The sequence below is a fragment of the Microbacterium wangyouchuni genome, from assembly GCF_051546305.1.
GTDB lineage: Bacteria > Actinomycetota > Actinomycetes > Actinomycetales > Microbacteriaceae > Microbacterium.
On record NZ_JBPTMA010000003.1, the window covers coordinates 54,730 to 110,398 of the forward strand.

Here is a 55,669-nt window from a genome sequence, read left to right on the forward strand (position 1 = left end):
AAGTCATGACCAGTTACACGATCCCGAACGTCATCGCGCAGCATCCGCGGGGTGAGCGCGTCATGGACGTCTACTCGCACCTGCTCGCCGAACGCGTCATCTACCTCGGCACGGGAATCGACGCGGGTGTCGCGAACGCACTGATCGCACAGTTCCTGCACCTCGACGCAGATAGTCCTGACGCCGGCGTCCAGCTCTACATCAACAGCGAGGGCGGCGACCCGGGAGCTGCCCTGGCGATCTACGACACGATGCAGCACATCCGTCCGGCTGTTGCGACGACGGTCGTCGGTCAGGCAATCGGTCCGGCCGCCCTCCTCGCCGCTGCCGGTGCGCCGGGCCAGCGTGCGGCGCTCGAGCATGCGCGGATCGTGCTGCATCAGCCGGCCGGGCAGTCCCGCGGGGCGATCCCCGACCTGATCCTCGCCGCCGACGAGGTGGTGCGGGTGCGCGCCGACATGGAAGCGGTGCTCGCCAAGCACACCGGGCGCACCGTCGAGACGCTGCGCGCCGATACCGACCGGGATCGGGTGTTTACGGCATCCGCTGCTCTGGAATATGGACTGATCGACACAGTGCTGGGGGAGCGCTCGGCGGGGTGACGGCGGTGTTACAGGTGGCGGCCGGTGATACGGATCGCGGATGCTGTCACGTCTGTCGGACGAATTCGCCGAATCCCTCCGACATCTGCAACATGGTCCGACATCCGTAACACGGCGGATGACAGGCGCCACAGGTGGATGCCGGGAGGTCAGACGGCCGCACCAGGCGGATGCCGGGAGCCGATCAGGCGGCGAGGCTGAATGCGCCGCGACCGGTCGACGCCAGAGCGGGTGCCGGAACCGCGGCCATGCGCAACTCATCGGCCACAGCGCTGGTCAAGTCGATGAGATTCGTCTCCAGCGCCCCGGAGATCGCGGCGATCATCTCGCTGGACGGCTCCTTCAGCCCGCGTTCGACCTCGGAGAGGTACTGCGGTGAGACCCCGGCCCGATCGGCAGTCTCGGTGAGCGTCTCTTCGCGCTCGTGTCGTCGGCGCCGCAGTTGGTCACCGAGCATCTGGCGCCAGAGCGGTTCCGGGTCGTTGTGATGACGACGCGGCGGGCGGGGAAAGGGGACGATCTCGGCCATGGTTCACGCTAACGCCGAAATCGGTCGCGGTGGCAGTTTTTCTGCTCAGGGCAGAACCCGCCCCCTCCGTTCGACAAGCGCAAATGGCTGCGTTCCGCCCCGGAGTACAGCCATTTGCGCTTGTTGAAACCCCGAACACGAACCAAACGTCACCCGGCGAGCTGCTCGGCGAGGAACGCGGCCTGTTTCTCCCAGTGCAGGCCCTGTCCGCCTTCGTGCTCGTTGAAGGGGTAGTCGACGATCTCGCGGGAGCCGCCCCAGTGGTTGTAGGCGGCGAAGACTGTCGACGGCGGGCAAATGGGATCCAGCAGCGCCACAGAGAACAGGGTCGGAGAAGTCGCGCGCTTGGCGAAATTGACGCCGTCGAAGTACGACAGCGTTTCGAAGGCCGTGGCGGATGCTTCGCGCTGCACAGCCAGGTAGCGGACGATCTCCTCGTAGGGATCGCGTCCGGTCATGCCGACGGCCCGTTCGAAGTGGCACAGGAACGGCACCTCGGGCATCGCAGCGACCAGCCCGGTGGAAAGACCAGCTGCGGCGATCGCGATGCCGCCGCCCTGGCTGATGCCGCTGATCGCGACGCGGGACGCGTCAACACGGTCGAGTGAGCGGATGGCGTCGATGGCGAGCACGGCATCGGTGAAGACGCGGCGGTAATAGTAGCTGTGCGGAGATTCGATTCCGCGCGTCAGATATCCGGGCACCGCGGGGCCCGAGCCGTGTGGATCTGCCGTGACGCCACCGGTTCCCCAGTTGCTGCCCTGGCCGCGGGTATCCATCAGGAAGTAGGCGTAACCGGATGCTGCCCACCCGAGCCGCTCGTGCGGCAGGCCCCGTCCACCGCCGTAGCCGACGTACTCGATCACGGCGGGGAGCGGTTCGTCACTGTCTGCTGGCAACAGCAACCAGCCGCCGATCGGGTCTCCGCCGAAGCCGCTGAATGTGACGTCATAAACTTCGACGGACTGCAGCGGAGAGTCGATTCGCCGGAGCTGAATCGGCTCAGCGAGGGCGCGGGACTCCGCAAGAGTCTGCTCCCAGAAGTCGTCGAAGTCAGCGGGCTCGGCGACGGCGGGGCGATAGGAGCGCAGCTCCTCGAGGGGCAGGTCAAAACGCGGCATTGCGGAATCCTTCAATCGGGGGTCGCACGGCAGTTTATCGGTGGGGTGCCCTGTGAGATGCCTCGCGCGATCGCCGGAGGACAGGGCTGGTCGCCGATCCCCGGGCAAGTTAGTCTTATAAATGGAGTCTTGTGCTCCACTCTTCCCCCCACGCAGCGACCGCTCGTGCTTGCTTCGACGCCTCGGTGTTCGGTGTTCGGTGCTTGAGCGGTGCGCCCCGCCAGAAAGGTGTTCCTTCGTGAACGACTCCGCCGACAACAGCAACGACGAGCAGGGAGCCGATTTCTTCGATCAGCTCACGCAGGGACAGGCGCGCGAGCAGGGCACCTTCACGATCGGATTCCGCGGATACGACCGCGGCGAGGTGGATGCTGCGATCGCCGGCCTGCGGATGCAGGTGCAGCGTGCGGATGCTGAACTGGCCCAGGCGCGTTCGGGTGTGAGCCGCGACGTTGCGTCGGTGCGCTCCGAGGTGGAGGCCGCACGGATCGAGAGCGAAACGCGCATCGCGGAGCTCGAGGCTCAAGCGGCAGAGCGCACCACGGCGCTTGAGGCCGAACTGGCCGCAGCTCGCGCCCAGGTGGATGACGCTGAGCAGCAGGTCGTGACGCTCACCAGCGAGCTCGTCGACGCCCCGAAGAGCGAAGCCGACGCCGAGGGATCGCGGTTGCAGTTCGAGGCAGTGCTGCGCGTCGCCGAGGAGCAGGCTTCGGTCCTGATTCAGAACGCTGCCGTGCAGGCCGAACGCCTGCTTGAGGCTACCCGCGCCGAAGCAGACACGCGCCGTGCCGAGCTCGACGTCGAGGTGCAGCGGGTCACCAAGCAGGCGCAGAACGACGCCGATCAGGTCCGGTTGCGTATCGACACGGAGTACACCGCCCATGAGGCACGCATTCAGCGCGAAGCATCCCATGCCGCTGAGAAGGTCGTCCAGGCCGAGCAGGAGGCGGCAACCGTTCGCACCGAGGCCGAGAAGGGCTCGGCGGCGCTGCGTTCGATGGTTGCCCGCGAGACCAGCCAGCAGCGTGCGGATGCTGAGCGCGAGGTGCGCGAGATGAACGCGCGCGTGCTGGAGTTCGAAGAGACCCTGACCCGCCGGCAGGACGAGGCGCAGCAGGAGTTCCTGCTCCTGCACAACCAGGCGGTCGCTCATGCCGAGCGCATCACCAACGACGCGAACGAGCAGGTGGAGTCGGCGCTGGAGCACTCCAAGCGCATTTCAGCGAAGGCCGACGACTATGAGCGTCTGATGCGTTCGCAGGCGGGCGCCATCGAGGCTGACGCCCAGATGCGTGCTCGCGAGACGCTCGATCGGGCACGAGTGAAGGCGCAGAAGATCGTCAGCACCGTCATCGGGCACACCACGGATGTGCTGCGTGACTCTGAAGATCGCACGCGCCAGCTGCGCTGGCAGCAGCAGCAGCTGAACAGCTTCATGGCTGAGGTTCGTGAACTCATCCGTCCGGATGGTGTCTTCAATTCGGATTCTTCGGCTGAGGATGAATCAGACGAGGACGAGATCGAGGATGCTGAGACCGAGCTCGACGAGACCGAGGATGCTGACCGGGTCGAGGAGAAGGACAACGCCAAGGCCTGAGTGAATTCGGATTCTTCGGAGGGCGCCGCAGCAGATCAGCTGCGGCGCCCTTTCGTGTTTCGTCCCTCCGGCCCGGGAGCGCCGTAACCTGGGGGTATGTCACAGATGGTGAGCATGGCTGAGTTGGCCGAGCTGATGAGTTCCGACGTGCGCATTCTCGACGTGCGCTGGAGTCTGGGTCAGCCGGATCGTAGAGCGGATTATCTCGAGGGACACATCCCCGGTGCGGTGTACGTCGACCTGGAATCTGAGTTGTCCCGGCCGGGCCGGCCCGACGAGGGACGACACCCGCTGCCGTCGACCGAGCAGGTTCAGGATGCTGCGCGGAGCTGGGGCATCAACGACGGCGACGTCGTCGTCGCCTATGACGATGCGGGCGGTTTGCCGGCGGCTCGCGCCTGGTGGCTGCTGCGTCAGGGCGGCGTCGATGTGCGAGTGCTCGATGGTGGCTGGGCCGCCTGGTTGGCGGCCGGTGGTGATGTCGAGACAGGATCTGCCGAGTACACCCGCGGTTCGGTGACGTTGCAGGATGTCGCAGGGCGCAGCCTCACGATCGATGAGGCGGCACAGTTCCCGGCATCCGGCGTGCTGCTGGATGTGCGTGCGCCGGAGCGCTACCGGGGCGAGGTCGAACCGATGGATCCCATCGCCGGACACATCCCGGGTGCGGTGAATCTCCCCACCACGGCGCACCTCGCTGAGGATGGAACGCTACGTGACCTCGATGAGCTGCGCAGGAACTTCGCCGCTGTCGGTGTGCTCGATGGCACGCCCGTGGCCGCGTACTGTGGTTCGGGCATCACGGCCGCTCACACAGCGCTGGTGCTCGCTGAGGCCGGGATAGACGCGAAGCTCTTCCACGGCTCCTGGAGTCAGTGGTCGAACACGCCGGGGCGCCCGATCGCAACGGGAGAGTAGCCGCCGCTTTCCCCAGACCTGCAGATCTCACTCCCGCGCATCGTACCCCCAGCGCAGGATGAGCATCCCGGGGCCCCACCCCTGGCGTACCTGATGGATCGCCGTTGCCCCATCGAGGCAGAGGGGCGTCACGGTCGTATCGTCTGGCGTCTCCTGGACCTCTTCCAGCCACGTCGGTAGCGCGTCAGGATGGAATTTTGTCCACAGCATCAGGTCGCGGCACCGCCTGGCCACGCCGTGACCGGTCTCGCTGGTGCCTGGGTAGCCGGGCGGGTACTCCAGCTTCCATTCGATCATCGCGGTCTGCGCCGGACCCAGCGGACGCTCGAGTTCCATCATTGCTCCGTGTACCTCACCGCTCGGGTGCGAGTAGCGGCGTGAGATGCGTCCGCCCCCGAGCATGCTGAACAGCGGCGCGGGAGTGGGGGCCCCCGGGGTCATATCGATATAGGGCACGTCGGTGATGGTTCCGGAGGTTGACTGCAGCAGCGTGCGGGTGGTGCGGGATATCACGAAGCCGTCTGCTCCGACCTCGGTGACAGCAGTGGTGGAAACGTCGCGTGCGGGGTCGAGCACAGCTGCCCCCAGTCCGGTGAACGTTTCAGCCGTGAGCTGTTCCAGGCGATCGTGCGCCAGCGGGTACTGCACGCGTCCTATCGGCCCGACCCGGTGCGTGGGTCCGATCAACGACATCAGGGCGCCGCGTTCCAGCGCGAGCAGCGACTCGATCTCTTCGACTGCTGCGATCGACCGTGGCCCTTCTGGCCGACGTGCGCCCGAGCGCCAATAGCTGAGCGTGGCCGCCGCGATCGGATTCCCCCCGTCTGCCAGACGCTCGCGAAGCCAGGTCATCGTGACCCCGCGCTCCACGATCGCCGCACGGAAAAGCGTGGTGAACTCCGGCCGGTGAACGCCGGTAACAACTTCTTCTTCGAACTTCACAGACGACCCCAGGTGTGTGAACGAGCAATCGGTATCTTTGAGCCTAAGACCAAGCGCAGACATCGGGGCCCGGTGTCAGAGGCGAGGTCATCGGCAGAACCCCCCTGCATATGGTGCGTGGTTCGGCGCTGCTCTGGGGGCAGCGCCGAACCCGCATGCTGCCGCTCGCGTCCGGCAGCCCGGTTGGAGTGCGTACTCTTTCGCGCGCGTAGACTGGACATATCATCCCGGAGAACCGAGGAATCGTCATGTCTGCCCCAGTCCGCACATTCACCGTGCGTCACGTTCAGTTGTTGCGCGCATTTTTCGCCGCCGTATCTGCCCTCATGATCACGTTCTCCTCCGACCACTCCGCTGTGGTCGGCTTCTCCGTCTTTGGCGGCTTCGTCGCAGCGAGCGGAATTGTTCTCGTTCTCGGTGCTTGGCTGGCCGTGCCCGCCGGGGCACGCGGGTCGCTGATCCTGCTAGCCGTGATCAACCTGGCCGCCGCGGCTGTCAGCAGCGTGCCGGCCCTGCGGGTGGATGCGGCCTTCTTCATCGTCGTGATTGTGTGGGCCGCGGCATCCGGTCTGGTCGAACTTATCGCGGGCCTTCGCGCGCGTCGCACGGATGCGACGGCGAAAGATGCCATCACGGTCGGCGCGCTCGGGCTTCTGCTCGCGATCATCCTGCTCGTCATTCCGGTGGGTTATTCGCTGCAGTACAGCGTCGAGGGCGCCGGTGAGCTGACGTTGACGGGGATCATTCTCGCTGTGGGCATGCTCGGCGGGTACACCGCGATCGTCGCGGTCTTCCTCGCGATCGCCGGATTCTCGCCACTCCGTGCGGAAGAGACGCCCCGGGGCGAGACGACGAAGGATGCCGATTCCGCTGCCGCCGCAGGCGAGCGGATCGAGAGTGGAGGAGCCGCGTGAGCGAGAACAAGCCCAACCGCCGAGAGCTGCTGCGCCCGCTGCACCTGCTCGGAATCGCCCTCGTGTGCGGTGTCTTCGCAGCCGTGGTCACGCTGGTGTCGGCCGGTGCCTTCACTGATCGGGTGAACACGTTGATCGCCAGTGGCAACTACGACGGGCTGACCCCGGTCGTTCTGGGCCTGGTCGTCGGCGGTGGCGCGTTCATCGTCACCCTGCTGGTCATGTCGATGCTGATTCTTGCCGTGGACCCGCGTGAGTACGAAGGAAAGACGCTCGACCGGCCCGTCCTCTACGACGAAGAGCCTGACGACCAGCCGAGCACCGACTCGACCGGAACTGACTCCACGAAGTCCTAGCTCCGGGGCCTGCCCGCGTCTCGCGACCGCGTCACACTAGTGGCGGGTTCGGCGCGGTTGCACCCGCCCTTTGTATGACGCGCGGCCGTTCCGTGTCACACAAGCGGTGACCTTGGCAGATCGCGACCCGCATCTTCTGTAACACGGGCCCACCCGCGGGCAACACGGGCAAGCCCGCGGGCAACACGGGCCCACCCGCGGGCAGTACAAGCCCGCCCGCGGGCAGCGCGCGAACTACTTGGCGAGGCGCTCCGCGATGCCGGTGTAGCCCGCGGGAGTCAGCGCGAGCAGACGCTGCTTGGCAGCATCGCCGATCTCGAGACCTTCGACGAAGGATGCCAGCTCCGCCGCCCCCACACGGTGACCGCGGGTGAGCTCCTTCAGCAGTGCATATGGGTCCTGGATGCTCGAGCGTCCGGCGACGACCTCGGCACGGATGACGGTCTGGATCGCTTCGGCGAGAACTTCCCAGTTCACGTCGAGGTCGGCCAGCAGTACCTCGCGCGCCAGGGAGATCTCGTTCAGGCCGCGGCGCAGATTGTCCAGCGCCAGCAGCGAGTGCCCGAAAGCGACGCCGATATTGCGCTGGGTCGTGGAATCGGTGAGGTCCCGCTGCATGCGCGAGGTCACCAGGGTCTGCGAAAGCGAGCCGAGCAGTGCCGCCGAGAGCTCGAGGTTCGCCTCGGCGTTCTCGAAGCGGATCGGATTGATCTTGTGCGGCATCGTCGACGAGCCGGTCGCGCCGGCAACCGGAATCTGCGTGAAGTAGCCGATCGAGATGTAGGTCCAGATGTCGGTGGCGAGGTTGTGCAGGATGCCGCCGGCATGACGCATCCGGTCATAGAGCTCGACCTGCCAGTCGTGCGACTCGATCTGGGTGGTGAGGATGTTGAATCCGAGGCCGAGCCCCTCGACGTAGGAACGCGCAACCTGCGGCCAGTCGACGGAAGGATCGGCGGCGAGGTGTGCAGACCAGGTTCCGGTCGCCCCGGAGAACTTCGCCAGGTAGTCGGATGCCGCAATCTGAGCGCGCACGCGCTCCAGACGCCACGCGAAGACAGCGAGCTCCTTGCCCATGGTCGAGGGCGTTGCGGGCTGCCCGTGCGTGCGGGAGAGCATCGCGGCATCCGCGTGTTCAATCGCCAGTTCGCGCAGCTTCGCGATCACGCCATCCAAAGCCGGCAGCCAGACGTTCTCGACCGCGCGCTTGACGGTCAGTGCGTACGAGACGGAGTTGATGTCCTCGCTGGTACAGGCGAAGTGGGTGAGCTCGGCGATCGAGTCCAGCTCGAGCGTCGACAGCCGGTCGCGCACGAGGTACTCGATGGCCTTCACGTCATGGCGGGTGACGGCTTCCTTCTCGGCGAGCCAGTCGATCTCAGCCTGGCCGAAGTCGCGGTACAAGCCGCGCAGGCGGTCCTTGTCAGCATCCGACAGCGGAGACGTCTCGAACAGCGAACGATCAGTGAGGGCGATCAGCCACTCGACTTCCACCTCGACCCGCGCACGGTTCAATCCCGCCTCGGAGAGGTAGTCGCCGAGGGCAGCGACAGCCGGACGGTAGCGTCCGTCGAGGGGGCTCAGTGGCTGGACAGGGAGAGCATTCGGGGAAGTCAGGGCAATCCTCCTGATCGGGCCCCACTCAGTTCTGGGGCGTGGTGCGGGGCGTCGTGCGGCTGGGACGCAGGGCGGGTTCGAGCTGACGAAACAAGCCGCGGGTCGCGGTCTCAATCATAGCCAGCACCGCATCGAACATCGCCGTGTCGGCGTAGTACGGATCGGGCACGTCCATGCCGTCGGCGTCGCGGTCGAAGGAGAGCAGCAGAATGACTTTGCCGACCTGGTCCTCGTCGCGCGCCCACTCGCGAAGAATGCGCTCGTGCGTGCGGTCGAGTGCGACGACGAGGTCGTTGTCGGCGAAGGATGCTGCGGTGAACTGCTTCGCGCGATGTTGCGAGCCGTCGTATCCGCGGCGCTGAAGCGTCTCGATCGTGCGATGATCGGCGCGCTCGCCGACATGCCACTCGCCGGTGCCAGCACTGCTCGACACGATTCGCGAGCCCAGCCCCTGGTGTTCAGCGAGGTCGCGAAACACCACCTCCGCCATGGGCGATCGGCAAATATTGCCCGTACACACGAAGATGACGCGGAAGGGGTCCGGCGATGTCACGGGATCCATTCTGCCGGTCGTGGCACCCCCTGCACAGCGATGACGTCCTATTTCACACAATCCGGCGTTGCAGCGGGCTGTGCACAGTTGCTGGGTTCTGCCCTCCGCACCGCGGGGTGAACCGGGCAGGGTTGGCACATGTTCACCTACGACATGGCGGTAGCACCCGCCACGGGGACACTCTTGGAGTGGATCTCGGCAATCAGAGCAGTACAGAAGGCGATCAGTGCGCTCGAAGACGCTGGAGCGGCGCTGATCCCGCTCCTGTACGAGAGCGAGTGGCAGGCCGACGGTGTGCGCCGCCTGCATGAGCTGATCGTGCAGCTGAAGGCGGGCACGGCCGCGGAAGCGGGGGACTTGGGCACACGCCTCTGGGAGATCCAGTCGAGGCCGACACCATGAGCGGCTCGGTCACCATCACGCACGGCGGCGCCATCGCGGTTGATCCGGAGGCGCTGCGGTCGGTGTCGCGCAGACTGCTCGCCATCGTCCCCACTCTCATCGAGGCGAGCTCCGCGGCGCGCACCGCTTACGGACATGTGCTGAACATGCCGGGTGTCAGGCCGCGAGTAAACATGGATGCCCTCTGGGCCAGTGCTGACCGTGCCGAGGCCATGAGTCAGCAGTGTCAGATGGCGGCCGAGAACACGCTGCTGATGGCTGACGTCTACGAACTGGTCGAGTTGAAGGCGGAGCTGGCGGCCCTCGAGATTCGAGAGGGTGCAGAAGCCGAGGCGATCATGGCGCGCATTGCCGAACTCGAAAGATCCGATCCGCGAGTCCCCGACATGGAGGCCTGGCTTCTCAAGGGATGGGACGAGGGGCGGTATGAGGGGCTACTCGAACAGCAGACCGGTCTTCCGTTTCTCGACGCCTCTCTGCTTTTCCTGCTCGCCTCGCGTATCGGCTCGAGCCGGATGGGTGTGCTTCGGCCGGGCGCGACGCTTTCAGGCGATGCTGCGCCGGTAACGGTGACACCGGTCAACACCAGCTCTCCGATCGCGCCACCGACGAGTCTGGCGGAAGCATTCCGCCGCTTTCCCGAGACGAAAGAGGCGCAGTTCAAGGTCGAGAAGTACACGATGGTCGACGGTGAAGAGCGGTTCGTGCTGTACGCAGAGGGCACATCGGCCCTGATGGGCGGCAATCCGCTCGACATGAAATCGAACGTTGAGCTGTACTTCGGTAACGAGTCCGCGTCGCACCAGGCGAGTCTCGACGTGCTCGCCGCGGCCGGTGCGAAAGCAGGCGACCGTGTCGACGTGTACGCCCACTCGCAGGGTGCGATCAACGCCGCCTATCTGGCGACGCAGAGCGAATTCGATGTGCGGGTTCAGGTGACAGCGGGCAGTCCGGTGCATCCGGCGCTTGAGGAGAACCAGCTGCTGATCGAGCTGCGCCATACCGATGACCTCGTCAGTGCGCTGGCTGGCGGGGGCGGGCCGGGAGGGACAGGTTCCCCGGACAGCTTCGTCGCGAGCCGCATCGGCGACCCGGCCTATCACCCGCATGACCTGCTGATGAAGACGCACTACCTCGACACGTACATCGAGACGGCAGAGATGGTGGATGCCTCGGGAGACGTGCGACTCGACGCGATCAGGGAGAACTGGCGCGAACTCAACCAGGCCGTGTCGATTGAATCAACGGAGTACGTGACCAGCCGATAGCCGGCGTCAGCTCAGCGGCGCTTCTTCTTCTGCGGACGCAGGATTGCTCCGAAGACGGCGTTGATGACCGAGATGATGATCGCAGCCAGTACGCCCCACCAGAAGTCCCCGACCGTGAGACCCCAGCCGAAGCCCGAGGTGATGGCCGCGGTGAGCCACAGCAGGAACCCGTTGACGATGAAGGAGATCAGCCCGAACGTGAGCAGATAGAGCGGGAACGCGACGATCTTGATGACCGTGCCGATGATCGTGTTCACCAGGGCGAAGATCGCCGCCACTGCCAGCAGCGTGAGCACGAGCTGCAGTGTCTCACCAGGGGCGAACGCTCTGATCGACACCTGCAGGGCGGGGATCAGAGTCACCACCCAGAGGGCGAAGGCGTTGATGACGACTCGAATGATGAAGCGCATGGTGGAATCAGTCTCGCATGGTGATCGACTGTGCGCGCGGAGATTTGCGGGCCAACGCTCGTAGACTCAGAGCGTGACTGAGCCGATTCTTCCCCGCATCCGTCCTGAGATCGCGGCACTGGCGCCGTATAAGCAGGGCCGTCAGGCGGGTCCCGATGCGTTCAAACTGTCCAGCAACGAGAACCCCTTCGACCCGCTGCCATCGGTCGTGTCGGCGCTGCAGAGCGCAACTCCGATCAACCGCTATCCGGATGCCGCAGCGACCCGCCTGCGCGAACGTCTGGCCAGCCGCTACGGCGTCGGCAGCGATCAGGTGCACGTCGCCAGCGGCAGCGTCGCGATCCTCTACCAACTCGTGCAGGCCGTGGCATCCGTGGGTGATGAGGTTATCTATGCCTGGCGCTCCTTCGAGGCCTACCCCGGTCTGCCGCTGGTCGCCGGTGCGACCGGCATCCCGGTCCCGCTGACCGAGGACTCCCGCCACGATCTGGACGCCATGGCGGATGCGGTCACCGAACGCACCCGCGCGATTCTCGTGTGCACCCCGAACAACCCCACCGGTCCGATCGTCACGAGCGCGGAGTTCGAGGCCTTCGTCGCCCGGGTCCCCGCCGATGTGCTGATCATTCTCGATGAGGCATATGCCGAGTTCGTCACCGCGGAAGACGCTGTCGATGGCCTCGCCGAGCGCGTCTACGAGCAGCATCCGAACGTCGTCGTGCTGCGCACCTTCTCCAAGGCATACGGCCTGGCTGGCCTGCGCGTCGGCTACGCGATCGGCCACACCGCGGTGCTCAATGCGGCGCGCGCGACCGGCATTCCGCTCTCGGTGACTGCGGCCGCCGAAACCGCGGCGCTGGCCAGCCTCGACGCGGAAGCAGAACTCCTCCAGCGCGTCGCCGTGCTCGTCGAGCGCCGCACAACGGTGATCGCGGCGCTGCGTGCACAGGGCTGGGACGTGCCCGACAGTCAGGCGAACTTCGTCTGGCTGCCCACGGGAGAGCGCACGGACGAGGTCGCCGCGGTCTTCCTCGACGCCGACATCGTGGTGCGGCCGTTCTCGGGCGACGGCATCCGTATATCCGTCGGAGAGCATGAATCCGTGGAGAAGGTCCTACAGGCTGCGCAATCCGTTGTGGAGCGCCGACAGTGATCCGTGCATCTGCTCGGCTAGCGTAGAACGGTGACCTCCTCAGAGACCGATATCGTCCGCGTCCTGGAGGCGGACGGCCGTTTTTCGCCCAGCCCTGCCGCCGAGAAGTACCTGCCGTTGATCGAGGCGATCAGCGACTCGGACCTCGAGCAGTTCTATCGAGACATGGTCGTCATCCGCGCGATCGATGACCAGGCGACCAACCTGCAGCGGCAGGGACAGCTGGCGCTGTGGCCGCCGAGCCGCGGTCAGGAAGCCGCCCAGGTCGGCTCCGCTCGCGCCGCGCGCACCCAGGACACCCTGTTCCCCTCCTACCGTGAGCACGCGGTCACCCGCATCCGCGGCGTCGACACCCTCGGCATCATCAAACTGATGCGCGGCGTCTCGCACGGCGGCTGGAACCCGATGGATCCAGTGAACGGCAACACCCGGCTGTACACGCTCGTGCTCGGCTCGCAGACACTGCACGCCACCGGCTACGCCATGGGTCTCACCTTCGACGGAAAGACCGGCACCGGAGACGTCGACCGTGACGAAGCCGTCATCGTCTACTACGGCGACGGCGCCTCCAGCCAGGGTGACGTGCACGAGGCGATGGTGTTCGCCGCCAGCTACCAGGCGCCGACCGTCTTCTTCCTGCAGAACAACCAGTGGGCGATCTCCGTGCCCGTCGCGACGCAGACACGGGTGCCGTTCACGCAGCGCAGCTCCGGCTACGGCATCGAAAGCATCCACGTCGATGGCAACGATGTTCTCGCCAGCTTCGCGGTCTCTCGGGTCGCGCTGGACGAAGCGCGCGCAGGCAAGGGCCCCCGCGCGATCGAAGCCGAGACATACCGTCTCGGCGCGCACACGACCAGCGATGACCCGACGAAGTACCGCGAAAGCTCCGAGGAGCAGGCCTGGGCTAAGCGTGATCCGATCACGCGCATGCGTGCCTTCCTCGAGGGCAAGGGCGCGGCCGCTTCGCTCTTCGAAGAGGTGGATGCCGAGGCATCCGCTGCCGCCGACGATCTGCGCGTTCGCACCCTGGAGCTCGGCACGCCCCCGGCGAATCTGATCTTCGACCACGTCTACAGTGAGCCGCACCCGCTGATGGCTGAGCAGCAAGCGTGGCGTGAAAACTACGAAGCGTCGTTCGGCACCGAAGGAGGTCAGGCATGACGCTTGAGACGATGCCGTTCAGCAAGGCACTCAACGCAGGCCTTCGCAAGGCGATGGAAGACGACCCGAAGGTCCTGCTCATGGGCGAGGACATCGGAAAGCTCGGCGGGGTCTTCCGAATCACCGAGCACCTGCAGCGCGACTTCGGCGACAGGCGCGTGCTGGACACCCCGCTTGCGGAGTCAGCCATCGTCGGCACGGCGATCGGACTGGCGATGGGCGGCTTCCGTCCGGTGTGCGAGATCCAGTTCGACGGGTTCGTATTCCCCGCATTCGACCAGATCACGTCGCAGCTCGCGAAGATGACCAATCGGCACGAGGGCGCCCTGTCGATGCCGATCGTGATCCGCATTCCCTACGGTGGGCACATCGGCGCGGTCGAGCACCACCAGGAGAGCCCCGAAGCCTACTTCTCGCACACTCCGGGGCTGCGGGTGGTCTCGCCCTCGACGCCGAACGATGCGTACTGGATGATCCAGGAAGCCATCCACTCGAATGACCCGGTCGTCTTCCTCGAACCGAAGAGCCGCTACTGGCACAAGGGCGAGGTCGATGTTGCACAGTCAGCGGCGGGGCTGCACGCCTCGCGCGTGGTGCGCTCGGGCAGCGACGTGACCCTGGTCGGCCACGGTGCGATGGTCACGACGCTGTTGCAGGCGGCTGCGCTCGCCGAAGGCGAGGGAACCAGCTGTGAGGTCGTCGATGTGCGTTCGCTGTCGCCCGTCGACTACGGCCCGATCCTCGACTCTGCTCGCAAGACCGGGCGCATGATCTACGCCCAGGAAGCCCCGGGCTTCACCAGCGTCGGCAGTGAGATCGCAGCGACCGTGATGGAGCGCGCGTTCTACGCTCTGGAGGCACCCGTGCTGCGGGTGTCCGGGTACGACGCGCCGTTCCCGCCAGCGAAACTCGAGGGTACCTTCCTGCCCGATGCCGACCGCATTCTCGAGGCCGTCGACAGGTCGATGGCCTACTGATGTCGTTCACAACTCCTGAAGAATCGGCCCTGCGGCCGACCGGTGACGCCGTTTTTCCCGATTCCCGCGTATTTTTCAGGAGTTGTGAACGCGGCGGACGAGAGGACCAAGCATGAGCACCCAGAACTTCAACCTTCCAGACGTCGGCGAGGGCCTGACCGAAGCCGAGATCGTCAGCTGGAAGGTGGCCCCCGGAGACACGGTGGCGATCAACGACGTGATTGTCGAGATCGAGACGGCGAAGTCGCTGGTCGAGTTGCCTTCGCCGCATGCCGGCACCGTGGGGGAGCTGCTCGTCGAGGAGGGCAAGACCGTGGAGGTAGGATCTCCCATCATTACCTTCGTTTCGGATGCTGCGACACCTGCCGGCGCTGCCCCCGCCGCTCCTGCGGCTGAGGAGGCCGGTGGCTCGGTTCTGGTCGGATATGGCACCGGCGCGGGCGCGACCTCACGCCGCACCCGCCCCGCCGTGCGCCCGGTGCGCTCGTCCGTCGGCGTGATCGCCAAGCCGCCGATCCGCAAGCTCGCCCGTGACCTCGACGTCGATCTGTCGTCGGTGACGGCGACCGGAGCCGACGGCGAAGTCACCCGGGATGACGTCATGAAGCACGCCTCGCAGGCCAGTGTCTTCCGCAATATCGAGACTCCGGAGTGGAGCACCGTGCGCGAAGAGACCGTTCCGGCACCCCAGAACGCCTCGGTGGGTCTGGCTCGCGGCATCGCCCCTGCGGGCCGGACCGAGTCGATTCCGGTCAAAGGCGTCCGCAAGGTCAGTGCTTCGGCGATGGTGCAGAGCGCGTACACCGCGCCGCACGTCACGGTGTGGAAAGAGGTCGATGCGACCCGCACCATGGAGCTCGTCAAGCGGCTCAAGGCCTCGCCGGACTACGCCGACATCAAGGTCTCACCGCTGCTGATCGTCGCTCGCGCCGTGATCTGGGCGGTCCGTCGCAACCCGATGGTCAACGCCGCATGGGTCGAGACCGAGGACGGCGCCGAGATCTCGGTGCGCCACTACGTCAATCTCGGCATCGCCGCGGCGACGCCGCGTGGGCTGCTGGTGCCGAACATCAAGGACGCGCAGGATCTCAGCATGAAGGATCTCGCCCGCGCGCTCAACCGACTCACGCTGACCGCGCGCGATGGCAAGACCCCGCCGGCTGATCAGCAGGGCGGCACCATCACGATCACCAACATCGGCGTGTTCGGGATGGATGCCGGAACCCCGATCATCAACCCGGGCGAGGCCGGGATCGTGGCGATGGGCACCATCAGCCAGAAGCCATGGGTCGTCGACGGTGAGGTGCGGCCGCGGTTCGTCACGACCGTCGCCGGCTCCTTCGATCACCGCGTCATCGATGGGGACAGCATGAGCCGTTTCATCGCCGATGTCGCCAGCATCCTGGAAGAGCCCGCCCTGCTCGTGGACTGACGGGCAGGTGCCTCAGCGGAGCGCTCAGAGCGCTCAGCTGGGGACCGCGGGGTTCGCGATGCTCGGCAGGAGATCTGCGGCTATTCGGATCGCTTCCTGGCGGGTGGAACAGCCGAGCTTGCGGTAGAGCGAGCGCAATTGCGACTTGATCGTGTTCGGTGAGACATGGAGAGCTCGAGCGATCGCCGCCGTTGTTCCATGTGTCGTAATCGCTTCGAGAACACGTTTCTCACGGCCGGTCAGCTGCGGACGCGATCGGAGAAGGACATGCTGCAGGTCAGAGATGTTTGCTGTCATGCTTTCGGACGACTGCGCAGGCACGCGCGCGGTGACGCGTTCGATCAACACGCTGGGAACCGATGCGAAGAGCCGGCGATGGTCAGGGTTGGCTCCCCACCGGGCCACTTTCGCCGCGGTGTACTCATCGAGATCCCCGGCGCGAGCACACTGAAGCCAGGCTGCCAGCAGAGCGCACTCCACGCGTTGCCCTAAGCCCAGCGTCGGGTCGGTGCTCAGAATGCGAATCCCGTTTGCGGCGGAGCCGAAGTCATCCGTATGCAGCGCCAATCTCACCGCAGTGAGCTGGGTGAACAGCCCCTGATGGGCACCATCTTGAGCCAAGATCTTACGCGCGGCTCCGAACTCCTCGGCTGCGGTCAGCGCCTCGACGGCGGCAGACGTCATGACATCGGAAGCGAAGGACCCGGGGCGTGCCGCATGCGTTTGGCTTGCGAGCTGCAAAGCCTCGAGAGCTTCGTGAGGGTGCTCGTGCGCCAGGAGAGCGCGCGTTCGTGCGAGGAGCGCAAACGGCCAGGTCACTTCGACGCTGTCGTAGGGCTCGAGCGCAGATATCTTCTCGTCGAGGTCGTCTGTCATCCGGTCGGCGCTGATGAGCGCGCTTGCAGCCACCATGGTGGCGGTGCTGGATCTCACATGTGCCGGCGACGGAGGTGCCTGCATGAAGGCATCGGCCAGCGCGCTGTCGGCATTGTCCAGGGAGCCGCGGACGGCGTGCGCGAGCGCGGTGCGGCTGAGCGTCAACCGGACCGCATCATCCTGGATCGACAGTCGTGCCAGTTGCGTCGCACTCGAGAACTCCAGGAGCGCACGGGCAGTGTCTCCCGCGCTCAGAAAAGTAGATCCGATCTGCAGGTGGTAGAACCAGAGCGGGCCATCGGTTCGGTCGCGCGAACAAGCACGGGTCTCGATGATTCGATGGGCGAACTGTCGGGCATAGTCCAGTGCTTGGGACTCATTGCCCTTCATGCGATGCGCGATCATATGCCCGAGGATCAGGAGATCGAGCTGGTCGGGGCTCAGCGCACGCGCTGTATCGGGATGAATCGCCGGCAACGACCACGTGGCAATGCGCGACGACGTGTATGACATCGGGTCAGTGATCAGAAGAACGGGGTGTTCTTCAATGACATCTCGAGGCAGGGCGCTCACCGCGGCGCGCATGAGATCCCAATCGGTGTTGAACAACGGCCAGCAGTGGAACAGGATGCTGCGGGCGATGAGTTCGTGGTTGCCGGTGCTGAGCGCGCGCTCAACCTCGACCTTCGCGGCGATCGCGTCATTCGGGTTCACCTGAGTGGCCCTCTTCTCGTCAAGAGTGCGGTGTCATCATCGGCTCGTCGGCAGCGCTCGGGGGAGACTACCGACGAAAAAGATCCGGTTCGCGTCCACCATCCCATAAATACTGTCTGGCGTGTCTCACCGGGTAAAAGGAGACGGCCGCCCGGCGCCGGGCGGAAACGTGCTACTTCCGTCGTGGTCGGAACCAGGGGAAGAGCGAACCGATGACGACGCCGGCGAGTAGAACCGCGAGAAACCATCCCCAGGCGGGCATGGTGAACTGAAGAAAGAGAAAGCGCAATGTAGCGGGGCCGACATTCGAGAAAACAAACGAAAGCGCGGCAATTCCCAGAAGAATGGCGATGATCGCCTTAGTGCTGTTCACTGCGCGATCTTTGCCGGTTGCGCCCGACTCTGGCTGTTGGTTCGTCATGCGTACTCTTTCTTCACTCTGTCGGTGGAAAATGAGCGATTCCCGCGAAGGGGCCTCTCTGAACGGACATTACCCACATTTGCCGCGCACCCGCGAGAGGGTGAAGCGCGGGTGAGGCTCTGATGAATCTGGGGGTGATGAAATTTCGGCATGGGGGCGGCAGTAATGCCCCGATGAGGACAGAGATGTGGGCGGTTCCGTCCGGGGTCCCGGTGAGCTGTATGCTCACACCTGTGGCCGATGTTCCCTTTTCCCAGCATGGGGAGTCCTGATGGCGAGCACTGTGGAAAATGACGAAAGTGTGAGCCGGTCGCAGACGACTCCGGCGAAACACCTGCCTGCCTTCTGGCGTCAGCATTGGAGGCTTTCGGACAGCGAATCCTTCGCCCTCATTCTGGCGGTTGGTGCTTTCGTCGTGAGCGGGCTGATCGCTGTTTCGGTTTTCTGGGGACGAGAACTCCCGATTTCTGGTCGTCAATCAGTGGGCGAATTCGCTGCGATCAGCGCTGCGATTGCGGCAGTGCTTTCTTTCGCCGGGTCGCGGTTGGCGGTGCGCTATCGATTGCGGTCGCGATCTGACCGGGCCACGCGACTGCGTTTTCAATGGTTCGATCTGGTGGCTTTGTCGCTCGCTCATGGCGTGATCGCGCTCTTGGGCTCCCTCGGCCTCGCCACGGTTATGCAGCAGAGTTTTCTGGGAGCTACGCTCTACGCTAATCCTGCCGCGGCAATCGTCGCCGCGTTGACGGCGCTGAGCGCCTTCTGCGCCTACCTCAGCGGGACGGCCATGTCCCCTCGGCACCTGTCGCTGGTGCTCGCGGTATTCCTCGCGGTGGGAATGATCACGGCGATGTTGAGTTCCAGCGACCCGCGGTGGTGGCAGCTGAACCTCTCCGCACTCGGGATCACACACGATATCTCGTCGCTCACTTTCAACCTGACGCTGATCGTGTCGGGTGTCATCATCACCACGATCGCTCGCTTCGCAACAGCCGGCCTGCCGTCTTCCACCTCATCTGAGCTTCGTCGTCGCCGCATCGTTTGGGCGCTCTTCGTGCTCCTGGGCGTAATGCTGTCTTGCGTCGGACTGTTCCCGGTCAACCGATTCCTCGTCATGCACAACACGGTGGCAACAGGGATGACAGTCGCCTTCGCGGTACTGACGATCGCGCTTCCGTGGCTCGTTCCCAGCATGCCCCGGATCTTCCTCCTGCTGGGCTTCGTCTACGTCGCCATCATCATCGGGCTGGTGGTGCTGTTCGTGACGGGCGTCTACAACCTCACCGCCGTCGAACTTGTATCGTCCGTGCTCATCTTCAGCTGGATCATCCTCTTCCTGCGCAACGTCGAGCCGAGCGGACAGCACGTACCTGACGTCAGCGGACACGCGCGGGACCCCGAGGAGCGACGATGACCGACCCCGACGACGGCGCGACCCTCACCCGCCGAGTGCGAGAGCTGGAAGCCGAGAACACCAGACTCAAGGGTGAGAGAGGCTCGTCGAGTCCCATCGCGGGCGGCCGCTGGCGCGCCGTGGTCTCGGCTGTGTGCATCGTGGTGGCGTCGGTCCTTGTTCCGGCATCGATTATCGGCGGATGGGCTCGGATGCAGCTGGTCAGCGAGGATGCGTTCGTCGAGACGCTCGCACCGCTCATCGATGATGACGCTGTACAGGACCTCATCATGGTGGAGACGATGTCAGCAGTGCGCGCACAGGTGGACTTCCACGCGCTGACAGACGAGGTCTTCGATGCGATCGCCGATCTGGGCGTGCCGTCCAGCGCAGCAACTGCCCTCGATATCCTTCGCCAACCAGCGGCGGAAGGTATGGCTGGGATCGTGGAATCGACTCTGGCGACCGCGGTGGCATCCGACGTCTTCTCTGACGTGTGGGCGACCAGTCTGCGGGGCGCGCATCGAGCATTCACTCTGGCATCCACGTCTGACGGCGGCGGCATTATCGTCCTGTCACACGACCGTGTGGGAATCGCCACGGGACCTCTCATCGCGGAGCTCAAAGAGATGCTCGTCGATCGCGGTGTCGGCGTCGCTGCGATCATCCCCGAGACTGATCGCATGATCGTGCTGGGCGACGGCGAGACGCTTCGTACCATTCGTTCCACCCATGCGCTGATTGAGGCGATAGGGCAGTGGCTGCCGCTCGTGGCGATCGGGCTCTTCGGCCTGGGGATCGGGCTTGCTCGCCGCCGGAGCACGGCAGTCCTCGGCGCAGGGGTCGGTGCGACGATCGGAAGTGGGGCGCTCGGGGTGGTACTCCTGATCGGTTCCGCCGGCGTCCCCCTCGTCGCAGCGGAACTCGGTTTCGTGTCGCCCGGAGTCGAAGCGATCTACGGGCACCTCACTGATGGCATCGTGCGCGGCGTGTGGCTGATCGTGGTCATCGGCATCATCACCGCTATCGGTGGATGGTTCTTCGGGCGCTCCTCGAGCGCGCTGAGTTCCCGGAGCGCTGTCGCAGCCGCGACCACATCGATACGACAGAGACTGGAGGCGCGGCACTGATGCTTTCTCTGCTCGGAGACATCCTGACGCTCGGCATCGGCGTCGCGATCAGCCCCCTCGCAATCGTTGCGGTCATCCTCATGGCAACCTCGGGTAAAGGTCGCACAAACGGCACGGCTTTCGTGCTGGGCTGTTACACGCTTGCCGTGCTGTTGGTCGGCGCGCTCGTCCTCATCGGACGTGCATCTGGCTCAGATGAGGCAGACTCCGGCGCTAACATCACCGTGGATGCTCTCGAGATCCTGCTCGGCGTGGGCCTGCTCGCCCTGGCCGTGCATCAGTGGAGCAAACGTTCAGAAGTCGAGCCGCCGAAATGGCTCATGGGGCTCGATCAGCTGACCATCGGGAAGGCTTTTCTGCTTGGCGTACTGCTGTCTGGTCCGCTCTCACCGAAGGACGTGCCACTGCTGATTGCGGCGAGCGGAAGAATCTCGCAGGCACATCTTCCCGCTCAGGAAGTCATCCCGGTGATTCTCCTTTTCGGTCTCATCGGGATCAGCGCGGTTGCGGTTCCGTGGCTGATCAGTGTTATCGCGCCGGGTTCGGTAGAGCGGCGCCTGACCGGTGCGCGGTCGTGGCTGTTGGCGAACCATTCCGTGGTGATGACGGTGCTCTTCGTGATCCTCGGTTTCAAGTTGATCGGCTCAGGAATAGCCGACCTTGCGGGCTGACCGATGGAGTCCGCGGGAGAGCGCGATGCGCGCGCGAATAGTGGTTCAGGTATGACGAATCTGCGGCCTCAGGACGATGGCGGGGAGAGTGCACGGTGTCGGTAGAACTTTTGGTCGTCATTCTTGCCGGCGTGCTGGTGATCGTGCTGGCGCATGTGCTCTCGAGTCGGATCGGTGTCGCTGGACCGTTGATCTTGGTGGCGATCGGTCTCGCCGTCGGCCAACTGCCGTGGGTTTCTGCCATCTCTGTGGCGCCGGAGCTGATCCTTGTCGGGGTGCTTCCTCCGCTGCTTTACTCGGCGGCGGTCTCGGCCCCGGCGATCGAGTTTCGTCGCGATCTGAGCACCATCAGCGGTCTCTCTGTGCTGCTTGTGATCATCAGCTCACTCGTCTTGGGGCTTTTCTTCTTCTTGATCATTCCGGAGATCGGCTTTCCGCTCGCCGTTGCGCTGGGAGCAATCCTGAGTCCAACGGATGCTGTTGCGACGTCAGTCGTTCGCAAACTCGGTGTGCCGAGGAGAGTCGTCACGGTACTCGAAGGCGAGAGTCTTCTCAATGACGCGACCGCTCTCGTCCTGCTGCGCACCGCGATCGTCGCGGTGGCATCGAGTTTCTCGCTGTTGGCGGCAGTCGGATCATTCATCTGGGCAGTTTTCGCGGCGCTCGTGGTCGGGGCATTCGTGGGGTTGCTGGCGCTGAGACTGCGCGCGTGGACCACCAGCGCGACCGCCAATACCGCGATCGGGCTCACTGTCCCCTACCTCGCCTATCTGCCCACCGAAGCTCTCGGAGGGTCCGGTTTGGTCGCGGCCGTGATCGCCGGAGTTGTCTGCGGACAGGGGGCGTTGAGGTGGCTGACCCCGGAGCAGCGCACATCGGACAAACTCAACTGGCGCACACTCGAGTTCTTGCTCGAGGGTGCGATCTTCCTCATCATGGGGTTGGAGCTGTACGGAATCGTTGAGGACAATCGTGCGGCCGGCGAGAGTCTGCTCCCCGGCCTCGGCATAGCGGCGCTGGCCTTTGTCATTCTGATGCTGGTGCGAACGCTCTACGTCATCCCGGTGCTGAGCCTGCATACCGCACGGGTGAGACGTGCAGTCCAGGGCCGCATAGATGCGAGCACAACCATCCCGCAGGACGACGACGAAGAAGGTCACTCCTCCCGCTGGCAGAAAGTCATCGGATCGCGTGCAGCACGCAATCCGAAGCACCTCGGAAAGCTGCGCGCAGATGTCAGCTATTTCGAATCGTCCCCGCTGACCTGGAAGCACAACACGATCATCGTGTGGGCGGGAATGCGCGGTGCGGTGACTCTTGCTGCCGCACAGACACTGCCCGAGAACACGCCGAAGCGTGACCTGATCATCTTCATCGCCTTCGTGGTTGCGGCAGGCAGTCTTCTGCTGCAGGGCCTTACTCTGCCGTATCTCGTTCGCCTGCTCGGTCTGCTCCGGCCCACTGGCGGCGGCCCGCCCCGCGCCGAGATTCGCGAGATCAATCGGGAGCTGAGGAAGGCAGCCAGCACAGCTCGGGAGAATCACACGCTCGTCCGTGCGGATGAGACAGAGTTCCCCGATGGTGTTTTCGCTCTTCCCGGTTCCTGGTTCGTAACCGCGCGCGACCCCGCAGCGCAGCCCGACAGGGCGGAGGAGCTGGCCTTCGAACTCGCGCTCCTCGCAGTGATGCGGGTGCGTCTTCACGAGCTGGGGCGGTCGGGGCGGCACACGACGAGCGCGCTGCGATATGCCCTTGACGAGCTCGACGCCTACGAGATCAGCGTCAAGCTTCAGCTCGGAAGCGAGGAATAGCAGTGGAAACGCGCCAGGTCGGCATTGGCTACTGAAGCACGGCACAGCCCGTGGGTCCGTGCGCTGGTGCGCGTCACTCCGGCGCGGATCCAGTGGGAGCGCGTTGGGCTCGCGGCTGTCGGTGTCACCGTGCCCGTCGGACTCAGCCTGCTGATCGATCCGCGGGATGCGACAGTCATCGGGGCCGGAGCTTTAGCGTCCATGGGCGCGCTGGTGGGATCGGTGATGGATACCGGCGCCGCCGGCGCCGAACGAGTACGACGAATCACGCTGGTGACGGCCGCGGCATCCATCGGCTTCGCACTCGGTGTCCTGGTTTACGGTCATTCCGTCTTTACCCTCGTGGCAGTGATCCTTGCCACGCTCATCTCCGCACTGTCTGGAGCAATCGGCCCGGTAGCCTCCAAAGCGGGACTGTACTTTCTGGTCTATGCGGTCACCGCCGCCAACGCAGATTTCGGCCTTGATCCCGCGTGGCAGGCGCCGTTGATCTTCCTCGCAGGCGGGCTGTGGCGGCTGTGTCTGACGGCAGTGTCGGCCGCGCTTATCGGAGTGAGGCTTTCTCCTGAGCGACGAGCCATTGCGCAGGTGTACACGGCACTGGCCGCCCAGCTGGCGGCACAGTCGGAGGCGGCAGCCAGCACGGCAGGGCTGAAGCTGACGAACGCCCTCGACGATGCATACGACACGCTGGTTGCATCGCGAACGAACATCACCGAACGAGACATCCGCTGGCAGGAACTGGTCACCATCCTCAACGCCTCGGCTCCCGCGGTCGATGCGGCGATCGCCGTGGCAGCGAAACAGGTGGTCGCGCCGAAGGAGACGATTACCTATCTGCGCGGGGTCGCCGCGTGGATCGCTGATGCGCGCCACCCGCTTCCGGAGCTTCCGGTGACGCACTCGGCGGGTGCCGAGGTCGTCGCCCTCCGCATGGCACTCGAACGCGTGGACCGAGCCGTCGCTCAATTTTCTGCCGCCGGATCGGGACGTGCAGAGCAGCTCGTCGCTCCTGATCTTCCTGCGAGGCAGACGTTCGCTGATCTGGTGCACCGGGTGGAAAGGCCGCTGTCAGCCGGAGCGGAGACGTGGCGCTTCGCTGGTCGGCTCGTTCTGTGCATGGCGATTGCGCAGGGAGTGTCCATCGCGCTACATCTGGATCGCCCCTATCTGGTCATGCTCGCGGTCGCGCAGGCGATGAAACCAGACTTCGGGTCGATCTTCGCACGGGCAGTCCAGCGTGGTTTCGGCACGATGATCGGTGTTGCCATCGCCGCGCTGACGATTTCTCTGGTTCCGCACGGAGGCTGGCAGATCCTCGTGATTCTGCCGCTGGCAGCGCTGATTCCGATCGCGATGCCGCGAAACTTCGGACTGTTCTCTGCGATCATGACGTCGCTGGCAGTGCTGCTGGTGGAGCTTCATGCCGGCGCAAGTGCGGGGCTTGTCAGTTCACGGCTGATGGACACGGTGCTGGGGTGTGCGATTGTCTTGCTGATCGGGTATCTGCCGTGGCCGGCGACGTGGCGGGCGCCCCGCAACCTGGCGAAGAACGTCGCGGGGCTGGCTCGATCCATCGCGCAGTATGCGGGAATCGCGCTGGAGGATCAGGTGACTGACAGTGATGCGCAGCGTGCGGCCGCAGCTCGCCGCGCGCTCTACCGCCAGATCGCGGACATGCGCACGTTGGTGGCTCGATCCCTGTCCGAACCCAGAATTGCCGATGCGGCGTCCGCGTGGATGCTGGAGATCGCCGCTTTGGAGCGGGTCACGGATGCGATCACCGCGGCAGCGACGACGCAGATCGCTTCCTCCACCACCGTCGATCGGCAAGCCACGGAACGTGCTCAGGCCGCGCTGCGGGAATTGGCGGATGCGATCGAGGCCGGTCGCGCGCCGCAAACGGTAGAGCCTTCCGGCTCGGGGCCGCTCGCGCTGATGGATGACGAGATCTCATCAGCGCGAGCGGCGGCTTCTGCGTGGTCAACGCGCAATGCGAGATCACGCAAACGGGTTCACCTACGCCGCGAAGCGGGCACGGAGCAGTGAAAGCTCGTCGGCAGTGAGGCCGGCCGAGCGGAGATATCCAGCAGCATCGCCATGGTGATCATCCACCCAGGCGAGAGCCTGTTCGATCGCTTGCGGCGGGGTGCCGGTGATCAGCAAGCGAAGAGCGGGAGTGATTTCAACGCCGTAGCTCGAGACTGCGTGGATCATTCCATCGGCCCAGGCCCCCGCGAGGTTGTTCTGGGAGGCGGCATAATCATCGATCACTGCCGCGCGCTCGACGCCTCCGGCATCGAGCATGAGGGCAGTCGCAAGACCGGTGCGGTCTTTGCCTGCTGTGCAATGCACCAGCACAGCGCTCGCAGATGACCCCTTCTCTGCGACAATCAGGCGAGCGATCTGCACGAATGCGTCCGCGCTGCCGGCAAGCATCTGCGTATAGAGATCCCCCAGGGTGGGAACGTCAAAATGCGCTGGCGGCGTCTTCGCTGAGGAAGAGTCGTTGCCCAGCTGCATCGCCATATCTGCCATCGCACCCTGGAGAATCGGCAGCTCCACGACAGTGATCGGGCGCGAGTCGGGGATGCGGTCGGGGGCGACAGTGCGCTCTGCCTGCGTACGAAGATCGACGATCACGCCGACGCTGGTCGCAGCGAGAGCCTCGAGCCCCTTCGGTGTCAGCGACGCGAGAGCATCCGAGCGCAACAGCACGCCAGGTGGCGTTACGCCACCGCCTCGGAGGGGCAGGCCGGCGGTGTCACGGAAGTTGTACAGGCCCTCGATCGGGGATGCGGTCATGGTTCAGCCTTGCTTACCGAATGTGAATGCACGCACGATGTTCATGATTCCCAGGACGCAGAGCGAGATGCCGAGGATCCACCACAGCACGGCTGCGCCCCACATCGGGGAGAACATCAGCATGATTCCGGCGAGGATGCTGATGATTGCGAAGACGATCGACCACGCCTTGGAAGCGGAGCCGCCGAGTGCGGACAACGCGACGACGCCCTCCACGATCCACATGACGCCGACCATCACCCCGAGCAAGACGGCCAGTGCAACGGTCGTCTGCGAAAGATTTGCGAAGGCCACGATGCCCGCTATGACGAACACCGCGCCCAGGACGATATGGCCGACCCTCGACCACGCGCCCAGGCCCTTGCTGAACACGCCGAGGCATGCGTAGACCAGGCCGGCAACAAGTGCGTAGATCGCGATGATCGCGGCGACGACGATCGCCGTCCTGCCGGGCCATACCAGGATCAGAACGCCAACGATGAGGGCGAGGACGCCGCCCACACCCAGTGCTGTGCGGATGCCAGTGAATGCGGGCTTGGGGGTAACAGCTTCTTTAGTCATTCCAGTTGCTCTCTCGTTGCATTTTCAACGACGATTCGAGGAATCGTTGGGCGATCATCTGCTCGCATAGTCAGCATTGCGAGCAATCCCGTAAGTTGCCATGACCGCTAGGAAAGTTCATCCCTGTGCTCACCCGATTCTTCACCCGTGCTCGCCCAGCGACCGTGGTGAGAATGGTTATCATTAGCGTGTACAGTGGACGAATGCACAAGCCCTACCTCGCCACCGCATTCCTGGCAGCATCCGCCCTCGTCTTGGCTGGATGTTCGTCCGCTCCCGCCGCAGAGAGCGCAGATGACTCCGTTGTCCGCGTCGTCGCCACGACCAATGTCTACGGCGCACTGGCCGAGCAGATCGGCGGTGAGCGGGTCGAGGTGTCCTCGCTCATCACCTCCGCCGCGCAGGATCCGCACTCCTATGAGGCCTCCGCTCGCGATCGCCTCACTGTGCAGGATGCTGACCTCGTCATCGAGAACGGTGGCGGCTATGACTCCTTCATCGATGCGTTGATCGGCGATTCCGACGTGCATGTGCTCATGGCGGTCGAGTCCGCACACGGCTACCCGGGTAATGAGGGCCATGAGGACCACGCGGACGAAGAACACGACCACGAGGGCGAAGAGCACGCGGACGAAGATGAACACGACGACCACGGCGATCACGGCGATCATGACGACCACGCGGGCCACGGCCACATCGAGGGTTTCAATGAGCATGTCTGGTTCGATCCGCACACCATGATCCACGTGGTGGAAGCCATCGCCGTGGAGCTGAGCGAGCTCGACCCCGACGGCGCTGCCGAGTTCACGGCCGCGTCTGACGCGATCATCGAGGAGCTGGAGGGTTTCGAAGCAGAACTCGAGACGCTCGGTGCCGAGTTCACTGGAGCGTCCGTCTTCATCACCGAACCGCTGCCCGGCTACATCGCCGCCGCTGCTGGGCTCACGGACGTGACTCCGGAGGGCTTCGCCGAGGCAGTGGAAGAGGGCAACGACGTGGCCCCTGCGGCACTGCTCGCCGCGCTCGACGTGATCGACAGCGGGGACGTGCACGTCGTCCTGACGAACGCGCAGACCGGAGGCAGCGAGACCCAGCGTGTCGAAGACGCGGCCGAGGCTGCCGGCATCCCCGTCGTGGCTTTCACGGAGCTCCTCGAGGATGGATCGTCGTACGCTGAGTGGATGCAAGATGCGATCCAGAACCTCGCCGACGCATTGCGGTCGTGAGTACGGGCGACACTGAGCGAGCTCCGATACTCGAGATCCGCGGCGCCGCCCTTCATCGTGGCAACCGCGAGCTGTGGTCCGGTCTCGACCTGAGCGTGGCGCCGGGGGAGTTCATCGCCGTGCTCGGACCCTCCGGCTCCGGCAAGACGACCCTCCTGCGGGCGATCCTCGGGCTGCAGTCGCTCAGCGAAGGCAACATCACGGTAGCGGGCGCTCCCGTGCGACGAGGCAACCCGCGCATCGGATATATCCCGCAGCAGCGGCCGCTGCCACCGGACACCAGCATGCGTGCCCGCGACGTGGTCGCACTCGGTGTCAGCGGAACGCGGTTCGGTCTTCCGGTTCCGCGCCGCGGCGATCGAGAGCGCGTGGATGCCCTGCTCGCAGGCGTCGGCGCCGCGCACTACGCCGAGCGTCCGGTCGGCTTGCTCTCCGGTGGAGAGCAGCAACGGCTGCGAGTCGCCCAGGCCCTCGCCGATGAACCCGCTCTCCTCCTGTGCGACGAGCCCCTGTCGAATCTTGATCTCGCGAACCAGCTCGGCGTCACGGAGATCATCGACCGGCACCGGCACGATCGCGCAGCCGCCGTGCTGTTCGTCACGCACGACGTCAACCCGATCCTGGGCCGCGTCGATCGCATCCTCTACATCGCGGGCGGACGCTTCGTGCTCGGCACGCCCGACGAGGTGCTGCAGAGCAGGGTGCTGACCGATCTGTACGGGACCCCCGTCTTCGTGCTCCGCGCCGGCGACCGTCTTGTCGTTGTCGGAGTCCCGGATGCCGAGCCACACCACGATCACGGCGACATCGACGCTGGAGAGAACGCATGATCACCGCGCCCCTGCTCGACTGGAGCGATGTCTTCTCCTTCCAGGATTACGGCGCACTCGTCGCGCTGCTGTCCAACTCGATCATCGCCGGTGCGGTGCTCGGCATCGTGGGTGGGTTGATCGGCGTCTTCGTCATGCAGCGCGACCTCGCGTTCGCGGTGCACGGCGTGAGCGAGCTGTCGTTCGCCGGGGCCGCCGGTGCCCTGCTGTTCGGCGGTAGCGTCGTGGCCGGTTCCCTCGGCGGTGCCCTCGTGGCGGCGATCCTGATCGGCATCCTCGGCGCCAGAGCCCGTGATCGCAACTCGATCGTCGGAGTGCTCATGCCGTTCGGCTTGGGCCTGGGCATCCTGTTCCTCTCGCTCTACGACGGACGCAGCGCCAACCGATTCGGCCTGCTCACCGGGCAGATCGTGTCGGTGTCGAGCCCCGATCTCGGCTGGCTGATCGGCATCAGCGCGTTCGTCCTGGTGAGCCTGCTGTTGATGTGGAACCCACTGCGGTTCGACTCGTTGGACGGTGTCGCCGCCGCCGCGCGGGGCATCCCGACCCGGGCGCTGAGCCTGGCATTCATGGTGCTGCTCGGGCTCATCGTCGCCGTCGCCGTGCACATCATCGGTGCGCTGCTGGTGATGGCGCTGTTGGTCACCCCCGCCGCTGCGGCGATGCGCATCAGCGTCGGTCCTCTGGCGGTGCCGCTGCTGGCCGCGCTGTTCGGGTTCATCTCGGCCGTCGGCGGAATTCTTCTCGCCTTGGCCGGCACGCTGCCGGTGAGCCCGTACATCACCACCGTTTCGTTCCTGATCTACGCGGTGTGCTGGGTCGTGCATCGCCAGCGCGTGCGCGTGCGGAGGCATGCTCATGCGTAGGTCCGCTCTCAGCCGCACGCCATAAACCGCGGCCTAGACTCGAGACATGGCTCAGCGAAACACCTGGCAGCGTGAACGAGTGCGCGAAGCACTCGCGGATGCGCGCGGTTTTGTGAGCGCGCAGAGCCTGTTCGCCACGCTTCGCGGAGAGAACACCGGCATCGGTCTGGCCACCGTTTACCGTGCTCTGTCTGGGCTCGCGGCATCCGGAGACGCCGACTCGCTGCAGAGCCCTGAGGGCGAAGCTCTCTACCGTGCCTGCTCGACCGAAGGGCACCACCACCACCTGATCTGCCGGTCGTGCGGGTTGACGGTCGAGATCGAAGCGAAGGACGTCGAGGCCTGGGCCAAGCGCACGGCATCCCTGCACGGCTTCAGCGAAGCCGAGCACGTCGTCGACATCTTCGGGTTGTGCACCCCCTGCACCAAGCAGCGCGCGGCGGGGGCTGCGTGAGCACGCTCGCCGGAAAGCGCCCTTCGCCAGGCTCAGGGAGCGGAAAACCAGGCTCAGGGAGCGGAGCGACCGGGTTGCCGCGGCGGCGGACACCGCGCTCGCCGTGGATCGGTGTCGGCATCGGCGCCATCATCATCGCCGCGCTGTTCCTGATCGACCGCTTCGCCCCGGCCCTGTTCCAGGATTCCCTGCCCACACGTGCCCAGGACGGACTCACGCTGGCGTTGAGCGTCCTCATCGAGGCGCTGCCGTTCATCGTGCTCGGCGTCGTCCTCTCGATCGTCGTGCAGGTGTGGCTGCCGCCCGATGCCATTCAGCGCTGGCTGCCCCGCCAGGGCTGGGCACGGCGTGCGGTGCTCTCGCTGCTCGGGATGCTGATCCCGGTGTGCGAGTGCGGAAACGTGCCCTTCGCCCGTGGCCTGATGATGCGCGGACTCGCGCCTGCCGAAGCGATGACCTTCCTGATCGCGGCGCCCATCGTCAACCCGATCGTCATCATCACCACACATGCCGCGTTCGGTTGGGACGGCGGCATCCTCGTCGCGCGCCTCGTCGGCGGCTACCTCATCGCCAACCTCATCGGCTGGATCTACAGCCGCCACCCCTCGCCGGATGCCCTGCTCACGCAGCAGTTCACCGCCACCTGCGAGCGCGTCTCGCATGAGCACGGCACGCCCACCAAGCGCAGTCTCACGCAGTTCCTCGTCGAGCTGCGTGCGGTCATGCCCGCGCTGGTGATCGGCTCGGCGCTCGCCGGAGCGGTGCAGGTGCTGATTCCGCGAGATGTTCTGCTGTCGATCGGATCGAACCCGGTGCTGTCGATCCTCGCGATGATGGCATTGGCGATGACGGTTGCGATCTGCTCGAACGTCGATGCCTTCTTCGCGCTGTCGTTCGCCTCGACGTTCTCGTCTGGCGCGCTGATCGCGTTCCTGCTGGTCGGACCGCTCGTCGACGTGAAGATGCTGGCGCTGCTGCGCACCACTTTCACCGCCCGGACGCTCGCCGGAGTCGTCGCGGTGGTGCTTGCCTGTTCCTTCGCGATCGGAATCGGGGTGAACGTCTTTGGCTGATTCACCTGCGCCGTCGCGTTGGCGCGCCATAGGCTCGCGCTGGCTCGGTCTCGGTCTTGCCGTGGTCATCTCCATCGTGACCCTGGGTCTCGGTATTGCGGGCCAGCTCACGCTCTACATCAGCCCCGAGTCGATCTGGTTCGCCTGCGCCGGTGCCGTGGTGGTGCTCGCCGGCGCCGTGTGGTCCTGCGCGCTGCCGCTCGGTACGGAAACCGATCACGGTCACGATCATGGCGAGATGGATGCCGCGGATCCAGACGTACCCGCGACTTCACGACGCCGCTCGCTCGGCATCGTGGGCGCGGTGACTGGCGGGGTCGTGGCCTCCGGTGTCGTCATCGCAGCGCTCGTCCTTCCGCCAGCATCCCTGTCGGTGGAGCTTGCCATGTCGCGCTCGGATGCGGGCGGCGCGCTGTTCGCGGGTGCGGACACGCCGACACTCGGAGTTGCCGACACCACGGCCTTCGGGATCGGCGAGTGGTCGAGCGTGTTCGCCACCGCATCGCGTCCCGAGTCCTATGACGGCTCGACGGTCACGCTTACCGGCTTCGTCACGCCGAGCCAAGACGCGGATGCTGTCAACCTGACGCGCATGGTGATCACCCACTGCGTGATCGACGCTCAGCCGGCCGCGGTTCCGGTCAGTGTTGATGCGGCTGAGTACGGAACCGGGCAGTGGATCGAGGTCACCGGCACCGTCAAGGCCGCCGAGGACGGCTCGTTGCGCGTCATCCCGACCTCGGTCACCGAGATCGACGAGCCCGGGGATCCCTATGAGTACTGAGGATCATTCGCCGCAGTCATCATCGCCGCCCCAGACTCGAGCTGAAGCACGCGCTGCGCGCGAGGCAGCTCAGCGTGCGGAGATCCCGCCGGTTCCGGTTGCTGAGGTTCCGGTCGTGGAGAGCGTCGGCGTGCCCGCGGAGGCTCTGCCGGTGCCGGATTCCCCTCCGTCGTCTCCGTCGTCTCCGTCGTCTCCGCCGTCGAGTGAACGGAGCGAGACCAAGCGGCCCGACACGCGCCGCTTCCGCCTGGCGCTCTTCGGCGTCGTCGGCGTCCTCGCTGTCATCGTCGCCGGCCTGAGCGCGCTCAGCCTCGCCCAGGGGCCACGGCTCACCGAAGTGCAGGTCGAACCCGCCGAGGCGATCGAGCTCTCCGGCAGTCGGGTCGTGCTCACCGCCAACCAGGCGCTGGAGCCAATCGACGCCTCGCAGGTCACGGTTGATCCTGCCGTGCCGTTCACGGTGGATGCCGCCGGCCGGAGCATCGGTATCCGATTCACCGTCCCCCTCGACGACGCCACCGACTACACCGTCCGCGTCGCCGATGTCGTGGGAACCGGCGGTGGCCCGGCATCTGAGCTGACAGAGAGCTTCACGACGCCGGCATCCGAGATCTTCCTCCTCAACCGCACCGACAAGGACGACACGATCTTCCGCACCGACCTCACCGGCGAGAAGGCGATCCCGGTGTTCTCCCACCCGCGAATCAACGACTATCGGGCCACATCGACCGGCCTGGTCGTCGCGGTCGAGGACGACGGCGGTTCGCGCATCCTGATCATGAACCGGCAGGCCAAGAACGTGCGCGAGCTGACGCTGCCCGGAGACGGCTATGTCAGTTCGGTGCAGGTATCTGATCGGGGCGGGCTGGTCGGCTACATCTATTCGGACCGCACGATCAGCGAGGACAGTGGCCGCGCGAGCGTTCTGGTGACCCAGTCTCTCAGCGAAGACAGTGAACCGCAGATCGTGACGGTCGGCGACGACGAGGCCAGTATCGCGGAGTGGCAGTTCGTGCCGGATTCCGCTGCGGTGCTCTTCATCGACTTTGCCGGGACGCTCTCGCTGGATGATCGCTCGGGGGATGCCGGTGCGCAGAACCTGGGCATCGTAATGCGACTGCTCGGAGTCTCCCGCGGCACCTACACCGCCATCGTCGAGAAGATCGACGGCAGCACGGTCGAACTGAACCTGGCCGATGGCTCGGAGACGCCGCTGGCAGCATCCGATCCCGACTTTGGCGCAGCCACCACGATCACTCCGTTCCCCGGTGGCACGCTGCGCCACATTGTGGCGCGCGACGAGACGGGGCTCCCGACCGGGCAGGCGATCATCCGCGTCGACGAGGCCGGTGCCGCCACACCGCTTCTCGAGGTGGCATCCGGCAGTGCGATCCTGCAGGCGTGCGCATCGCCCAGCGGGCAGTATGCGGCGGTGACCGTTGCGCCGAACCTGATCGACAACGCGTACGACGACATGGGTGTCGCGCTGCCGAAGGCGCTGGAAACCCACTTGATGGATCTGCGCTCGGGCGAGGAACTGGTTGTTCTGACCGGGTTCGACGTCTCCTGGTGCCAGATGGCGCCGGCATTCTGAGGTCATGACGCTGCGCCTGGCGACACGAGCCGATCTCGAGGGCCTCCCGCTCGATATCGCGCCGGGACTGCTGGGCGCGCAGCTGCAGACCGTGGTCGATGGCGTCGAGGTTCACCTGCGTATCACCGAGGTCGAGGCCTATCACGGGCAGGGCACCGGCCCCACACCCGATCCCGGTTCCCATGCGCGCATGGGCCGCACGGCCCGTAACGACACGATGTGGGGCGAGCCCGGACACCTCTACGTTTACCTCAGTCATGGCATCCACTCGTGCGTGAACGTGGTGTGCGGACCCGACGGCCTCGCCGGCGGAGTGCTGCTGCGCGCCGGGTCAGTCATTGCAGGGGCGGATGCCTCGGCATCCCGATCCGGCAGAACCGGACGCGACCTCGCTCGCGGACCCGGACGGCTCGGGCAGGTCTCCGGACTCCGGCACGCTCTGCACGACGGCATCGATGCGATCACCGGCGCCGCACTCAATGGTGCTCGCGCGCAGTTGTGGCTCGGGGATCCGGTCACCGGGATTGCTGCAGGACCGCGCGTCGGCGTCGCGGGTATCGCGGGGACGAGCGCGTTCCCCTGGCGGTTCTGGATCGACGGTGACCGGTCGGTCTCGCCGTTCCGCTGGGGACGCGGCGCGGCGGATGCTCAGGCCATGCTAAACTGACTCTTTGTCTGCGCACACTCCTGTGCGTAGTACGCGTGTCCTTCGTTCGCCGAGCTTTTGCAGAAGCGTCGGGGGCATGCAGACAAGGGATCTTGGGTGAGGCCGTCCGGCCTCACGGTAATGAAGGAGTAATTCACATGGCAGCAGTGTGCCAGGTGACAGGAGCTGTTCCCGGCTTCGGTCACAACATCTCGCACTCGCACCGCCGGACGAAGCGTCGCTTCGACCCGAACGTGCAGAAGAAGACCTATTTCGTGGCCTCGCTCGGCCGTAAGATCACCCTGAACGTGTCCGCCAAGGGCATCAAGGTGATCGACGTGCGTGGCATCGAGAACGTCGTCAAGGACCTCCAGGCGAAGGGTGTCAAGCTCTAATGGCTAAGAAGTCTCAGGACGTTCGTCCGATCATCAAGCTGCGTTCGACGGCAGGCACTGGTTACACCTACGTGACCAAGAAGAACCGTCGTAACACCCCCGACCGCCTCGTGCTGAAGAAGTACGACCCGGTCGTCCGCAAGCACGTCGATTTCCGCGAGGAGCGCTAAACATGGCGAAGAAGAGCAAGATCGCTCGTAACGAGCAGCGCAAGGTCATTGTCGAGCGTTACGCAGAGCGTCGCCTCGAGCTGAAGAAGACCCTGGTCGACCCGAATGCAACCGACGAGGCCCGCGAGGCCGCACGTATCGGTCTGCAGAAGCTTCCGCGCAACGCTTCGCCGGTGCGCGTGCGTTCGCGTGACGCCATCGACGGACGCCCCCGCGGAATGCTGACGAAGTTCGGCATCTCGCGCGTGCGCTTCCGCGACATGGCACACCGTGGCGAGCTGCCCGGTATCACCAAGTCGAGCTGGTAAGCATCGCTTTCTAGGGGCGAGGTTCTTCGGAACCTCGCCCCTTTTGCGTGCCCGGGGGCGTACATGGGTCCGCAGCGTGCCCGGGGCGTGCTTCGGCCCTTTGTGTGCCCGGGGCGTACTTGGGTCCGCAGCCTTGGGCGGAGTTCGCAGCGTTGGGCGGAGAATCCGCGGCTGGGGCTCCGCCCAACGCTGCGTTCTCCTCCCGAGCGTGCGGATGCTGATGGCGATGATGATGGCATCGCTGTCACAAGTTCTTCTGCACACTTCCGAGGTCGACGTGTTTCTCCACCGAACGTGCGATCTCCGGATGTGCCGGGGTGTTGGCAACGTCATGATCGAGCGATGGATCCGATCCTCGAGCTTCAAGACCGCGGTGGCGTCGCGCGCGTGGACACCCTGCGCCGAGCCGGCGTCAGCACATATGCGCTGCGCAGAGCGCGCGAACAGGGCTGGATACTTTCGGTGTGCCGGGGCTGGGTGGCGTTGGCCTCGGCCGACCCGATGCTGGTGACTGCTGCGCGCCGAGGTGTGGTGCTCAGCTGCGTCACGCTCGCCGCGAGAAGAGGGCTGTGGGTGCTCGATGCCTCTGACCCGCACGTTGCGGCCCCGGCGAACTCGGGTCATGCGAAGGTGGAGCGCGGCGTCATCCACTGGAACGAGCCGTTGTTCCCGCGGGATCCCGACTCGTGCGAAGACTCGATCGAGAATGCGCTCGTCCTCGTGGCGCGATGCCAACCGCATGAGTCGGCGCTGTCGGTATGGGAGTCGGCGCTGAAGAAGGGCAAGCTCGACTATGCCCTTCTCAGCCGCACCCCGCTGCCTCCGGTCGCGCGTCGTCTGCTCGCCGAGGCACGGCCCTTCGCGGATGCGGGGACCGAGACCATCTTCTTCACACGGTTGCGTTGGCTGAAGCTGCAGATCGTGCCGCAAGCCTGGCTGCTCGGGCATCCGGTGGATTTCCTCATTGGCGACAGGCTCGTGGTGCAGATCGACGGCGGTCACCATGTCGGCGCGCAGCGCACCAGCGACATCGCGCATGACGCACTCCTGAAGCTGCACGGGTATCACGTGATCAGGGTGAGCTACGCGCAACTCATGGATCACTGGCCGCAGGTTCAGGCACTGATCATGGCGGCCGTTGCCCAGCGTCTCCATCTGGCCCGCTGACCTGAGCATCAGCATCCCGATGCTCTTGCGCCTTCGGCCAGAGCAGAACGCGGCCGCACGCATTGGCGGAACAGCGGCTACACGCATAGGCGGAACGCGGCCGCACTCGTAGGCGGAACGCGGCCACACGCATAGGCGGAGAACGCACGCATGGGCGGAGACTTTGCGGCTGAAGCTCCGCCCAACGCTGCGTTTTCCTCCCAACGCGGCGGTGCAGCATCCCGGCGCGGCGGGTGCAGCATCCCGGCGCGGCCGTGGCGCGGCCGCGGCGCAGCGGTGGCGCAGCAGGCCCTCCGCGGCACCCAACAATGCGCCCGCAGCCACCCCAGACACCCGCAATTCTGTGACTGAAGTGGCAAAAGTGACGCGACACGCGCACAAAAACCCCAAAACCCGCGAAATGACGCGGAAATGTCGATGGTGGTTGATACATTCGAGGCGGTCACTCGACCAGGAGCATCCGCTCCGATAACCCAATCAATGCGACACTTCGTCGCTGGAGGATGACATGGCTGACAAGTCCATCACCAAGACCGAGCTCGTCGCGAGCATCGCTTCCGCCACTGGCCAGAGCCAGGCCACCGTCTCGGGCGTCCTCGACTCGCTCTTCGCCACGGTTTCTGACGCTGTTGCCAAGGGCAGCAAGGTCTCGATCCCGGGCTGGATCGCTTTCGAGCGTGTCGAGACCGCAGCTCGCACGGGCCGCAACCCCCAGACCGGCGCCGAGATCAAGATCCCCGCTGGCCAGCGCGTCAAGGTGACCGCTGGTTCCAAGCTGAAGGCAGCCGTCAAGTAAGACTGCTCCGCTCGTAAGGCCGTCCCTCCGGGGGCGGCCTTCGTGCATTCTCCGGGCCGAGCGAGCTTAGGCTGGAGGGGTGACTTCCCTCGGCTCCCGCACCGCGCAGTCCTCGGTGTACCGTGCGGGCGGCATCCTCATTCTTGCGATCGCCTCCGCTGTCGCCCTTATCGCCGGTCTCGCCTTCGGTGGCGGAGCCGCAGAGCAGCTGCTGCAGGACCCCGGTACGCTCGTGCGCTGGGGGCTGCCGGTCGCTCGCACCGTGAATAATCTCAGCGCTGCGGTGATGATCGGTTCGATCGTTCTCGCACTGTTCGCTCTCAAAGCGGGGGACAAGCCCTTTGAAACCGCGATGGATGCCGCATCCATCGGCGCCGCCATCTTCACCGTTTCCGCGGGAGCGACCGGGTTCCTGACCTTCCGCAGCGCTTTCTCCGGCATCCAATTCAGTCTTGACGATCAGTTCGGCGAGCAGCTCGGGCGTTTCTTCTTCGAGCTGCCCCTCGGTCAGGCCTGGCTGATCACGATGCTCATGGGCGCGGTCGTCACGATCCTGCTGTTCGCTTGGCGCACCTGGACTTTCGTGCTGATCACCGCTGTCATCGCCGTGGCATCCCTGCTGCCGATGGCCACCCAGGGGCATTCGGGCGAGCTGTCCGGACACGTGCTCGCCGTCAACTCGATTCTGCTGCACACGATCGGCGCCGCGGTATGGCTGGGCGGTCTGATCCTGCTGGTCATCCTGCGTGGCGCGCCGGGTGTCAAACCCGTCGCGCTGGTGAGCCGGTACTCGAGCCTGGCGATCGCTGCGTTCTTCGTCGTCGCGGTCTCCGGCATCGTCCGCTCGATCGTCGGACTCGGCGACTGGGCGGGGCTGTGGACGCCGTACGGCCTCATCATCCTCGCCAAGGTGGTGCTGCTGGGCGCCATGGGCCTTCTCGGCGCCTGGTACCGCGCGCGCCTGATTCCGCGGCTGGACGGCGAGCGGGCATCGCGCTGGTTCTGGATGCTGGTGCTGTGCGAAGTCGCACTCATGGGCCTGGCATCCGGTGCTGCCGCGGCGCTGGCGCGCACACCTCCGCCGACCGGCGATGTCGCCGCTATCCGCAAGACGCCGGCCGAAATCCTGAGCCGCGCTCCGCTGCCGCCGGAGTTCACCATCGACATGTGGTTCACCGGGTGGGACTTCGACATCCTCTGGGTCGTCGCTACAGCACTCGGACTTTTCTTCTACCTGGCCGGAGTCTGGCGGATGCACCGGCGCGGCGATCGCTGGCCGATCCACCGCACCGTGTTCTGGGTGCTGGGCCTGATCCTGCTGTTCTGGGTCACCAATGGTCCGCTGAACCTGTACCAGGAATACCTGTTCAGCGTGCACATGCTCGGGCACATGGTGCTGTCCATGGCGATCCCGCTGCTGCTCGTCTCGGGGGCGCCGATCACGCTGGCGCTGCGCAGCATCCACAAACGGGATGACGGCACCCGCGGCGCACGCGAATGGATTATGTGGGCGGTGCACTCGCCGTTCTCGCGCATCATCACGCACCCGTTCGTTGCGGCCGGTATCTTCATGGGTTCGCTGTGGGCCTTCTACTTCACCGACCTCGTGCGCTGGGCGATGTACGAGCATCTGGGCCACGAGTGGATGATCATCCACTTCCTGATCTCGGGCTACCTGTTCGTGATGTCGCTGGTCGGCATCGACCCGGTCCCGTACCGCTTGCCGTACCCGGGCAGGCTCATCACCCTGATCGCCATCATGGCGATGCACGCCTTCTTCGGCGTCGCCATCATGATGCAGGAGGGGCTGATGGTCGCGGAATGGTTCGGATCGATGGGGCGCACCTGGGGCCCGACACCGATGGAAGACCAGTACATCGGTGGCGGCATCGCCTGGTCGGTCGGTGAGATTCCGACGTTGATCCTGGCGATCACAGTGGCGATCCAGTGGAGCCGGGATGACGTGAAGATCCAGCGCCGCAGCGATCGTCACGCCGACCGCACCGGCGAGGCCGAGCTCGAGGAGTACAACGCCCAGCTGGCGCAGCTCGCCGATCGTGATCAGCTCCGCGCGGAGCGCGAGAGCGGCTGAGTCCGGTACGCGGCTGGCTCGAGTCCTGCCGAGTCCGGTGCCTTACTCGCCCGGCGAGCCGACCCGAATGGATGCCGAGCCGTCCTGCAGGATCACGATCGTGCCGTCCACCTGGAACGGCACGTCTTCGGACACATGCTGGATCGAGCCATCGAAGAGCGAGCGGATGTCGACCTCGATGTGCGCGACGGCTTCTGCCGCGGGAATCCTCCAGTGCGCGCCGTCCGGTTCGACGGTCACGGTCGGCTGAGAGCTGATCGACCACTCCGGAAGGCTCGCGAGCCGGTTCTGCACCTCGAGGCCGAAGGGGCAAGCCGTGGGCAGCAGCACCTGTTGCGTCGTGCACTGGGTGAGGAACTCTTCCACGCGCGTCTGCACGACCTCGACGAACCCCTCGGTGGGGGTCGTCTGCAGATCGACCGGGGTCTGCATCAGTGGAGAGTCGGCGAGGATGCTGACGCCGCGCGATGCGGATATCGCGGTGTCCACGGTCACGGAGTACACACCAGGAGTGAACACCAGCAGCGAGAGGGGATCGAGAGGGTCAGCGTCCGCGCCCGCCGGAGAGATCTGATGCCGATCGATCTGGAAGCCGTTGACCGCGAACTGGTCGGCACCCAGGACGCTCAGCGATATTGCGGCCAGCGGCGTGCGGGTGAAGCGCCAGTTCGGAGTGACGCCGACCCAGCCATCCTGCTCCACCTCGAAGGTGCTCGTTCCGGGGTGGGTGCCGGCGACATAAGACACCGTGACCGAGGTAACGCCGTCCGCAGCCTCTTGGGACACGACGGTGATGTCGCTGAGCGGAGCGAGCGCAGCACGGCGTAGCAGCGCCTCCGAGGAGACTGGATCGATGCCGGCCTCCTCGACGGTGAGGCGATCGATGGCGACGCCAGGAACAAGCAGCGCATCGGCGGCGCGGCCCTCGGAGAGCAGATCGAGGTACCGCGTGACAAAGGCCGCCGGACCGTAGAACTGGGTGTACAGCGCCAGCCCACCGGCGCCGAAAGCAGCGAGAAGCAGGATGCCCACGAGGGTCAGAATCGTGAGGTCGGTACCCAGGCGGCGCACACGCGGCGTCCTCGTCCCGGGCTGATCCATGGCGCCAGTCTAGAAGCAGCCCGCTGTGACAGTGCCGAGCGCCGCCGGATGGGGACGTACGATTAGTGTCGTGTCCTTTCCCGCACTGTCCGATGAGCAGCAGGAGCTGTATCGACTGATCGAAGACACCAGGGAGCACGTTTTCATCACCGGACGGGCCGGCACCGGAAAATCGACGCTGCTGCAGTACTTCGCCTGGAACACCGAGAAGCAGATCGCCATTTGCGCGCCGACCGGTGTTGCGGCCCTCAATGTCGAGGGCCAGACGATCCACTCGCTGTTCCGCCTACCGATCGGGCTGATCGCCGAGAGCGAGATCGAGCAGAACGACGCCACCCGTCGCATCCTGAACGCCATCGATACCCTCGTGATCGACGAGATCTCGATGGTCAACGCGGATCTGATGGATGGCATGGATCGAGCCCTGCGCCAGGCGCGCGGCCGTCGTGCCGAGCCGTTCGGTGGCGTGCAGGTCGTCATGTTCGGGGATCCGTACCAGCTCGCACCAGTGCCGCCGCGCGGCGACGAGTTGCGCTATGTGCAGGATCACTACCGCTCATTCTGGTTCTTCGACGCCAAGGTGTGGGCGGGGGCGACGATGGGCGAGGCGGATGGGCTCATCGACCTCGGCCGGTACGGCGCGCAGCTGCACGTGCGCGAACTCGTACAGATCCATCGACAGTCCGACGATGGCTTCAAATCGATGCTGAATGCGGTGCGCTACGGGCGAGTCACCGCCGAGATCGCCGAGGTGCTCAACACCCAGGGCACGCGCACGCCACCCGACCCGGAGCCGGGGGAGGTGCCGATGATCACGCTCGCCACCCGAAACGACATCGTCAACAACATCAATCGTCGTCACCTGGCGGCCCTCGCGGGTAAGGAGCAGACCGCCCGGGCTGAGATCAATGGAGATTTTGGGCGAGGGGATGCCTCGTACCCGGCGGATGCCGAGTTGAAGCTCAAGATCGGCGCGCAGGTGATGTTCCTGCGCAACGACGTGTCGATGACCGGCGAGCCGCCGCGCTGGGTGAACGGCACCATCGGCACGGTCAAGCGCATCCTCGGCGGCGCGGTACGAGTGGAGATCGACGGCGAGGACGTCGATGTCGAGCCGGCCGTCTGGGAGAGGTTCCGGTACTCCTACGATCCGAGCGCCAAGACTCTCAGCCGCGACGTGATCGCCGAGTTCATGCAGTTCCCGCTGCGATTGGCGTGGGCGGTGACGATCCACAAGTCGCAGGGCAAGACCTACGACCGGGCGATCATCGATCTCGGTGGCGGCGCATTCGCTCCGGGACAGACCTACGTGGCGCTGTCGCGGCTCACATCACTCGACGGGCTGTACCTGTCGCGTCCGCTGCGTCCCAGCGACATCAAGGTCGATGAGGACGTGCGCCGTTTCATGCGCGAAGCGTGGGAGAAGGCATCCACTCCCGAGGTCGACGGCTCCTGACACTTAGGCGGCCGCGCGCGCCCGATCGAGGTCTTCGAAAAGCTCGGTGTTGAAGCGGTACGCCAGCAGCACCTCGTCGATGACGCGTTCGCGTTCCGCATCATCCCAGGGCGCAGCATCCAACTGCTCGCGGTAGACGTCCTTGAAAGACTTCGGGTCGGCGATGTCGTCGAACAGGTAGAAGCCGATCCCGTTCGTTTCGAACCCGAACCGGCGCTGCATGACCCGGCCGATGAACACGCCGCCGGACAGATCGCCGAGGTAGCGAGTGTAGTGGTGTGCGACGAACCCGCCAGGCCAGGCGGCACCGACCTCGCGGATGCGCTGCACGTAGCGCTGGGTGGTCGGCAGCGGTGTGATCTGCTCGCGCCAATCGGCGCCGACGAGGAACTCCAGGTCGGATTCCAGGGCAGGCAGCCGGGTCAGCTTGTCGGTGATGAAGACGGCCGCCACCGGGTCGTTTTTCAGCTGCTGACCCATCGACTCCAGCGCGTCGTAGATGAAGTAGTGCTGCGAGACCAGGGCGATGTAGTCCTCGCGGGAGCCCTCGCCCTTCAGCAGGTCGGACATGAAGCCCGCGTGCTCGCTTTGTGAGTGCGATGTCGAGGAGCGTTCACGCAGGGCCGCTGAGAAGGAGATGAGTTCCGCCATGCGCTCAGTGTAAGGGTCGCCTAACTGAAACAGAAGGGTCGCGCTCGATCAGTCATGCGGACGCGCGGCCACGCCGAGTCGCGCGCACGCTTGGTCGTACAGTGCGACGATCTCGCGGCGCACGTCTGCGCGCTCCGTGATCGAGCCACCGAGCCACGGGATATCCAGCTGCTCCGGGATTCCGGCGCGCACGATCTGCCAGATGCCGCCGGTGCCGGTGAAGTCGATCATCTCGGCGCTCGTGATCTTCAGATCGGATGCCGCGGCGTTGGCCTGTGAGATGAGGAGGTTGTCTGCGGCATGGTCGTTATTCATGTGGTGGAGAACGGCTGAGACGACGTCGTCTTCGAAAATATGGGGCACCTGTTTACTGTACGTCTCCCCGAAGTGGACCGCTTCGGTGACGAGTTTGCAGGTGAGCGCTTTAGACTCGGGGCAGAAACCATTCCGGGAGCCATCTTCATGCACCTTCTTCCGTCGCGCCGCTGGCGTGCCGCCACCGCGGTTGCCGCAGCGCTCGCTCTTGTCCTGACTGGCTGTTCGGCGCCCGCGGAGAACTTCTCCTACACGCCCCCCGAGCAGGTTGACCAGGCATTGCCGGAGGGCACCGTCGCCCAGATGCAGGCGGCGGTCGAGAATGCGATCTCCGCAACCGGGTCAACCGGTGCGATCGTCGGCGTGTGGGTGCCATGGAGTGGCACCTGGGTCACGGCCCTGGGGACGCAGTCGGTCGAAGACCAGACCGAAGTCACCACGGATATGACGTTCCGCATCGCGGATACCACCCGGATGATGACCTGCGACGTCCTGTACGGCCTCGCCGATGACGGTGTTGTCGAGCTCGACGGGATTGTGCCGGACTATGTCTCCGGTGTGGCGCACCTCGAAGATGTCACCCTGCTTGACCTGTGCAACAGCACCAGCGGAGTGGGCTCGTCTGAGGCCGCCGTTTCCGGCATGTGGCTGAACACCCCGGAGCGGGTGTGGGCGCCGTTGGAGTTGGCATCCTTCGGTCTCGGGCAAGACCCGGCCACACCGCACACGACGTACCGCGATTCGGATGCCGGATACCTGTTGCTCGGCCTCGCCCTCGAGCGGGCATCCGGTAAGAGCGCTGCGCGGCTGATCTCTGAATACGTCACCTCGCCGCTGGGCCTGGCAGGCACAGCGTTGCCCGCAGCGACCGCAGCCAAGCCCGGGAGTAACTCGCTGAGCGGAAACTACCTGCCGCCGATCGAGGGCGGCTACAACTGTGCGGCCCCGGTCGATATCACCACAGCGTCGTCGAGCATGGGATACACCGACTCGGGCGTCGTCTCCACGATCGACGACCTCGGAAGCTACGTTCAGGCCGCAGCGCGCCAGGCTTTGCGCCCGGAGGGTGCCGAACCCGACCGGTTCGCGAACCCGCTTCCCACCGCTCCCGGGGCTCCATCCTGGTATCAGGTCACCGGTGGGGCGTACCTGGTTGGGTCGATGATCGGCCAGCACGGGTGGACACCGGGATACGCGAGCTCGGCATACTCCGACCCGACGACGGGCTTCACCGTGGCCGTGGTGCTCAACAACTCCAGCGCCGGATCCGCGCCTGCTGCCTACCTTGCATGGGAGCTTGCGGCGATCGCGTCGAAGGCTCCGGCCGCCAGCGGACAGACCGCGCCGGAGTTCGGTCTTCCGTTCACGGCCGAGCAGTACCACGACACCATCGCGAACCTCACGACCTGCGCCACGCCGCCGGCCGCGGAGTAGGAGCGGGCGGATCCCTTTACGCTGGGGGCATGAACCAGACGCAGCAGTCTGATCGCGCTCGCCGCATTGTCGTCGCCCTGGCGGTTGTCGGTGCTGTGGTCGCCGCGCTATTCGGGTCCGGGGTGTTCGGAGGCGTCAGCATTGCGGATGCTGCGGGCGGTGCGTTCGCTGCGGATGCCACGGTGCTCGCACCTGCCGGCCTCGCGTTCGTAATCTGGTCTGTGATCTATCTGGGACTCCTCGGATACGCGCTGTGGCAGTTGTTGCCGGGGCAGGCGGCGAAGCCGCTGCATCGCACGGTCGGGTACGGGGTTGCGGCATCCGCCGTGCTGAACGCCGCGTGGATCGCGTGCGTGCAGGCCTGGCGTATCGCCGAATCGTTCGTGCTCATCGTGATTCTGCTCGGCGTGCTGCTGGTGACGTTCGTGCGCGTATGCCGTCGGTCTCGACGGGGCACCCTGGCCGAACTGGTGCTCGTGGACGGGATGATCGGACTGTACCTCGGCTGGGTGACGGTGGCGTCCGCGGCGAATCTGGCGGCATGGTTGGCAGACATCGGACTGGGCGCGTGGGCTGGAGAGTCGAGCGTGCCCGGGGTGATCACGCTGATCGTTGTGGGACTCATCGCCGTGTTCACGGCATGGCGTGGCGGCCGGTTGGCGCCGGCTATCGCGACCGGGTGGGGGCTGGCGTGGATCGCTGTCGGACGCTGGTCGGGGGAGCCGGAGGCGCCGGTGGTGGCGACAGTGGCGGTCTCGCTGGCGGTCGTCGTGCTCGCTGTTGCGGTGTCGCGATTGCGCGCACGCGTGACAGAGTCGCCGGGTCGAGAGCGTTTGTCAAGCCCGTCTGTCGGATGAGCTGAGCGCAATACGGTCGCCTCAGGAGGTCAACATGGCTACGAACAAGACACCCGCAAAGACCAACGCCCGAGGAGGCTCGGGGTCCAAGCGAACGAAGCGTCAGAATGCCGAGAAAGGATTCGTCGCGTCCAAGGAACTCAGCGCGCACTTGCAGGCCGTGCTCGTAGATCTGATCGAACTGTCGTCGCAGGGCAAACAGGCGCATTGGAATGTTGTCGGTCGCAACTTCCGTGACACGCATCGCCAACTGGACGAGATCATCGAGGCCGCGCGCATGTTCAGCGACACCGTAGCTGAGCGCATGCGAGCGATGCATGCGGTTCCGGATGGACGCAGCGATGTCGTTGCATCCACCACCACGCTTCCGGAGTATCCGCAGGGCGAGGTCGACACGGCAGAGACTGTCGACCTCATCACGGTGCGTCTTGAGGCCACCGTAGGCACCATGCGTGAGGTGCACGATGCCGTCGACTCCGAAGACCCCACGAGTGCCGACATCCTGCACGCCATCATCGAGAAGCTCGAGCAGTTCGCGTGGATGGTCAGCGCCGAGAACCGTAAGCCTGCGGCTGGCAGCTGACCGCCACCACGGAACTCAGCCCAGCGGCCAACCGGTGTATGCCTCGGCGAGGTAGGTGCGACCGGCTTCGGAATCGACGAGCGAGCGCAGCTCACCGATCTGGCGACGCTGGTCGAACTCGTTGTGCTCGGGCAGGCTGTGCAGCATGCTTGTCATCCACCACGAGAAGTTCTGCGCTTTCCAGATGCGGCGAAGGGCTGCCTCGGCGTAGCCGTCGATCAGCCGGGTGTCATTCTCGGTCAGGAGCGCGTTCAGCGCGTCGGCGAGGATGACGACGTCGGCGATCGCGAGGTTCATGCCCTTGGCGCCCGTCGGTGGCACCGTGTGTGCGGCGTCGCCGACGAGGGCTGCGCGGCCGTGGCGCAGTTCTCGGGCAACGAAGCTGCGGAAGCGCAGGACGTCGCGCTGGAAGATTGTGCCCTCCTTCAGCGTCGTGCCCGGTACCCGTGACTGCAGCGTCTCCCAGATCTGCGCTTCACTCAGGGAGTTTGGATCGGCGTCGGGGTCGCATTGGAAATACATCCGCTGCACCTCGTGGCTGCGCTGGCTGATGAGGGCGAAGCCGTTCTCGGAGTTGCTGTAGATGAGCTCATCCGCGCTGGCCGGTGCTTCGCAGAGGATGCCGAACCACGCGAACGGGTACTCGCGGAAGTAGCCGTCCCGGGAGGTGCCGGCGATGGCAGGGCGGACCGCGGAGCGCGACCCGTCGGCCCCGACCACGAAGTCCGCCTCGATGACGAGTTCTGCGCCGTCAGCATCCGTTGCGATGACCCGGGGGTGGTCGGTATCGACGTCTTCGACGCGGGATGCCGTGACGCCGAAGCGCAGGTCCTGGCCTGCGTCCAGACGCAACGCCAGCATGTCCTTCAGCACCTCATGCTGCGGGTAGAGCCAGACGCTGCGTCCGACGAGTCCGGGGAAGTCGATGCGGTGGCCCTCGCCCTGGAATCGCAACTCGATGCCGTCATGGCGATGACCGACGGTGTGCACGCGGGTGTTCGGGTCGATCCGCGTGAGTAGGTCGACGGTGCCCTGCTCGAGGATGCCGGCGCGGATGGTCTGCTCGATCTCCGCGCGGGAGCGCTGGTCGATGATGACGGATTCGATGCCGGCTTCGGCCAAGAGGTGCGAGAGGATCAGGCCCGCGGGGCCAGCCCCGACGATCGCGACTCGGGTGCGGATGCTGGTGCTCACGGTGTCTCCTTCGACGGTGCCTAATGGATGCTACGCACCAGTGTGCCGCGAAGCATCGAGTCACCTCGGCGCAATCCCATTGAATGAGAGTCAGTGCGGCTGGCGCAGGTCCTGTTCGATTGCCCGGGCGGCGCCGATCAGCGCGTTGATCGCCGGCGTCGGTGCGGTGTCGCGGGGGAGGATGACCGACAGTGCGGCGATGACCTCGCCGTGATCGCGTACCGGCACGGCGACGCCGGTCGAGACGGCCTCGACGGAGCCGGGGGCAACGACGTAACCCCGCCGCCGGATCGAGGTGAGCTGCGCGCCGAGCGTCTCAGCATCCGTCACCGTCTCGGGTGAGACGGCGCGAAGGGGGCCGCTCAGCACGTGCATACGCACCTCGGGGTCGGCGTGCGCGAGCAGGACGAGGCCGGATGAGGAGGCATGCAGGGGCAGGCGCCCGGCGACGCGGGTGATGTTGGCGCCGGCATCCGGGTGGGAGAGGCGCTCGAGGAACAGTGCCTCCTCGTGCTCGAGCACGGCCAGCTGGGTGTGCTCGCGGATCAGGGCCTGCACCCGTTCCATGTGCGGGAGTGCGGCTTGGCGCAGGCGAAGTGCGGTCGAGCCGCGCAGGGCGAGTTCCCACAGGCGCATTCCGAGGCGGATGCGCATCTCTTCGTCGCGCTCGAGTAGGCCTGCGGTGACGAGGTCTCCGACGATCCGATGCGCGGTGGACGATGGGAGGCCTGCGCGTTCGGCGATCTCGGTGGCGGTCTGGATGGTCCGCTCGGTCGTGAATGTGTCGAGGACGCGCACGATGCGCTCGGTCATCGAGTCGCCGGAGCGGGAGTTCGCCATGGGGCTAGCTTCGCACGCACGGCGCGTGTACAATCGTTGGCACCCCAACTATCCCGAATCCTCGGAAACTTTCTCCGGCCGGCCCGGAGTGATCAAAGGAGATCTGATGCAGTTCTACCGCGACGGCTACCGCCCCGGAGACCCCGACATCCAGCCCGCAGCTGCCCAGGTCGCGGCTCGCGGCGCCGGGTTCCCCGAGCGGGTCGACGTGCTCATCGTGGGCACCGGGCCCGCCGGCACGGTGCTTGCAGCCCAGCTGGCTGAGTTCCCCGACATCACCACGCGCATCGTCGAGCGCCGCGAACAACCGCTGCAGGTCGGGCATGCCGATGGTGTGGCGTGCCGCACGGTCGAGATGTTCCAGGCCTTCGGGCTTGCCGACGCGCTCGTGCGCGAGGCTTACTGGGTCAACGAAGTGCGCTTCTGGGGGCCGTCCGAGCAGGATCGCTCGAAGATCGTCCGCACGGGCTGGGTGGAGGACACCCCCGAGGGGCTCAGCGAATTCCCGCACGTGATCGTCAACCAGGCGCGGATGCAGGAGTACCTGCTTGAGCACGCCGCGAACTCGGCGAGCAAGCTCGAAGCTGACTACGGTATCGAGTTCACGGGTTTTGAGATGAACGACTCCGAGTATCCGGTGACCGCCCGGCTGCGCCGGGCCGATGGCGACGAGTTCGTCGTGCAGGCGAAGTACGTGATCGGATGCGACGGCGCTCGCAGCAACGTGCGCCGCTCACTTGGAATTGAGCTCCAGGGCGACGCTGCCAACCACGCCTGGGGCGTCATGGATGTTCTGGCAACCACCGATTTCCCGGACTGGCGCACCAAGAACGTCGTGCAGTCGGCCGGCAAAGGAAGCCTGCTCATGATCCCGCGCGAGGGCGGCAACATGGTGCGGTGCTACGTCGATCTCGGTGAGGTCGCGGCTGGTGACAGCGACATCCGCAACAAGACAGCCGAGGAGCTGCGCGAGGTCGCGAATGCCATCCTGCATCCGTACACGATCGACGTGCGGCAGGTCGCATGGTCGAGCGTTTACGAGGTCGGCCAGCGTCTCGCCGATCGCTTCGACGATCTGACAGCGGATGCTCCGGCGGATGCCGTTCCGCACCTCTTCGTCGCCGGCGACGCCTGCCACACGCACAGCGCGAAGGCTGGCCAGGGGATGAACGTCTCGATGCAGGACGCCTTCAACCTCGGGTGGAAGCTCGCCGCCGTCCTGCAGGGGCGATCGGATGCCACGCTGCTGCGCACATACTCCGAGGAGCGCCAGACGATCGCCGCCGATCTCATCGCGTTCGACAAGTACTGGTCGACCTTCATCGCGCAGCCGGCGCTGGATCCCGAGCATCCGGAGCGCGGCGGTGTCTCGCCCGCCGACATGCAGGCGGAGTTCGCTCGCCAGGGCCGATACACGGCAGGACTCGCGACGAAGTACACGCCGTCGACACTTACCGGGGCATCCGACCATCAGCAGCTTGCGACCGGATTCGAAGTCGGCGCACGCTTCCACTCGGCGCCCGCGCGGCGGGTCGCAGATGCGCGCCGGATGGAGCTCGGTCACTCGCACCGTGCCGATGGTCGCTGGCGCATCTACGCCTTCGGCGACGCCTCTGGGGCGGCACTGCGGGAGTTCGCCACGTGGCTGAGTGACGGAGCGGACTCGCCGGTGCGCGCGTTCACCGCAGCGGATGCCGATATCGACAGCGTCATCGACGTGCACGCCGTCTTCCGCGGCTCACACCATGACATCGACGTCACGGCTCTGCCCGAGCTGCTGCTTCCGACGTCGGGTCCGCTGGGGTTGCAGGACTGGGAGAAGGCGTGGGCCACCGACGCCAAGGACGACATCTTCGCCGCTCGCGGGATTGCGGCGGAGGGTGCGATCGTCGTGGTTCGTCCGGATCAGTACGTAGCCCACGTGCTTCCGCTGTCGGCGCGCGAGGAGCTGACCGAGTTCTTCGCGGGGTTCCTGCTGCCTGCGTGAACCTGCGTCACTGATCGAGATTGGCTGAGAGGATGGATGCCGTGATGACCATGGCCGACCTCCCCGAACCGCAGCGCCACGTCGGAAACCTCATCCGGCGCGCGCAGCAGCTGCATCTGGCGACCTGGGCGCGCGTGGCTTCGAGCGAGATCACGAGCGCGCAGTACAGCATCCTCGCGGTGCTGGACCGTCTCGGCGAGGCGAGCCAGCGTGAGCTGTGCGACGAGGTCGACCTCGACCGATCGACGATCGCCGACCTTGTGCGGCGCATGGAGAAGGCCGGGCTCATCGCGCGCCGCCGCGCCGAGGGGGATGCGCGCCGGAACGTCGTCACGCTCACCGAGCTCGGGGAAGCGGAGCGTGCGCGCCTCGTGCCCCTGGTGATCGAGGTGCAGCGCGAGCTCACCGTGAACCTGGGATCCAGTGAGGTCGACGGGCTCTTCCGCGGGCTCTGGCAGATGTTGGAGACCGCGCCGCGCTCGTGACTGCTGGGCATGGTTGCTGAGGTTCGAGCGGTAGCCTTCAAACATGCCATTCTCCGTGCTCGCCGCCGCAACTCCGTGGGCGCCGCTGACGCCGGAGCGCGCCGCCGCCCTGCTCGCGGGTAGCGAGGTGCGCTGGTGGCTGTCTGGTGGAGTCGCGCTGGATCGCTGGCTCGGCCAGCCGGTCCGCGAGCGTTCCAACATCGACGTGAGTGTCGTCGCATCCGACCTCGCGGCGCTCATCGCAAGCCTGCCTGCTGGATTCAGTGCCTGGGCGCCGGCCGAGGGCGAGGACGAGTACATTCCGTTCGCGGATGCCCCGACGGATGCTGACCTTCAGCCGGTGCTCGTGCGTGATGACGAGCAGGATGCTTGGGTGCTGCAGATCAACGCCGAGGACGGCGCTCCGCGCGCCTGGACGTACAAGCGTGACCCGCGACTAACCCTTCCATGGGATCGTGCGGTGCTCGACATCGACGGCATCCCCACCGGTGCGCCTGAGGTGCAGCTGGTCTGGAAGGCGCTGCGCCCGCGCCCGGAAGACACGATCGACAAGGATGCGGTGCTGCCCAGTCTCTCGCCGGAGGCGGTCACGTTCTACGAGACGGCCCTGCTGCGCATCCACCCGCACTCGACGTGGGCGATCCACGTGCGCAGCCCCTTCGCGCCGGCGAAGGCAAGTTGGAACAAGAAGAAGCCGTAGCCTGCCCCGCGAGAAACGCCTTTCTGCATGAGAAAGGTGCTGCTGGCCCATGTCCCATGCTGAAAGCCATTTCTCGCGGACGGCTGGGCGACTTTACGTGAATTGAAGCGACTCGTCAGTTGAATTCACGATAAGTTGACACGTCGCTCGCGTCTAGGCCGGCGCGCGTCGATCGTCACAAGAAGAACCGCCCCGGAAACCGGGGATCACTGGATGACGCTCAGCTCCGAAACCGGCGTCTCGAGAACGGATCCCTTCGCCCCGACGGAGGTGAGATCGGTGCGCGGGGAAGCCTGAGCGGCGTGGCGTCCGGCGATCCGACCAGAGACCATCGCCCAGCCGATATGCAGACCGTGGTTCAGCAACTGCAGTCCGCCCTGCCCCGTGGAGCCGGCAGCGTACAGCCCGGGAATCGGAGCGCCCTCCGGCGTCGTGACCTTCAGCGTCGTGTCGACGGCGAGCCCGCCGTCGGCAAGAGTGATGTAAGACTGCATCGGACCGAGCGCGTAGTACGGGCCCTCGCTGATACCCGCGCCGAACGAGGTGCGTCCGAACTCCGGGTCCTCTCCTGCCGCCCCATACTCGCGAACCTTCTGGATCGTCGTGCGGAGCCGGGCCGGATCGATCCCGGCCTTCGATGCGAGCTCCTCGATCGTGTCGGCCTTGTGGAACATGTCAGGACGGTAGCGTGCGTAGTCTCCGACGTAGGCGTAGGCGACACCGGGGAACGTCGAAACCGGGTTCGGCCACGCTGAGAACCGCTTTGCGAGCGCTTCGTCGAACACCATGTATCCCCGGTTGCTATCTGCCGCGACTCCGCGAGCAAGCAGCTTGTCGGAGTCTTCATTCGCGACGCGCTGTCCCTGCTCGTTGACGAGGATGGCGCCGGCGGCATACATGGTGTTGTTCGGCCCGACCCAGCTCGTGAGCGCTCCGCGCAGGAGCACTGCGAGGAGGCGCTTGGGTAGTCGCTCGGCGACCAGGCGCACCAGACGCGAGACTGACGGATGCGACGGCAGCAGCTTGATCGGATCAGGGAAGCGCCCTGGCGGGAAGCGCAGCCCCTCATAGAGGCGGTCCATCTGCAGCATCACGCCGCCGACGTCGCTGCCCAGACGGAACCCGTCTCCCGTGTTGCTCTTGTTCACGGCGGGCACGCGCGCGGCGTCCTCGCCGACATACGCTGCCTTGAGATCGGTCGCGGCAGAGTAGTCGCCTGTCGCGAGCACGACAGCACGACGGCCGAAGTACTCCACGCCGTTCGCGCTCGCGCCGATGACCTCGCCATCGGCGTTGCGCAGCAGCCGGTCTACGCGGACGTTCGTGACGACCTGCACACCACGCTTGCGCGCCTCGCGCAGCAGTGCCGTCACATACGCGCCCGCGTTAGGCAGCACGTTGTGCATGCGGGGCTTCTCGTATGGAGGCTCGGGAGTCGGGCCGAGGAACTGCACGCCGATACTGGAGAGCCATTCGAGTGTTGCCCCGGCGTTCTCGGCCAGCACGCGCCTCAGTGCGACGTTCTCGCGCGCCTCGTCCTTGCCGTTGGCGACCTTCATGTCTTCGATGAACAGATCGATCGAATCGTTAACGCCGGCGCGGTATTGGTACGCGGTGTTCGCCGCGGTGAAGCTGCCCACCGACATTCCGGTGCTGCCACCGGGGCGGGCGCATTTCTCGAGGACGATGCTCTTCGCACCGCTGGTCGCGGCGGAGATCGCGGCCGTGAGACCAGATCCGCCGCCGCCGATGACCAATACGTCTGTCGTCACACTCATTCGTGCGTCCTTTCCAAGAGGGCGGCGTCAGCGGCACTGCTGCCAGCCCACCGTCCGGTGATGTAAGCGGGGGCCAATCCGCCCGCGTATCCGACGTTCGACAGTCCGCCGATATCTGCCCCTGCCGCATAGAGCCCGGGGATCGGTGCACCGTCCGGATCGAGCGCCTCCCCGCGCGTCGAGATCGACACACCCCCGAAGGTGAAAGTGATCGACGGCTGCACCATGAGCGCATGGAATGGTCCGGTCTGCGGAGCTCGGGCGCTCGCTGAGACGGGGATGCCCGATGCCCACCCAGCACCGGTATCGGCCGCGGAGCGATACGCATCAAGAGTGGAAGCGAGGGTCGTGGCATCCACACCCCAGGAGGCGATCTGCGCGATAAGACCATCGAGCGTGTCGGCGCTCGCCCACAGTCCGCCGGCCGCCTTCGCCGTCTCGAACCTGTCGGTGGCGCCGAGGCCGGGGAACGGTTCCTGCCGCGCTTCGGTGAGGTGCACGTGCTCGTCGAAGATCAGTACTCCGCGACTTTCCGGCTGGCCGAGCACGATCTGATTGATGATCTCGTCACCGAGCGTCTCGTCGACGAAGCGCTCGCCGCGGAGATTCACGAACAGGGTGGACCCTGAGTAGTACTGCGAGTACGGCAGGTAGTGCTCTGGTTCGAAGGTCTCCAGCGGCCAGGGAACGAGGTGGCCGTAGTACGACGCCATGGATCGGCTGCCGCCGGCGCCCGCCGCGCGGGCCATGCGCAGGCCGTCTCCCACATTCCCGACGTGCGAGCGCATCAGCAAGTTGTCGGCCTGCGGGCCGATGTAGCGGGTCAGCATCTCCGGGTCACGACCGAATCCGCCGGTCGCGAGTATGACACTCGCCGCGCGGTACTCGACCGGGCCGTCGGCGGTTGACGCGACGACACCCGTCACGCGGCCGCCGACGATGAGGAGTTCCCGCACCGGAGCGTCGGCCACGATCATGCCGCCGGCAGTGGTGACAGCATCCCGGCACGCTGCGAGAATCGCGTGGATGTCGGTGGAGTACCCGATCCCGAAGGTCATGATGTCGCTCGTCGGCTCGTCGGCCACTCGTGCACCTGTTGCACGAACCTCTGCGATCGCATCCGGGAAGTCCGTCACCACGCGCTCGCCGAGAATCGCATCGCCCTGGGGGATACGGCGCTGATACGAATCCAGGTCCGGCGCTGTCCATAGCATCCCCGCCGACAGTGCCGCCGATCCACCGAACGTCGCTGACTTCTCCAGCACTGCGACTCGCGCGCCTGCGCGTGCGGCCGCTGCCGCGGCGGACGAACCGCCGATGCCCGAGCCGACCACGATGACGTCGAAGGAGTTCACGCCGCAGCTCCCGCGTCGGATGTCCCGGACCGCTCCGCAGCCTGACAGGCAACGTGCAGTCCGAAGATCGCGCCCTTCCCGAGCGAAGTGCCGGTCATGTACGCCGCACCGTGGAAGCCGCCGACGACTTCACCGATCGCGTAGAGCCCCGGGATGACCTCACCCTCGACATCGACGACCTCGGCATCCGGTGTGACCTTCACCCCGCAGTACGTCGTCGTCATGAGTGACTTCGCCGGGTAGGCGTAGAACGGCGCCTTCGTGATCGTGCGCAACTCGCCGATTCCGTTGCAGAGGCTCTCCCGGCCGAGTTCATCTGCTGTGCCATCGGCCACCGCGCGGTTGTAGCGCGCGACCGTCTGAACCAGCTGATTGCCATCGATGCCGACGATCTCCGCGAGCTCTTCGAGAGTGTCGGCGTGGTGCAGGTGACCGAGCGACTCGATCGCCTCCATATCTTTCAGCGGGATGCCGGGGTGCGACTTCGCGCGGACGTCGGCGTCGAAGATCTGCACTCCGAGACCGTCTTCCTCGTCGAGGACCGCGCGGCCCAGAGTCTTGTACGACTGCGACTCGTCGGTGAAGCGCTCGCCCGCCCGGTTCACGATGATCGCGCCCATGTAATAGGCGGTGAGCAGTTCATGCACATGGCCCGTCTCGGGGTGCGAGCCGTACGTTCCGCTCACGAAGGACATATCGGCCATGTCTGCGCCGAGCTTCCACGCCATCCGCAGGCCATCTCCGGTGTTGCCTTTGCCACCGAAGGGGATCGCTGCAAGTTGCTCGGGTGCGAAGATTTCCATCAGTTCGTTGCCGCGGGTGAACCCGCCGGTCGCGATGACCACGCCCTGGCGGGCGATCACGTCGATCTCGCCATCGGATGACGCAAGGGTCGCGCCCGTGACGCGGCCGGATGCGTCTGTGATCAGACGAACCGCGCGATGTTCGCGCAGCGTCGTGCCCCCGGCCGTGTCGAATTGCTCGTGCAGTCCTGCCATCACCTCGGTGATCGCCGTGTTGTGGCTCCGCTTCGCCGACTGGCCTGAGCTGATCTCGATCTCGCGGAACTGCACGCCGTGCTCCTTGAGCCAGTGATACGCCGCATCCTGACGATCCAGATACGCGTGCAGGAGGGCGGGGTCGTTGCGGAACTCACCGACCTCCTGCATGTCCTTGAGGAACAGCTCGGTGGAGTCCTCTTCACCCTCTTCGCGTTGCTCTTCGGTGTCACTGAAGGCGAACCAGCCGCCGCTCATCACGGTCGACCCGCCGAGGTCAGCGGTCTTTTCAGCGAGGATGACGTCAAGGCCGGCTTCTGCCGCGGCAGTGGCAGCGGTCTGCCCGGCGATGCCGCTGCCGAGGACGAGAAGATCTGCGGTGCGCGTGGTCATCGGTTCGTCCGTGCCGTTCGCTGGGGGGCGCGTGCCGTGTTCTGTGCAACGCCCAGCTCGTCGAGCGGCGTCTTGTAGGTCTCGCGGCCCGAAGCGATCGCGATCGCCGAGATCACACACGCGATGCTCGTGAACACGGCGGCCGGCCACCAGGCATCGCTGTTCGCGGTGGAGATGGCCTGGATGATGACGGGCGAGAATCCGGTCAGCACGAGTCCCAGTTGCAGACCGACGGCCATACCGGTCACGCGGTAGCGCACGTTGAACAGCTCGCTGAAGTACGCCGGGTACACCGAGTTCGTCGCCGCGAAGCCGATTGAGACGCACAGCAGCACGCCGACGAAGATCATCGGGATGTTCGCCTCGCCGACTGCCCAGAAGAACAGCCAGACAGCCGCGGCGCCGAAGAGGTTGCCGCCGATCAGTACGGGCTTGCGACCGATCTTGTCGCTGAGGCTGGCGAACAGGGGCTGCGTGACGAGCGCGACGACATAGCCGACGATCACGACCCACAGCATGGTGCCAGCTTCGATCCCGGCGATGTTGGTCGCGTACGTCAGTCCGTAAACCGGAACGGTGGTGCTGATCACGACGAGGAAAGCGGCGAAGATGACGCGGACCACGTCGGCAGGCTGATGGCGGAGCACCTCGCCGAGCGGGATCTTGGCGGTGGTTCCCATCTCCTTCTCGACGGTGAACGCTTCGGTGTCGCGCACCGTGCGACGGATGATGAGGCCGACGACAAGGATGAGTGCGCTCAGCCAGAACGGTACGCGCCAGCCCCACGAGAGCAGCTGGTCTTCG

General features: G+C 65.6%; 57 protein-coding genes (2 of these 57 running past the window's edge). 38 read left to right on the forward strand and 19 right to left on the reverse strand.

Annotation, left to right across the window (positions count from 1 at the left end):
- Positions 1–9 carry the end of a ClpP family protease gene (locus ACSS7Z_RS06910; protein WP_438253768.1) on the forward strand. 636 nt of this gene lie to the left of the window's left edge, so only the last 9 of its 645 coding nucleotides appear in the window; the start codon falls outside the window, past its left edge; its stop codon occupies positions 7–9.
- Positions 6–602: a ClpP family protease gene (locus ACSS7Z_RS06915; RefSeq protein WP_438253769.1), complete on the forward strand. Its 597-nt coding sequence runs from the start codon at positions 6–8 to the stop codon at positions 600–602. Before ACSS7Z_RS06910 ends, ACSS7Z_RS06915 begins: the two co-directional genes overlap by 4 nt.
- A 184-nt stretch (positions 603–786) precedes the next feature.
- On the opposite strand, the gene ACSS7Z_RS06920 is transcribed toward ACSS7Z_RS06915, so the two are convergent.
- Together ACSS7Z_RS06920 and ACSS7Z_RS06925 are read right to left on the reverse strand one after the other, a co-directional pair.
- Complete coding sequence (locus ACSS7Z_RS06920; RefSeq protein ID WP_438253770.1) at positions 787–1,131, reverse strand: helix-turn-helix domain-containing protein; 345 nt, start codon at positions 1,129–1,131, stop codon at positions 787–789.
- Positions 1,132–1,280: 149 nt separating this feature from the next.
- Positions 1,281–2,252, reverse strand: a complete 972-nt coding sequence (locus ACSS7Z_RS06925; RefSeq protein ID WP_438253771.1) for an acetylxylan esterase — start codon at positions 2,250–2,252, stop codon at positions 1,281–1,283.
- 238 nt (positions 2,253–2,490) lie between these two features.
- Between ACSS7Z_RS06925 and ACSS7Z_RS06930 the strand changes: the two genes are divergently transcribed.
- A complete protein-coding gene (locus ACSS7Z_RS06930) occupies positions 2,491–3,849 on the forward strand; it encodes a coiled-coil domain-containing protein (RefSeq protein ID WP_438253772.1) in 1,359 nt (452 codons plus the stop codon).
- Between the two features lie 96 nt (positions 3,850–3,945).
- A complete protein-coding gene (locus ACSS7Z_RS06935) occupies positions 3,946–4,767 on the forward strand; it encodes a sulfurtransferase (protein WP_438253773.1) in 822 nt (273 codons plus the stop codon).
- A 27-nt stretch (positions 4,768–4,794) separates the two neighbouring features.
- Here the strand turns inward: ACSS7Z_RS06935 and ACSS7Z_RS06940 are convergent, their stop codons facing one another.
- Positions 4,795–5,709: a hypothetical protein gene (locus ACSS7Z_RS06940; protein WP_438253774.1), complete on the reverse strand. Its 915-nt coding sequence runs from the start codon at positions 5,707–5,709 to the stop codon at positions 4,795–4,797.
- Between the two features lie 248 nt (positions 5,710–5,957).
- On the opposite strand from ACSS7Z_RS06940, the gene ACSS7Z_RS06945 reads away from it, so the two are divergent.
- Both ACSS7Z_RS06945 and ACSS7Z_RS06950 read left to right on the forward strand, forming a co-directional pair.
- Positions 5,958–6,623: an acyl-CoA synthetase gene (locus ACSS7Z_RS06945; RefSeq protein WP_438253775.1), complete on the forward strand. Its 666-nt coding sequence runs from the start codon at positions 5,958–5,960 to the stop codon at positions 6,621–6,623.
- On the forward strand, positions 6,620–6,979 hold the full coding sequence (locus ACSS7Z_RS06950) for a hypothetical protein (protein ID WP_438253776.1): 360 nt from the start codon (positions 6,620–6,622) through the stop codon (positions 6,977–6,979). The genes ACSS7Z_RS06945 and ACSS7Z_RS06950 overlap by 4 nt, the downstream gene beginning before the upstream one ends.
- Positions 6,980–7,213: 234 nt before the next feature.
- On the opposite strand, the gene purB is transcribed toward ACSS7Z_RS06950, so the two are convergent.
- Complete coding sequence (gene purB / locus ACSS7Z_RS06955) at positions 7,214–8,596, reverse strand: adenylosuccinate lyase (protein WP_438254272.1); 1,383 nt, start codon at positions 8,594–8,596, stop codon at positions 7,214–7,216.
- A 25-nt stretch (positions 8,597–8,621) separates the two neighbouring features.
- Entirely contained in the window at positions 8,622–9,086 is a 465-nt protein-coding gene (locus ACSS7Z_RS06960) for a low molecular weight protein-tyrosine-phosphatase (RefSeq protein WP_438253777.1), read from the reverse strand.
- 201 nt (positions 9,087–9,287) lie between these two features.
- Here ACSS7Z_RS06960 and ACSS7Z_RS06965 point away from each other — a divergent pair, with 201 nt between their 5' ends.
- Both ACSS7Z_RS06965 and ACSS7Z_RS06970 read left to right on the forward strand, forming a co-directional pair.
- Positions 9,288–9,551, forward strand: coding sequence for a hypothetical protein (locus ACSS7Z_RS06965; protein ID WP_438253778.1), 264 nt, complete (start codon positions 9,288–9,290; stop codon positions 9,549–9,551).
- Positions 9,548–10,819 (forward strand): hypothetical protein, encoded by a 1,272-nt coding sequence (locus tag ACSS7Z_RS06970; protein WP_438253779.1) that lies wholly within the window; start codon positions 9,548–9,550, stop codon positions 10,817–10,819. The genes ACSS7Z_RS06965 and ACSS7Z_RS06970 overlap by 4 nt, the downstream gene beginning before the upstream one ends.
- A gap of 11 nt (positions 10,820–10,830) precedes the next feature.
- On the opposite strand, the gene ACSS7Z_RS06975 is transcribed toward ACSS7Z_RS06970, so the two are convergent.
- Positions 10,831–11,229 carry a phage holin family protein gene (locus tag ACSS7Z_RS06975; protein WP_438253780.1) on the reverse strand — a complete coding sequence of 133 codons (399 nt, stop codon included), beginning with the start codon at positions 11,227–11,229 and terminating at the stop codon, positions 10,831–10,833.
- Positions 11,230–11,302: 73 nt separating this feature from the next.
- Between ACSS7Z_RS06975 and ACSS7Z_RS06980 the strand changes: the two genes are divergently transcribed.
- The 4 genes from ACSS7Z_RS06980 to ACSS7Z_RS06995 all read left to right on the forward strand — a co-directional run bounded on the left by ACSS7Z_RS06980 (position 11,303) and on the right by ACSS7Z_RS06995 (position 15,955).
- Complete coding sequence (locus ACSS7Z_RS06980) at positions 11,303–12,382, forward strand: histidinol-phosphate transaminase (RefSeq protein WP_438253781.1); 1,080 nt, start codon at positions 11,303–11,305, stop codon at positions 12,380–12,382.
- Between the two features lie 30 nt (positions 12,383–12,412).
- Positions 12,413–13,546, forward strand: coding sequence for a thiamine pyrophosphate-dependent enzyme (locus tag ACSS7Z_RS06985; protein ID WP_438253782.1), 1,134 nt, complete (start codon positions 12,413–12,415; stop codon positions 13,544–13,546).
- Positions 13,543–14,523 carry an alpha-ketoacid dehydrogenase subunit beta gene (locus tag ACSS7Z_RS06990; RefSeq protein ID WP_438253783.1) on the forward strand — a complete coding sequence of 327 codons (981 nt, stop codon included), beginning with the start codon at positions 13,543–13,545 and terminating at the stop codon, positions 14,521–14,523. Before ACSS7Z_RS06985 ends, ACSS7Z_RS06990 begins: the two co-directional genes overlap by 4 nt.
- 112 nt (positions 14,524–14,635) lie before the next feature.
- The gene (locus ACSS7Z_RS06995) at positions 14,636–15,955 is read left to right on the forward strand and encodes a dihydrolipoamide acetyltransferase family protein (RefSeq protein ID WP_438253784.1); all 1,320 of its coding nucleotides are present in this window, start codon (positions 14,636–14,638) and stop codon (positions 15,953–15,955) included.
- A gap of 33 nt (positions 15,956–15,988) precedes the next feature.
- Here ACSS7Z_RS06995 and ACSS7Z_RS07000 read toward each other — a convergent pair whose 3' ends face one another.
- Together ACSS7Z_RS07000 and ACSS7Z_RS07005 are read right to left on the reverse strand one after the other, a co-directional pair.
- Positions 15,989–17,545 (reverse strand): helix-turn-helix transcriptional regulator, encoded by a 1,557-nt coding sequence (locus tag ACSS7Z_RS07000; RefSeq protein WP_438253785.1) that lies wholly within the window; start codon positions 17,543–17,545, stop codon positions 15,989–15,991.
- A gap of 172 nt (positions 17,546–17,717) precedes the next feature.
- Positions 17,718–17,966, reverse strand: coding sequence for a LapA family protein (locus ACSS7Z_RS07005; protein WP_438253786.1), 249 nt, complete (start codon positions 17,964–17,966; stop codon positions 17,718–17,720).
- Between the two features lie 271 nt (positions 17,967–18,237).
- Between ACSS7Z_RS07005 and ACSS7Z_RS07010 the strand changes: the two genes are divergently transcribed.
- The 5 genes from ACSS7Z_RS07010 to ACSS7Z_RS07030 all read left to right on the forward strand — a co-directional run bounded on the left by ACSS7Z_RS07010 (position 18,238) and on the right by ACSS7Z_RS07030 (position 25,020).
- Positions 18,238–19,380: a DUF998 domain-containing protein gene (locus ACSS7Z_RS07010; protein WP_438253787.1), complete on the forward strand. Its 1,143-nt coding sequence runs from the start codon at positions 18,238–18,240 to the stop codon at positions 19,378–19,380.
- Positions 19,377–20,489, forward strand: a complete 1,113-nt coding sequence (locus ACSS7Z_RS07015; RefSeq protein ID WP_438253788.1) for a hypothetical protein — start codon at positions 19,377–19,379, stop codon at positions 20,487–20,489. Before ACSS7Z_RS07010 ends, ACSS7Z_RS07015 begins: the two co-directional genes overlap by 4 nt.
- A complete protein-coding gene (locus ACSS7Z_RS07020; protein WP_438253789.1) occupies positions 20,489–21,160 on the forward strand; it encodes a GAP family protein in 672 nt (223 codons plus the stop codon). Before ACSS7Z_RS07015 ends, ACSS7Z_RS07020 begins: the two co-directional genes overlap by 1 nt.
- Before the next feature lie 95 nt (positions 21,161–21,255).
- Positions 21,256–22,971 (forward strand): cation:proton antiporter, encoded by a 1,716-nt coding sequence (locus tag ACSS7Z_RS07025; RefSeq protein ID WP_438253790.1) that lies wholly within the window; start codon positions 21,256–21,258, stop codon positions 22,969–22,971.
- Positions 22,972–22,995: 24 nt separating this feature from the next.
- Positions 22,996–25,020, forward strand: a complete 2,025-nt coding sequence (locus tag ACSS7Z_RS07030; protein ID WP_438253791.1) for an FUSC family protein — start codon at positions 22,996–22,998, stop codon at positions 25,018–25,020.
- On the opposite strand, the gene ACSS7Z_RS07035 is transcribed toward ACSS7Z_RS07030, so the two are convergent.
- Positions 24,991–25,776: a tyrosine-protein phosphatase gene (locus ACSS7Z_RS07035; RefSeq protein WP_438253792.1), complete on the reverse strand. Its 786-nt coding sequence runs from the start codon at positions 25,774–25,776 to the stop codon at positions 24,991–24,993. The genes ACSS7Z_RS07030 and ACSS7Z_RS07035 overlap by 30 nt on opposite strands.
- 3 nt (positions 25,777–25,779) lie before the next feature.
- Positions 25,780–26,337: an HdeD family acid-resistance protein gene (locus ACSS7Z_RS07040; RefSeq protein ID WP_438253793.1), complete on the reverse strand. Its 558-nt coding sequence runs from the start codon at positions 26,335–26,337 to the stop codon at positions 25,780–25,782.
- 203 nt (positions 26,338–26,540) lie between these two features.
- Between ACSS7Z_RS07040 and ACSS7Z_RS07045 the strand changes: the two genes are divergently transcribed.
- The 14 genes from ACSS7Z_RS07045 (at position 26,541) to ACSS7Z_RS07110 (ending at position 38,738) form a co-directional block, all read left to right on the forward strand.
- Entirely contained in the window at positions 26,541–27,563 is a 1,023-nt protein-coding gene (locus ACSS7Z_RS07045) for a metal ABC transporter substrate-binding protein (protein ID WP_438253794.1), read from the forward strand.
- Complete coding sequence (locus tag ACSS7Z_RS07050) at positions 27,560–28,393, forward strand: metal ABC transporter ATP-binding protein (RefSeq protein ID WP_438253795.1); 834 nt, start codon at positions 27,560–27,562, stop codon at positions 28,391–28,393. The genes ACSS7Z_RS07045 and ACSS7Z_RS07050 overlap by 4 nt, the downstream gene beginning before the upstream one ends.
- Positions 28,390–29,259 (forward strand): metal ABC transporter permease, encoded by an 870-nt coding sequence (locus ACSS7Z_RS07055; RefSeq protein WP_438253796.1) that lies wholly within the window; start codon positions 28,390–28,392, stop codon positions 29,257–29,259. The genes ACSS7Z_RS07050 and ACSS7Z_RS07055 overlap by 4 nt, the downstream gene beginning before the upstream one ends.
- A 46-nt stretch (positions 29,260–29,305) precedes the next feature.
- Positions 29,306–29,713 carry a Fur family transcriptional regulator gene (locus ACSS7Z_RS07060; protein WP_438253797.1) on the forward strand — a complete coding sequence of 136 codons (408 nt, stop codon included), beginning with the start codon at positions 29,306–29,308 and terminating at the stop codon, positions 29,711–29,713.
- A gap of 74 nt (positions 29,714–29,787) precedes the next feature.
- Positions 29,788–30,786: a permease gene (locus ACSS7Z_RS07065; protein ID WP_438253798.1), complete on the forward strand. Its 999-nt coding sequence runs from the start codon at positions 29,788–29,790 to the stop codon at positions 30,784–30,786.
- Complete coding sequence (locus tag ACSS7Z_RS07070) at positions 30,779–31,570, forward strand: TIGR03943 family putative permease subunit (protein ID WP_438253799.1); 792 nt, start codon at positions 30,779–30,781, stop codon at positions 31,568–31,570. The genes ACSS7Z_RS07065 and ACSS7Z_RS07070 overlap by 8 nt, the downstream gene beginning before the upstream one ends.
- Complete coding sequence (locus tag ACSS7Z_RS07075; protein ID WP_438253800.1) at positions 31,560–33,164, forward strand: Ig-like domain-containing domain; 1,605 nt, start codon at positions 31,560–31,562, stop codon at positions 33,162–33,164. Before ACSS7Z_RS07070 ends, ACSS7Z_RS07075 begins: the two co-directional genes overlap by 11 nt.
- A 4-nt stretch (positions 33,165–33,168) precedes the next feature.
- Positions 33,169–33,831: a DNA-3-methyladenine glycosylase gene (locus tag ACSS7Z_RS07080; protein ID WP_438253801.1), complete on the forward strand. Its 663-nt coding sequence runs from the start codon at positions 33,169–33,171 to the stop codon at positions 33,829–33,831.
- Positions 33,832–33,968: 137 nt separating this feature from the next.
- A complete protein-coding gene (gene rpmB, locus ACSS7Z_RS07085; protein ID WP_438253802.1) occupies positions 33,969–34,205 on the forward strand; it encodes a 50S ribosomal protein L28 in 237 nt (78 codons plus the stop codon).
- Positions 34,205–34,375, forward strand: a complete 171-nt coding sequence (rpmG, locus tag ACSS7Z_RS07090; RefSeq protein WP_438253803.1) for a 50S ribosomal protein L33 — start codon at positions 34,205–34,207, stop codon at positions 34,373–34,375. The genes rpmB and rpmG overlap by 1 nt, the downstream gene beginning before the upstream one ends.
- Before the next feature lie 2 nt (positions 34,376–34,377).
- Complete coding sequence (gene rpsN / locus ACSS7Z_RS07095) at positions 34,378–34,683, forward strand: 30S ribosomal protein S14 (protein WP_438253804.1); 306 nt, start codon at positions 34,378–34,380, stop codon at positions 34,681–34,683.
- Positions 34,684–35,025: 342 nt separating this feature from the next.
- Entirely contained in the window at positions 35,026–35,850 is an 825-nt protein-coding gene (locus ACSS7Z_RS07100) for a type IV toxin-antitoxin system AbiEi family antitoxin domain-containing protein (RefSeq protein ID WP_438253805.1), read from the forward strand.
- A 508-nt stretch (positions 35,851–36,358) separates the two neighbouring features.
- A complete protein-coding gene (locus ACSS7Z_RS07105) occupies positions 36,359–36,646 on the forward strand; it encodes an HU family DNA-binding protein (protein ID WP_438253806.1) in 288 nt (95 codons plus the stop codon).
- Between the two features lie 79 nt (positions 36,647–36,725).
- The gene (locus tag ACSS7Z_RS07110) at positions 36,726–38,738 is read left to right on the forward strand and encodes a bifunctional copper resistance protein CopD/cytochrome c oxidase assembly protein (protein WP_438253807.1); all 2,013 of its coding nucleotides are present in this window, start codon (positions 36,726–36,728) and stop codon (positions 38,736–38,738) included.
- A gap of 42 nt (positions 38,739–38,780) precedes the next feature.
- On the opposite strand, the gene ACSS7Z_RS07115 is transcribed toward ACSS7Z_RS07110, so the two are convergent.
- A complete protein-coding gene (locus ACSS7Z_RS07115) occupies positions 38,781–39,839 on the reverse strand; it encodes a hypothetical protein (protein WP_438253808.1) in 1,059 nt (352 codons plus the stop codon).
- 70 nt (positions 39,840–39,909) lie between these two features.
- Here ACSS7Z_RS07115 and ACSS7Z_RS07120 point away from each other — a divergent pair, with 70 nt between their 5' ends.
- Entirely contained in the window at positions 39,910–41,295 is a 1,386-nt protein-coding gene (locus tag ACSS7Z_RS07120) for an ATP-dependent DNA helicase (protein WP_438253809.1), read from the forward strand.
- Positions 41,296–41,298: 3 nt separating this feature from the next.
- Here ACSS7Z_RS07120 and ACSS7Z_RS07125 read toward each other — a convergent pair whose 3' ends face one another.
- Together ACSS7Z_RS07125 and ACSS7Z_RS07130 are read right to left on the reverse strand one after the other, a co-directional pair.
- The gene (locus tag ACSS7Z_RS07125) at positions 41,299–41,946 is read right to left on the reverse strand and encodes a biliverdin-producing heme oxygenase (protein WP_438253810.1); all 648 of its coding nucleotides are present in this window, start codon (positions 41,944–41,946) and stop codon (positions 41,299–41,301) included.
- 48 nt (positions 41,947–41,994) lie between these two features.
- The gene (locus tag ACSS7Z_RS07130; protein ID WP_438253811.1) at positions 41,995–42,309 is read right to left on the reverse strand and encodes a DUF2470 domain-containing protein; all 315 of its coding nucleotides are present in this window, start codon (positions 42,307–42,309) and stop codon (positions 41,995–41,997) included.
- 99 nt (positions 42,310–42,408) lie between these two features.
- Here ACSS7Z_RS07130 and ACSS7Z_RS07135 point away from each other — a divergent pair, with 99 nt between their 5' ends.
- Genes ACSS7Z_RS07135 through ACSS7Z_RS07145 form a run of 3 tightly spaced genes read left to right on the forward strand, consistent with a single transcriptional unit; the run spans position 42,409 to position 45,135 of the window.
- Positions 42,409–43,695, forward strand: a complete 1,287-nt coding sequence (locus tag ACSS7Z_RS07135) for a serine hydrolase domain-containing protein (protein ID WP_438253812.1) — start codon at positions 42,409–42,411, stop codon at positions 43,693–43,695.
- A gap of 29 nt (positions 43,696–43,724) precedes the next feature.
- Complete coding sequence (locus ACSS7Z_RS07140) at positions 43,725–44,552, forward strand: TspO-related membrane protein (protein ID WP_438253813.1); 828 nt, start codon at positions 43,725–43,727, stop codon at positions 44,550–44,552.
- Positions 44,553–44,586: 34 nt separating this feature from the next.
- On the forward strand, positions 44,587–45,135 hold the full coding sequence (locus tag ACSS7Z_RS07145) for a Dps family protein (RefSeq protein ID WP_438253814.1): 549 nt from the start codon (positions 44,587–44,589) through the stop codon (positions 45,133–45,135).
- Between the two features lie 15 nt (positions 45,136–45,150).
- On the opposite strand, the gene ACSS7Z_RS07150 is transcribed toward ACSS7Z_RS07145, so the two are convergent.
- Both ACSS7Z_RS07150 and ACSS7Z_RS07155 read right to left on the reverse strand, forming a co-directional pair.
- Positions 45,151–46,329: a 4-hydroxybenzoate 3-monooxygenase gene (locus ACSS7Z_RS07150; RefSeq protein WP_438253815.1), complete on the reverse strand. Its 1,179-nt coding sequence runs from the start codon at positions 46,327–46,329 to the stop codon at positions 45,151–45,153.
- A 90-nt stretch (positions 46,330–46,419) separates the two neighbouring features.
- Positions 46,420–47,169: an IclR family transcriptional regulator gene (locus tag ACSS7Z_RS07155; protein ID WP_438253816.1), complete on the reverse strand. Its 750-nt coding sequence runs from the start codon at positions 47,167–47,169 to the stop codon at positions 46,420–46,422.
- A 106-nt stretch (positions 47,170–47,275) separates the two neighbouring features.
- Between ACSS7Z_RS07155 and ACSS7Z_RS07160 the strand changes: the two genes are divergently transcribed.
- From ACSS7Z_RS07160 to ACSS7Z_RS07170, 3 genes are read left to right on the forward strand one after another with little or no spacing between them, the layout of a single operon-like run.
- On the forward strand, positions 47,276–49,156 hold the full coding sequence (locus ACSS7Z_RS07160; RefSeq protein WP_438253817.1) for an FAD-dependent monooxygenase: 1,881 nt from the start codon (positions 47,276–47,278) through the stop codon (positions 49,154–49,156).
- Between the two features lie 44 nt (positions 49,157–49,200).
- Positions 49,201–49,641 (forward strand): MarR family winged helix-turn-helix transcriptional regulator, encoded by a 441-nt coding sequence (locus ACSS7Z_RS07165; protein WP_438253818.1) that lies wholly within the window; start codon positions 49,201–49,203, stop codon positions 49,639–49,641.
- 43 nt (positions 49,642–49,684) lie between these two features.
- Positions 49,685–50,341, forward strand: coding sequence for a nucleotidyltransferase domain-containing protein (locus ACSS7Z_RS07170; RefSeq protein WP_438253819.1), 657 nt, complete (start codon positions 49,685–49,687; stop codon positions 50,339–50,341).
- A 206-nt stretch (positions 50,342–50,547) separates the two neighbouring features.
- On the opposite strand, the gene ACSS7Z_RS07175 is transcribed toward ACSS7Z_RS07170, so the two are convergent.
- The 4 genes in view from ACSS7Z_RS07175 to ACSS7Z_RS07190 are tightly spaced (each overlapping or abutting the next) and all read right to left on the reverse strand, a layout consistent with a single transcriptional unit that may run on beyond the window.
- Positions 50,548–52,119: an FAD-dependent oxidoreductase gene (locus tag ACSS7Z_RS07175; protein WP_438253820.1), complete on the reverse strand. Its 1,572-nt coding sequence runs from the start codon at positions 52,117–52,119 to the stop codon at positions 50,548–50,550.
- Complete coding sequence (locus ACSS7Z_RS07180) at positions 52,116–53,474, reverse strand: FAD-dependent oxidoreductase (protein WP_438253821.1); 1,359 nt, start codon at positions 53,472–53,474, stop codon at positions 52,116–52,118. Before ACSS7Z_RS07180 ends, ACSS7Z_RS07175 begins: the two co-directional genes overlap by 4 nt.
- Positions 53,471–54,865, reverse strand: a complete 1,395-nt coding sequence (locus ACSS7Z_RS07185) for an FAD-dependent oxidoreductase (RefSeq protein ID WP_438253822.1) — start codon at positions 54,863–54,865, stop codon at positions 53,471–53,473. The genes ACSS7Z_RS07180 and ACSS7Z_RS07185 overlap by 4 nt, the downstream gene beginning before the upstream one ends.
- A protein-coding gene (locus ACSS7Z_RS07190) for an MFS transporter (RefSeq protein WP_438253823.1) crosses the window boundary here: on the reverse strand, positions 54,862–55,669 show its 3' portion. The gene runs 563 nt beyond the window's last position; the window shows 808 of its 1,371 coding nt (coding positions 564–1,371); the start codon falls outside the window, past its right edge; it ends in the stop codon at positions 54,862–54,864. Before ACSS7Z_RS07190 ends, ACSS7Z_RS07185 begins: the two co-directional genes overlap by 4 nt.

Bases quoted from the DNA above. Each gene is read 5' to 3' on its own strand.
- ACSS7Z_RS06915 (WP_438253769.1), top strand. From the start codon at position 6: ATGACCAGTTACACGATCCCGAACGTCATCGCGCAGCATCCGCGGGGT.
- ACSS7Z_RS06920 (WP_438253770.1), bottom strand. From the start codon at position 1,131: ATGGCCGAGATCGTCCCCTTTCCCCGCCCGCCGCGTCGTCATCACAAC.
- ACSS7Z_RS06925 (WP_438253771.1), bottom strand. From the start codon at position 2,252: ATGCCGCGTTTTGACCTGCCCCTCGAGGAGCTGCGCTCCTATCGCCCC.
- ACSS7Z_RS06935 (WP_438253773.1), top strand. From the start codon at position 3,946: ATGTCACAGATGGTGAGCATGGCTGAGTTGGCCGAGCTGATGAGTTCC.
- ACSS7Z_RS06945 (WP_438253775.1), top strand. From the start codon at position 5,958: ATGTCTGCCCCAGTCCGCACATTCACCGTGCGTCACGTTCAGTTGTTG.
- ACSS7Z_RS06960 (WP_438253777.1), bottom strand. From the start codon at position 9,086: ATGGCGGAGGTGGTGTTTCGCGACCTCGCTGAACACCAGGGGCTGGGC.
- ACSS7Z_RS06965 (WP_438253778.1), top strand. From the start codon at position 9,288: ATGTTCACCTACGACATGGCGGTAGCACCCGCCACGGGGACACTCTTG.
- ACSS7Z_RS06970 (WP_438253779.1), top strand. From the start codon at position 9,548: ATGAGCGGCTCGGTCACCATCACGCACGGCGGCGCCATCGCGGTTGAT.
- ACSS7Z_RS06975 (WP_438253780.1), bottom strand. From the start codon at position 11,229: ATGCGCTTCATCATTCGAGTCGTCATCAACGCCTTCGCCCTCTGGGTG.
- ACSS7Z_RS06990 (WP_438253783.1), top strand. From the start codon at position 13,543: ATGACGCTTGAGACGATGCCGTTCAGCAAGGCACTCAACGCAGGCCTT.
- ACSS7Z_RS06995 (WP_438253784.1), top strand. From the start codon at position 14,636: ATGAGCACCCAGAACTTCAACCTTCCAGACGTCGGCGAGGGCCTGACC.
- ACSS7Z_RS07005 (WP_438253786.1), bottom strand. From the start codon at position 17,966: ATGACGAACCAACAGCCAGAGTCGGGCGCAACCGGCAAAGATCGCGCA.
- ACSS7Z_RS07010 (WP_438253787.1), top strand. From the start codon at position 18,238: ATGGCGAGCACTGTGGAAAATGACGAAAGTGTGAGCCGGTCGCAGACG.
- ACSS7Z_RS07015 (WP_438253788.1), top strand. From the start codon at position 19,377: ATGACCGACCCCGACGACGGCGCGACCCTCACCCGCCGAGTGCGAGAG.
- ACSS7Z_RS07020 (WP_438253789.1), top strand. From the start codon at position 20,489: ATGCTTTCTCTGCTCGGAGACATCCTGACGCTCGGCATCGGCGTCGCG.
- ACSS7Z_RS07035 (WP_438253792.1), bottom strand. From the start codon at position 25,776: ATGACCGCATCCCCGATCGAGGGCCTGTACAACTTCCGTGACACCGCC.
- ACSS7Z_RS07040 (WP_438253793.1), bottom strand. From the start codon at position 26,337: ATGACTAAAGAAGCTGTTACCCCCAAGCCCGCATTCACTGGCATCCGC.
- ACSS7Z_RS07045 (WP_438253794.1), top strand. From the start codon at position 26,541: ATGCACAAGCCCTACCTCGCCACCGCATTCCTGGCAGCATCCGCCCTC.
- ACSS7Z_RS07055 (WP_438253796.1), top strand. From the start codon at position 28,390: ATGATCACCGCGCCCCTGCTCGACTGGAGCGATGTCTTCTCCTTCCAG.
- ACSS7Z_RS07060 (WP_438253797.1), top strand. From the start codon at position 29,306: ATGGCTCAGCGAAACACCTGGCAGCGTGAACGAGTGCGCGAAGCACTC.
- ACSS7Z_RS07075 (WP_438253800.1), top strand. From the start codon at position 31,560: ATGAGTACTGAGGATCATTCGCCGCAGTCATCATCGCCGCCCCAGACT.
- ACSS7Z_RS07080 (WP_438253801.1), top strand. From the start codon at position 33,169: ATGACGCTGCGCCTGGCGACACGAGCCGATCTCGAGGGCCTCCCGCTC.
- rpmB (WP_438253802.1), top strand. From the start codon at position 33,969: ATGGCAGCAGTGTGCCAGGTGACAGGAGCTGTTCCCGGCTTCGGTCAC.
- rpmG (WP_438253803.1), top strand. From the start codon at position 34,205: ATGGCTAAGAAGTCTCAGGACGTTCGTCCGATCATCAAGCTGCGTTCG.
- rpsN (WP_438253804.1), top strand. From the start codon at position 34,378: ATGGCGAAGAAGAGCAAGATCGCTCGTAACGAGCAGCGCAAGGTCATT.
- ACSS7Z_RS07100 (WP_438253805.1), top strand. From the start codon at position 35,026: ATGGATCCGATCCTCGAGCTTCAAGACCGCGGTGGCGTCGCGCGCGTG.
- ACSS7Z_RS07105 (WP_438253806.1), top strand. From the start codon at position 36,359: ATGGCTGACAAGTCCATCACCAAGACCGAGCTCGTCGCGAGCATCGCT.
- ACSS7Z_RS07115 (WP_438253808.1), bottom strand. From the start codon at position 39,839: ATGGATCAGCCCGGGACGAGGACGCCGCGTGTGCGCCGCCTGGGTACC.
- ACSS7Z_RS07125 (WP_438253810.1), bottom strand. From the start codon at position 41,946: ATGGCGGAACTCATCTCCTTCTCAGCGGCCCTGCGTGAACGCTCCTCG.
- ACSS7Z_RS07135 (WP_438253812.1), top strand. From the start codon at position 42,409: ATGCACCTTCTTCCGTCGCGCCGCTGGCGTGCCGCCACCGCGGTTGCC.
- ACSS7Z_RS07140 (WP_438253813.1), top strand. From the start codon at position 43,725: ATGAACCAGACGCAGCAGTCTGATCGCGCTCGCCGCATTGTCGTCGCC.
- ACSS7Z_RS07145 (WP_438253814.1), top strand. From the start codon at position 44,587: ATGGCTACGAACAAGACACCCGCAAAGACCAACGCCCGAGGAGGCTCG.
- ACSS7Z_RS07155 (WP_438253816.1), bottom strand. From the start codon at position 47,169: ATGGCGAACTCCCGCTCCGGCGACTCGATGACCGAGCGCATCGTGCGC.
- ACSS7Z_RS07160 (WP_438253817.1), top strand. From the start codon at position 47,276: ATGCAGTTCTACCGCGACGGCTACCGCCCCGGAGACCCCGACATCCAG.
- ACSS7Z_RS07165 (WP_438253818.1), top strand. From the start codon at position 49,201: ATGACCATGGCCGACCTCCCCGAACCGCAGCGCCACGTCGGAAACCTC.
- ACSS7Z_RS07170 (WP_438253819.1), top strand. From the start codon at position 49,685: ATGCCATTCTCCGTGCTCGCCGCCGCAACTCCGTGGGCGCCGCTGACG.
- ACSS7Z_RS07175 (WP_438253820.1), bottom strand. From the start codon at position 52,119: ATGAGTGTGACGACAGACGTATTGGTCATCGGCGGCGGCGGATCTGGT.
- ACSS7Z_RS07185 (WP_438253822.1), bottom strand. From the start codon at position 54,865: ATGACCACGCGCACCGCAGATCTTCTCGTCCTCGGCAGCGGCATCGCC.